The 57,671-nt window shown below is 48.0% G+C and carries 49 protein-coding genes and 1 other RNA gene (1 of these 50 cut by a window edge); 45 read left to right on the top strand and 5 right to left on the bottom strand.

The genetic code is table 11. The features are described from left to right. On the bottom strand, positions 1-364 hold the 5' portion of the coding sequence (locus tag AMS66_RS34850; protein ID WP_053781279.1) for a Na/Pi cotransporter family protein. Its footprint begins 638 nt before the window's first position; 364 of the gene's 1,002 nt are visible here — the first part of the coding sequence; its start codon is at positions 362-364; its stop codon lies off the left edge, out of view. A 368-nt stretch (positions 365-732) separates the two neighbouring features. Here AMS66_RS34850 and AMS66_RS13420 point away from each other — a divergent pair, with 368 nt between their 5' ends. From AMS66_RS13420 to rnpB, 30 genes are all read left to right on the top strand, one after another. After that, a complete protein-coding gene (locus AMS66_RS13420) occupies positions 733-2,109 on the top strand; it encodes a class I SAM-dependent rRNA methyltransferase (RefSeq protein ID WP_053781278.1) in 1,377 nt (458 codons plus the stop codon). 196 nt (positions 2,110-2,305) lie between these two features. Then, positions 2,306-5,812 (top strand): helicase-exonuclease AddAB subunit AddB, encoded by a 3,507-nt coding sequence (addB, locus tag AMS66_RS13415; protein WP_053781277.1) that lies wholly within the window; start codon positions 2,306-2,308, stop codon positions 5,810-5,812. Further along, positions 5,809-10,122, top strand: coding sequence for a helicase-exonuclease AddAB subunit AddA (gene addA / locus AMS66_RS13410; protein WP_053781276.1), 4,314 nt, complete (start codon positions 5,809-5,811; stop codon positions 10,120-10,122). Before addB ends, addA begins: the two co-directional genes overlap by 4 nt. A gap of 71 nt (positions 10,123-10,193) precedes the next feature. Continuing rightward, on the top strand, positions 10,194-11,378 hold the full coding sequence (locus tag AMS66_RS13405; RefSeq protein ID WP_053781275.1) for an exonuclease SbcCD subunit D: 1,185 nt from the start codon (positions 10,194-10,196) through the stop codon (positions 11,376-11,378). After that, the gene (locus tag AMS66_RS13400; RefSeq protein ID WP_053781274.1) at positions 11,375-14,794 is read left to right on the top strand and encodes an AAA family ATPase; all 3,420 of its coding nucleotides are present in this window, start codon (positions 11,375-11,377) and stop codon (positions 14,792-14,794) included. Before AMS66_RS13405 ends, AMS66_RS13400 begins: the two co-directional genes overlap by 4 nt. A 473-nt stretch (positions 14,795-15,267) precedes the next feature. Then, entirely contained in the window at positions 15,268-15,600 is a 333-nt protein-coding gene (locus AMS66_RS13395) for a hypothetical protein (RefSeq protein ID WP_053781273.1), read from the top strand. 209 nt (positions 15,601-15,809) lie between these two features. Beyond that, on the top strand, positions 15,810-16,169 hold the full coding sequence (locus tag AMS66_RS13390) for a histidine triad nucleotide-binding protein (protein ID WP_024628477.1): 360 nt from the start codon (positions 15,810-15,812) through the stop codon (positions 16,167-16,169). A 189-nt stretch (positions 16,170-16,358) separates the two neighbouring features. Then, positions 16,359-16,532, top strand: a complete 174-nt coding sequence (gene rpsU / locus AMS66_RS13385) for a 30S ribosomal protein S21 (protein ID WP_005547957.1) — start codon at positions 16,359-16,361, stop codon at positions 16,530-16,532. A 15-nt stretch (positions 16,533-16,547) separates the two neighbouring features. Beyond that, entirely contained in the window at positions 16,548-16,991 is a 444-nt protein-coding gene (locus AMS66_RS13380; protein WP_053781272.1) for a GatB/YqeY domain-containing protein, read from the top strand. Positions 16,992-17,305: 314 nt separating this feature from the next. After that, the gene (locus AMS66_RS13375; protein WP_181014121.1) at positions 17,306-18,628 is read left to right on the top strand and encodes an NfeD family protein; all 1,323 of its coding nucleotides are present in this window, start codon (positions 17,306-17,308) and stop codon (positions 18,626-18,628) included. Between the two features lie 163 nt (positions 18,629-18,791). Continuing rightward, on the top strand, positions 18,792-19,802 hold the full coding sequence (floA, locus tag AMS66_RS13370; protein ID WP_162491044.1) for a flotillin-like protein FloA: 1,011 nt from the start codon (positions 18,792-18,794) through the stop codon (positions 19,800-19,802). A gap of 13 nt (positions 19,803-19,815) precedes the next feature. Beyond that, entirely contained in the window at positions 19,816-20,421 is a 606-nt protein-coding gene (locus AMS66_RS13365) for a hypothetical protein (RefSeq protein ID WP_053781270.1), read from the top strand. A 172-nt stretch (positions 20,422-20,593) separates the two neighbouring features. Then, positions 20,594-20,887 carry a sporulation protein YqfC gene (yqfC, locus tag AMS66_RS13360; protein ID WP_024628472.1) on the top strand — a complete coding sequence of 98 codons (294 nt, stop codon included), beginning with the start codon at positions 20,594-20,596 and terminating at the stop codon, positions 20,885-20,887. Continuing rightward, positions 20,884-22,077 carry a sporulation protein YqfD gene (gene yqfD, locus AMS66_RS13355; RefSeq protein ID WP_053781269.1) on the top strand — a complete coding sequence of 398 codons (1,194 nt, stop codon included), beginning with the start codon at positions 20,884-20,886 and terminating at the stop codon, positions 22,075-22,077. The genes yqfC and yqfD overlap by 4 nt, the downstream gene beginning before the upstream one ends. Positions 22,078-22,083: 6 nt before the next feature. Further along, the gene (locus AMS66_RS13350; RefSeq protein WP_053781268.1) at positions 22,084-23,055 is read left to right on the top strand and encodes a PhoH family protein; all 972 of its coding nucleotides are present in this window, start codon (positions 22,084-22,086) and stop codon (positions 23,053-23,055) included. Positions 23,056-23,070: 15 nt separating this feature from the next. Continuing rightward, positions 23,071-25,320: an HD family phosphohydrolase gene (locus AMS66_RS13345; RefSeq protein ID WP_053781267.1), complete on the top strand. Its 2,250-nt coding sequence runs from the start codon at positions 23,071-23,073 to the stop codon at positions 25,318-25,320. Positions 25,321-25,354: 34 nt separating this feature from the next. Continuing rightward, complete coding sequence (ybeY, locus tag AMS66_RS13340; RefSeq protein WP_053781266.1) at positions 25,355-25,852, top strand: rRNA maturation RNase YbeY; 498 nt, start codon at positions 25,355-25,357, stop codon at positions 25,850-25,852. Further along, positions 25,852-26,223, top strand: a complete 372-nt coding sequence (locus AMS66_RS13335) for a diacylglycerol kinase family protein (protein ID WP_024628467.1) — start codon at positions 25,852-25,854, stop codon at positions 26,221-26,223. Before ybeY ends, AMS66_RS13335 begins: the two co-directional genes overlap by 1 nt. A 279-nt stretch (positions 26,224-26,502) precedes the next feature. Next, positions 26,503-26,916, top strand: coding sequence for a cytidine deaminase (locus AMS66_RS13330; RefSeq protein ID WP_053781265.1), 414 nt, complete (start codon positions 26,503-26,505; stop codon positions 26,914-26,916). 39 nt (positions 26,917-26,955) lie between these two features. Next, on the top strand, positions 26,956-27,855 hold the full coding sequence (gene era / locus AMS66_RS13325; protein WP_053781264.1) for a GTPase Era: 900 nt from the start codon (positions 26,956-26,958) through the stop codon (positions 27,853-27,855). 101 nt (positions 27,856-27,956) lie between these two features. Further along, positions 27,957-28,097, top strand: coding sequence for a YqzL family protein (locus AMS66_RS31755; protein ID WP_082350683.1), 141 nt, complete (start codon positions 27,957-27,959; stop codon positions 28,095-28,097). 33 nt (positions 28,098-28,130) lie between these two features. Further along, positions 28,131-28,883, top strand: a complete 753-nt coding sequence (recO, locus tag AMS66_RS13320) for a DNA repair protein RecO (RefSeq protein WP_053781263.1) — start codon at positions 28,131-28,133, stop codon at positions 28,881-28,883. 409 nt (positions 28,884-29,292) lie between these two features. Further along, the gene (gene glyQ / locus AMS66_RS13315; RefSeq protein ID WP_053781262.1) at positions 29,293-30,180 is read left to right on the top strand and encodes a glycine--tRNA ligase subunit alpha; all 888 of its coding nucleotides are present in this window, start codon (positions 29,293-29,295) and stop codon (positions 30,178-30,180) included. Next, entirely contained in the window at positions 30,173-32,248 is a 2,076-nt protein-coding gene (glyS, locus tag AMS66_RS13310) for a glycine--tRNA ligase subunit beta (RefSeq protein WP_053781261.1), read from the top strand. Before glyQ ends, glyS begins: the two co-directional genes overlap by 8 nt. A gap of 208 nt (positions 32,249-32,456) precedes the next feature. Continuing rightward, positions 32,457-32,945, top strand: coding sequence for a YaiI/YqxD family protein (locus tag AMS66_RS13305; RefSeq protein WP_053781260.1), 489 nt, complete (start codon positions 32,457-32,459; stop codon positions 32,943-32,945). 47 nt (positions 32,946-32,992) lie between these two features. Beyond that, positions 32,993-34,813: a DNA primase gene (gene dnaG / locus AMS66_RS13300; RefSeq protein ID WP_053781259.1), complete on the top strand. Its 1,821-nt coding sequence runs from the start codon at positions 32,993-32,995 to the stop codon at positions 34,811-34,813. Between the two features lie 43 nt (positions 34,814-34,856). Then, a complete protein-coding gene (gene rpoD / locus AMS66_RS13295; protein WP_053781258.1) occupies positions 34,857-35,996 on the top strand; it encodes an RNA polymerase sigma factor RpoD in 1,140 nt (379 codons plus the stop codon). A gap of 184 nt (positions 35,997-36,180) precedes the next feature. Then, positions 36,181-36,939 (top strand): tRNA (adenine(22)-N(1))-methyltransferase, encoded by a 759-nt coding sequence (locus AMS66_RS13290; protein ID WP_053781257.1) that lies wholly within the window; start codon positions 36,181-36,183, stop codon positions 36,937-36,939. Further along, entirely contained in the window at positions 36,915-38,030 is a 1,116-nt protein-coding gene (locus AMS66_RS13285; protein WP_053781256.1) for a Nif3-like dinuclear metal center hexameric protein, read from the top strand. The genes AMS66_RS13290 and AMS66_RS13285 overlap by 25 nt, the downstream gene beginning before the upstream one ends. 81 nt (positions 38,031-38,111) lie before the next feature. Then, positions 38,112-38,521: RNase P RNA component class A (gene rnpB / locus AMS66_RS15350), an RNA gene on the top strand. 237 nt (positions 38,522-38,758) lie between these two features. Here rnpB and AMS66_RS13280 read toward each other — a convergent pair. Further along, positions 38,759-39,988, bottom strand: coding sequence for an aminotransferase-like domain-containing protein (locus AMS66_RS13280; protein ID WP_053781255.1), 1,230 nt, complete (start codon positions 39,986-39,988; stop codon positions 38,759-38,761). A 109-nt stretch (positions 39,989-40,097) separates the two neighbouring features. On the opposite strand from AMS66_RS13280, the gene pdxR reads away from it, so the two are divergent. Both pdxR and AMS66_RS13270 read left to right on the top strand, forming a co-directional pair. Next, the gene (gene pdxR / locus AMS66_RS13275; RefSeq protein WP_053781254.1) at positions 40,098-41,618 is read left to right on the top strand and encodes a MocR-like pyridoxine biosynthesis transcription factor PdxR; all 1,521 of its coding nucleotides are present in this window, start codon (positions 40,098-40,100) and stop codon (positions 41,616-41,618) included. Between the two features lie 85 nt (positions 41,619-41,703). Beyond that, positions 41,704-41,961, top strand: coding sequence for a hypothetical protein (locus AMS66_RS13270; protein ID WP_053781253.1), 258 nt, complete (start codon positions 41,704-41,706; stop codon positions 41,959-41,961). Between the two features lie 97 nt (positions 41,962-42,058). Here the strand turns inward: AMS66_RS13270 and AMS66_RS13265 are convergent, their stop codons facing one another. Then, the gene (locus AMS66_RS13265) at positions 42,059-43,936 is read right to left on the bottom strand and encodes a S8 family peptidase (RefSeq protein WP_053781252.1); all 1,878 of its coding nucleotides are present in this window, start codon (positions 43,934-43,936) and stop codon (positions 42,059-42,061) included. A gap of 288 nt (positions 43,937-44,224) precedes the next feature. On the opposite strand from AMS66_RS13265, the gene AMS66_RS13260 reads away from it, so the two are divergent. The 6 genes from AMS66_RS13260 (at position 44,225) to thiI (ending at position 49,093) form a co-directional block, all read left to right on the top strand. After that, positions 44,225-44,731: a YpuI family protein gene (locus tag AMS66_RS13260; protein ID WP_024628452.1), complete on the top strand. Its 507-nt coding sequence runs from the start codon at positions 44,225-44,227 to the stop codon at positions 44,729-44,731. Positions 44,732-44,897: 166 nt separating this feature from the next. Continuing rightward, positions 44,898-45,116, top strand: a complete 219-nt coding sequence (locus tag AMS66_RS31750; RefSeq protein WP_079349639.1) for a DUF1540 domain-containing protein — start codon at positions 44,898-44,900, stop codon at positions 45,114-45,116. A gap of 34 nt (positions 45,117-45,150) precedes the next feature. Continuing rightward, positions 45,151-45,567, top strand: a complete 417-nt coding sequence (locus AMS66_RS13250) for a hypothetical protein (protein ID WP_053781250.1) — start codon at positions 45,151-45,153, stop codon at positions 45,565-45,567. 194 nt (positions 45,568-45,761) lie between these two features. Then, entirely contained in the window at positions 45,762-46,517 is a 756-nt protein-coding gene (locus AMS66_RS13245; RefSeq protein WP_053781249.1) for a lytic transglycosylase domain-containing protein, read from the top strand. 176 nt (positions 46,518-46,693) lie between these two features. Next, positions 46,694-47,842 (top strand): cysteine desulfurase family protein, encoded by a 1,149-nt coding sequence (locus tag AMS66_RS13240; protein ID WP_053781248.1) that lies wholly within the window; start codon positions 46,694-46,696, stop codon positions 47,840-47,842. Positions 47,843-47,848: 6 nt separating this feature from the next. Next, entirely contained in the window at positions 47,849-49,093 is a 1,245-nt protein-coding gene (gene thiI, locus AMS66_RS13235) for a tRNA uracil 4-sulfurtransferase ThiI (protein ID WP_053781247.1), read from the top strand. 124 nt (positions 49,094-49,217) lie between these two features. Here the strand turns inward: thiI and AMS66_RS13230 are convergent, their stop codons facing one another. Further along, entirely contained in the window at positions 49,218-49,919 is a 702-nt protein-coding gene (locus tag AMS66_RS13230; protein WP_053781246.1) for a TerC family protein, read from the bottom strand. Between the two features lie 105 nt (positions 49,920-50,024). On the opposite strand from AMS66_RS13230, the gene AMS66_RS13225 reads away from it, so the two are divergent. The 6 genes from AMS66_RS13225 (at position 50,025) to AMS66_RS13200 (ending at position 55,783) form a co-directional block, all read left to right on the top strand. Continuing rightward, positions 50,025-50,684: a TerC family protein gene (locus tag AMS66_RS13225; protein WP_053781245.1), complete on the top strand. Its 660-nt coding sequence runs from the start codon at positions 50,025-50,027 to the stop codon at positions 50,682-50,684. 288 nt (positions 50,685-50,972) lie between these two features. Then, positions 50,973-51,461: a hypothetical protein gene (locus AMS66_RS13220; protein WP_053781244.1), complete on the top strand. Its 489-nt coding sequence runs from the start codon at positions 50,973-50,975 to the stop codon at positions 51,459-51,461. 177 nt (positions 51,462-51,638) lie between these two features. After that, positions 51,639-53,480, top strand: coding sequence for a translational GTPase TypA (typA, locus tag AMS66_RS13215; protein ID WP_053781243.1), 1,842 nt, complete (start codon positions 51,639-51,641; stop codon positions 53,478-53,480). Positions 53,481-53,782: 302 nt separating this feature from the next. After that, the gene (locus AMS66_RS13210; protein WP_053781242.1) at positions 53,783-54,079 is read left to right on the top strand and encodes a YlaH-like family protein; all 297 of its coding nucleotides are present in this window, start codon (positions 53,783-53,785) and stop codon (positions 54,077-54,079) included. Positions 54,080-54,169: 90 nt separating this feature from the next. Further along, the gene (locus AMS66_RS13205) at positions 54,170-55,231 is read left to right on the top strand and encodes an LCP family protein (protein ID WP_053781241.1); all 1,062 of its coding nucleotides are present in this window, start codon (positions 54,170-54,172) and stop codon (positions 55,229-55,231) included. A 99-nt stretch (positions 55,232-55,330) separates the two neighbouring features. Continuing rightward, on the top strand, positions 55,331-55,783 hold the full coding sequence (locus AMS66_RS13200) for a pyridoxamine 5'-phosphate oxidase family protein (RefSeq protein WP_053781240.1): 453 nt from the start codon (positions 55,331-55,333) through the stop codon (positions 55,781-55,783). 7 nt (positions 55,784-55,790) lie between these two features. Here the strand turns inward: AMS66_RS13200 and AMS66_RS13195 are convergent, their stop codons facing one another. Continuing rightward, positions 55,791-56,486, bottom strand: coding sequence for a YhcN/YlaJ family sporulation lipoprotein (locus AMS66_RS13195; RefSeq protein WP_053781239.1), 696 nt, complete (start codon positions 56,484-56,486; stop codon positions 55,791-55,793). A 152-nt stretch (positions 56,487-56,638) separates the two neighbouring features. Here AMS66_RS13195 and AMS66_RS13190 point away from each other — a divergent pair. After that, on the top strand, positions 56,639-57,671 hold a 1,033-nt coding region (locus AMS66_RS13190; protein ID WP_236703376.1), incomplete at its 3' end, for a PhoH family protein.

Raw genomic sequence — 57,671 nt, 5'->3', positions numbered from 1 at the left:
CCCAGCCCGTCAGGGACAGAGCAAGCAGAGGCAGGGAAACTCGTCCGATTTGTAGTCCGACCAGCTCGGTGGTTAGGCACGTCCCGATGTTCGTTCCAAGAATAATGCCGAGGGTGCGTCCGTAGGTAATCAATCTGGCGTTTGCCAGCCCAATGGTTAGCACGGTGACGGCAGTACTGCTTTGCAGCAGGGCTGTGGCGCCTGCACTGAAAGCCATGCCTTTCCAGGGAGCAGAGGTAGCCCGGCCCAGCCAACCAGCCAGCATCGGCCCGGCCATCCGTTGCAAGGCTGTTTCCATCAGCTTCATTCCACCAAAAAAGATAAGAAGCCCATATAATAGGGGCAGCACAACATCTCTGAACATAAGTTAACATCATTCCTTCCGTGCATGTCCTTATCTCATCCTATGAGTAAGGAAGGACAACCATGACTGGCTAACGGAATTCTGGAGTCAACAACAGCATTTGAAAGACCGGTAAGTTATCTTAACGGTCACCGAGTTTTACCGCGCCCCTATTCGAAAGATACGGAGATTCTGCAACGGAGCGGAGGGGATGGAATTGGAACTGTAGAAGCGAAGCGTTCGCCTTTGTCTCCAAATTTTAACCTTTTGAATAATAAATCACGAAAATTGGGAGACAACAGCGATCGAAAGTCCAATCCATCCCCGTAGCGGTCTCCGTTGCACCAAGCCTATCTTTTGAACAATAAATTAAAGGAAGTGGATCTATCTTGCCATCAGTTACACTGGAACGCAGCCGCAAAAAGCGGCTTGAACATGCACATCCATGGATATATAACAATGAAATTGCCTCTGTTGACGGAAGTCCCGAGCCTGGAGATCTGGTCAACGTATTAAATCATCAAGGTCGCTATCTCGCGACGGGATACTATAACCCTGCATCTCAAATCACAGTTAGAGTCGTGGCCTATCAACCTTTGGAGTTTGAACAGATGGACACCGCATTTTTTGCTGCGCGTTTTCGCGATTGCTTGCGCCACCGGGAGCGTTTTATCCAGGATGGAGAGGCATACCGTCTCGTTTATGGGGAAGCTGATTTTCTGCCAGGACTGATTGTTGACCGTTTTGGTAGCATCCTTGTTGTTCAACTTCTCACACTCGGCATGGACCGTTGCCGCGAAGCAATTGTACAAGCTCTAATTGAAGTGATGCAGCCGGAAGGCATCTATGAACGCAGTGATGTGTCTATTCGTGAACTGGAAGGCTTGGAGCAGACGAAAGGACCATTGTATGGGGATTGCCCGCGTCATGTCACGGTAACGGAGAACGGATTGCTCATTAAAGTGGATATCGTGGAAGGCCAGAAAACAGGTTACTTCTTCGACCAGCGCGAAAATCGCGCAGCCATCGAACCGCTTATGAAGGGCTGGGGTTACAAGAGTGGTATTACGCTCCAACAGACCGAGCAGGATGGTACGCAACAGTTACTTCCTGTCAATAAAAGCGGCAAGGTTGTGACGTTCCCTTATTGGGACGGAGCCACTGTGCTGGAATGTTTCTCCCACACAGGCAGCTTCACATTGAACGCCTGCAAATATGGAGCCAAAAAAGTAACATGCCTTGATATCTCAGAGCATGCGATTGAAAGTGCACGAACCAACGTAGAGCTGAACGGTTTCACTGACCGGGTGGAATTTGTCGTTGCGGATGCATTCCAATACTTGCGTGAGCAGGTCAAAGGCCTGGATGATCGTAATGTACGTGCGCGTGCTGGCGAACAGAAAGTGGATACTTCCAAAGCGCTCGCCTCCGGTGGTAAAACATTTGATGTGGTTATCCTTGATCCACCAGCCTTTGCCAAAACGAAATCAGCAGTCAAAGGCGCATGCCGTGGATATAAGGACATCAATCTGCAAGGAATGAAGCTGGTGAATGAGGGCGGGTATCTGGTAACGGCAAGTTGTTCTTACCATATGCGTCCGGATCTCTTTCTGGAAACCATTGCGGATGCAGCTGAGGATGCGGGCAAAGTGCTTCGTCTGATTGACTGGAAAGCAGCCGGTAAGGATCATCCGCAAATTTTGGGCGTAGATGAAGGTCATTACCTGAAATTTGCCATCTTCGAAGTACGCAGCAAAAAGAATTAATCGGAGCGATATCCATTTTGATCGGACATATATTTACGCAAAAAGCCCACAGTTTTCATAAGCTGTGGGCTTCTTGCTATGCTCGTGAAGATGATCTCCGGAATTGCCGGATAGTGGCAAACGTATGTTCCGAACGAAGTCAGATATGTTATACTGGGAATTAAAATCTTGTTCGTGATGGTTTGGAGGATTAAACATGTCCGTACGCTTTGTTATTGGCCGGGCAGGCAGCGGCAAGAGTGCGCTGATTACCCGGGAAATCACATCCCTGCTTCAAAAGGAACCGCAAGGTAAACCACTAATTCTGCTGGTTCCCGAACAAAGTTCGTTTCGATCCGAGCAGTCACTGGTATCTTCCGGGGCTATTAAAGGTACCATGCGTGCTGAAGTGCTTGGTTTTCGCCGATTGGCTTACCGGGTAATGCAGGAGGCAGGTGGTTCTGCGCGCATTCCCATTGGAGCTGAAGGGAAAAAAATGCTGCTTTATAAAGTGCTCCAGCGTCGCAAGGAGGAATTGAAGTTGTTTGGAGCATCGGGCAGCCAGCTGGGATTTATAGGAGACCTGAATGACTTATACAGTGAGTTTAAACGTTATGAGCTTGACCCCACTTCGCTGGAAGAAGGACTTTCCGCATGGAATACTTCCTCCTCTTCAGCACCGATTCTGGGAGACAAGCTGCATGACTTGCTTCTTATATACCGTGACTATGAAAGGGAATTGACTGAACTATATATCGATGATGAAGACACGTTGACTGAACTGACAGAGCGGTTGTCGGAAAGCACGTTGCTGCAAGATGCACAGATCTGGATTGATGGATTCCAGGGATTTACCCCGCAGGAAATGAGTGTCATTGGAAGACTGATGCTGCAAGCTTCTTCAGTAACGATTGCACTGACGTTGGATCGTGCTTACGATCACGGCGCACTTCCTGGAGAACTGGAGCTGTTCCATCCCACAGCGAGTGCTTATGCACGTCTCAAAGGCATGGCTGTGGATCTGGGTGTCCTTAATGAGACAACCGTGCTTCAACCGGAAATCTCGCCTAGATATGAAGGTAGTCCTGGACTGGCTCATTTGGAGGCTGGCTTTGATCGCAGGGTTCGGTGGATGAGTGAAGGTCGCGATGCGGGTGTCCGACTTTATGCAGCTGAGAACCGCCGGGCGGAGATGGAAGGGGCATTGCGTGAGATGCGTCGTCTGGCGCAAGATAAGGGTGCGCGTTACAGGGATATGGCTGTACTCGTTCGTCAGCTGGACACATACGCCGACATTGCTGAGCCCTTATTCAGAGACTATGGCGTGCCTGTCTTTCTCGATCGGAGAAGAAATGAACTACATCATCCATTATCTGAATTTATTCGTTCGGCACTGGATATCGTTCGTCGTCGCTGGCGTTATGAGGATGTATTTCGCTGTGTCAAAACGGATCTGCTGCTTCCACGAGACGGTTCCATCACACGTGAAGATATGGACCAGCTCGAAAATTATATATTGGCTTGCGGAATTCACGGATACCGCTGGACAGATGGAAAGCCATGGAAGTACGTACCTAGTTTGTCTCTTGAAGACAATGATCAGGATGTCCGCAGTCGCGGCCGGGAGCAGATGCTGTCCTTAATGGAAAAATGCCGAACGGTGATTGTTGATCCCCTGGGTGCTTTTGAGAAACGAATGAGCAAGGCGAAGACAGCCAAAGACCAATGTGCGGCGCTTTACCGATTAATGGAGGATGCGGAGATTCCTTGGAAGCTGGATCATATGTCTGCTGAAGCCAAGGCCCAGGGGGACCCGGAACGGTCGAGAGAGCATCGTCAAATGTGGGGTGCCGTCCTTGATCTATTGGACCAAATGGTCGATATGATGGGGGCTGAACGGCTGGATATCGATCTGTTTGCCGGGCTTATGGAGACCGGATTGACCGAACTGAAATTGGGACTCGTTCCTCCAGCGCTTGATCAAGTGTTGGTTGGATCTATGGATCGTACACGTCTTCAGGATATCAAGTACGTATTTATTCTGGGTGCGGTAGATGGTGAGCTGCCTGCTGTGCCTCAGGATGATGGTGTATTAACCGAGCAGGAACGACTGCTGTTAACGGAGAGGGGTCTGGGGCTTGGGCCGGGAGCAACAAGACAAATGCTGGACGAACGCTTTCTGATATATACAGCCCTGACAGCGGCGAGCAAACAGTTGTGGCTGAGTTATCCTGTCGCAGATGATGAAGGGAAAACACTACTACCCTCGGAAATTGTACGACATGTGAGGAAGATGTTCGGTCTGCATGAGCAGCCATTACTTGCCCAGCCGCCGGTCACGGATGCAGAAGAGATACACTGGTCTTACGTTATTCATCCTGCTCAAAGCCTCTCTTATCTCATCGGACAATTGCGCAGATGGCGTCGTGGAGAAGATATTTCTGAAATGTGGTGGGCGATCTATAACTGGCATGTCTCTCGGGAGACGAGCAGACCGCAGCTGGAGCAATTGCTTGGATCGGTCTTTTATCGCAATCGGGCGTTACCTCTGCGTACCGCTACCAGCCGTAGATTATATGGTACAGAGGTAAGGACCAGTGTCTCCCGAATGGAGCGTTTTGTGGCGTGTGCGTTCTCCCATTTTGCATCCCATGGACTGCGACTGAAAGAGCGCCAACTGTATCGCTTACAAGCTCCCGACATTGGACAACTGTTCCATGCTGCCTTGAGTCAGCTTGCCATACGTTTGCGTGAGCAGAATCGCAGCTGGGGAAGTCTGTCTCCGGAAGAATGCCGGAAGGAAGCGGAGCACACCGTGGAGCAGATTGCACCACAGCTGCAGGGAGAAATCCTGCTTAGCACGAAACGGTACGGTTACATCTTCCGCAAGCTGAAGGATATCGTAAGCCGGGCGTCGGTTATTCTGGGTGAACAGTCCAGAAGGGGAAGCTTTGAACCGATTGGGCTGGAGCTTGATTTTGGACCAGGGAAACCCTTGCCACCGCTGCGTTTTGAATTAGAAAATGGCTGTGTGATGGAGATTGTGGGTCGTATCGACCGCGTTGATGTGGCTGAAGGAGAGAACGGCCTGCTGTTGCGAGTTATTGATTATAAATCCAGCCAGACCGATCTCAAACTGCATGAGGTATATTATGGCCTGTCATTACAGATGCTCACGTATCTGGAGGTGCTGCTTAGTGCTGCCGAGGATTGGCTTGGAGAATCAGCGATGCCTGGAGGAACACTCTATTTTCATGTGCATAACCCGTTGCTTCAATCCGCGAACGGCATGACATCTGAGCAGGCAGGACAAGAACTGCTGAAACGATTCAAAATGAAAGGTTTGCTGCTGGCGGACCGGGATGCGATTGCTCAAATGGACAATACCCTGGACAAGGGCTATTCAGCCATTATTCCGGTTGCTCTTAAGGCGGATGGCAGCTTTTATAGTAGTGCTGCTGTAGCTACACCGGAGCAATGGGATACCTTGCTTGCTTCAGTTCGCAGTAATATCCGCGAGATTGGCACCCGAATCACGGAAGGGGATGTGGCGATTGAACCTTACCGTATCCAGCAGGAGGTTGCATGCACCTTCTGTCCGTACAAGCCAGTCTGTCAATTTGATGAAAATATCGAAGGTAATGAATATAATCTGTTGTCCAAACCGGGCAAACAGCAAATCTGGGACATGCTGTCTCAGGGCAAGGGAGGGGAAACATCATGACGAATATGCCAAAACCAGAGGGAAGCTTCTGGAGTGATGACCAATGGAGTGCCATCTCACAGAGCGGGGAAGACATTCTGGTTGCTGCTGCAGCGGGTTCCGGGAAGACAGCTGTATTGGTTGAACGGATTATTCGCAAGATCGCAGACCCTTCCCGCGGATTCAGCGTAGATCGTTTGCTGGTCGCTACATTTACAAAAGCAGCTGCTGCCGAGATGAAACAGCGGATTCGGGAAGCGCTGGAACGTGCACTTGAAGAGCAGCCTGCGGAGGAACATCTGCGCAAACAACTGTCACTGCTTGGGCGTGCTTCTATTACGACACTGCATTCATTCTGTATGGAAGTCATCCGTCGGTATTATCAGCAAATACCGCTAAACCCGGCTTTCCGGATTCTGAATGAAAATGAAGCCGAAATCATGCGGCAGGAATTGTTGGAGCAGTTGTTTGAAGAAAAGTACGGTGAAGAAGACGAAGGCAGTACATTCCGCGAATTGGTGGATTGGTTCAGTGGGGAACGAAACGATGATGCTATGCATCGACTTGTGCAGCGATTGTATGATTTTTCCCGCAGTCATTCCTGGCCGGATCATTGGCTTGCGGAGATGGCATCTGCTTTTCAGGTGGAAAGTGTCGAGGCACTTGGTCATTCTGCATGGGTTCAGAGTATTTTGCGCGATGCCGCCCTTGCTTTGAGTGGTGCTGCGGGTCTGCTGCGCCAAGGGATCAGCATATCGATGCAGCCGGAAGGCCCGAAACCTTATGCAGATACATTAAAAGAAGATTTGGCCATGGTCGAAGAGCTTCTTTCTGCTGTTGAGGTTATGCCGTGGGAAAGATTGCCTGAAGTGTTTCAGCCAGCAGCTTTTGGCAAGCTGAAGCCTTGCAAAAAGGACCAGACGGACCCGGGGTTACAAGAACAGGTCAAGGAATTGCGTGAAGCTGCGAAAAAAGCCGTTACAGATCTGAAAGGGTCGTTGTTTGGAAGAAGTGCTTTTTCTTTCTGGCAGGAGCTGGAACAGGCGGCACCACTAATGCAAGAGCTGTCCAAGCTGGTCAGTGCATTTGGAGAGCGATATCGACAGGCCAAGCAGGAGCGCGGTCAGGTCGATTTCAGTGACCTGGAGCATTACTGTCTTCATATTTTGCGTCATGAGGATTCTACACCTGAGCTTTCCATGCCTTCGGATGCAGCAATGGAATACCGGGCACGTTTTGATGAAGTGCTGCTGGATGAATATCAGGATACCAATACGGTACAGGAAGATATCGTCAGATTGATCTCCAGAGAAAATCCGGGGAATCGCTTTATGGTTGGTGATGTAAAACAGAGCATTTACCGTTTTCGTCTGGCTGAGCCTGGTCTGTTTCTGAACAAGTACCGTCAATATGCAGCGTATACGAATATGGATGCGGACAGAGAGAACCGCTCATTACGTGCAGGACGACGTATTGATCTTGCGCGGAACTTCCGTAGTCGGGCAGAAGTAGTCCATTCGGTTAATATGTTATTCAAGCAGCTCATGAACGAAGGGGTTGCCGAGATTGCCTATGATGAACGAGCGCAGCTCGCTTATGGGGCTACTTTCCCGGCAGAGACGCTTGGAGATGAGGCATATACGCCTGAACTCATGCTGATCGATCGTCAAGGTGGAGGACCCGATCTAACGGAAAACACGGATGAGAACGGGGATGCGTTGCCTTCTGCTGAGCTGGAGAGTGCCGAGCTCGAAACAGTCCAGCTGGAGGCTCGGGCCATGGCTCGCCGTATTCGTGAAATGGTCGGAGATACGGATAAACCAGCCCTCAATGTTTATGATAAAGCCCTCCAATCCATGCGACCTGCGCGTTACGGAGACATTGTTATTTTGCTGCGTTCTGCCCTGATGTGGGCTCCACTCATGATTGAGGAATTCAGACAACAGGGTATTCCTGCCGGAGGGGAGCAAAGCAAAGGGTATTTTCAGGCGACGGAAGTGGAAGTAATGTTGTCCTTGCTGCAGATTGTGGATAATCCAAGGCAGGATATTCCGCTTGCTTCCGTGCTTCGTTCACCAATTGTGGGACTGGATGAAGAGGAATTGGCTCAGATTCGTCTTGGGGACAAAAGACAGTCTTTCTATGACGCTGTTGTTTCAGCTACAGGAGCATTCGCAAGTTCGTCTAATGTTTCCAGACAGCATGGAGAGCACGCTTCACATCCTGATTTATCCGCAATTCAGCTGCAATGGCCGGAAGTCTGGTCAGAGATTGAACAGGGGCAACGGGAATCGGCGGTATCCGCAGAGGCAGATGTTATCGAACAAATACATGAATCCCATGTGGATGCAGATGGGGTTATTGCTGGTATTGATGCAAGTATGGGTGGAAGTATAAGTGACGATGCGGAGAAGGTAAACATTGGCAGCACTGAGCTGCAACAAAAGTTAATTCGTTTTATGCGTCAGCTGGAGCAGTGGCGGCTTGAAGCCAGACAGGGCAGCTTGAGCGAACTCATTTGGCGCATGTATCGGGAAACGGGTTATCTGGACTGGGTTGGTGGCCTACCTGGAGGTATGCAGCGTCAAAGTAACCTGAAGGCCCTATATGATCGCGCGCGGCAATATGAGGAGGCAACGGCCAACCGTGGATTGTTCCGTTTCCTGACCTACGTGTCCAGACTACGTGAGAACGGTGGAGATCTTGGGACTGTAGCAGGTGGTTCTGGTGAGCAGGACAATGCAGTACGCATCATGACGATTCACCGGAGTAAGGGCTTGGAATTCCCTATTGTTTTTGTCGGGGGTATATCCAAAATGTTCAATCAGCAGGACCTGAATTCGCCGTTTCTGATGCATAAAGAGCTGGGATTTGGACCGAGGTTCGTGGATCGTGAGAATCGGGTTGCCTATCCAACTTTGGCAAATCTGGCGATTCGTCGTCGTGCCCAGTTTGAGCTGCTTGCCGAAGAGATGCGGGTGCTCTATGTGGCTTTGACCCGTCCAAAAGAGAAAATGATTTTGGTCGGTACGGTGAAAGATGTTGTTAAAAAGGCACTGGCCTGGTCTCAGATTAAGGACAGTCCGGAACGGGTATTGCCTGACTATCTGCTTGCAGCTGGACGTAGCTATCTGGACTGGATCGGTCCATCCCTGATGAGACATCCAGACGCAGCTTTGCTGCGTGAACTTGCGGGAGGCACTGATTCATATGCTGCCTGCCTTGTTGATGATGAATCACGCTGGGGCATTTCCGTCATTTCTGCTGATCAAGTATCCCGGGAAAAATTTGCGGATCAGACGCTTGGTGAGGATGAAGGCATGACAGAAGTGCGGAAAGAGCGAATTGCTGCCCTAAAAGCAGTTCAGCCTGTAGAGCTGTTTCCTTCCTCAATTGAAATAGAGATGACCAAGGATGGACAGGATGCAGCTCTGCGAGACATCGGGGATGAAGGTGTATTTACAGCAGCAGGTGGGCAAGAGAGCGTACAGCTAATTCGCGAGGTAGATAAACGGCTATCGTGGACATATCCCCATCAAGAAGCAACTCAAGTGGCTGCCAGCACATCGGTCACCGAGCTGAAAACATTGCTTGCGATGCAGGACCATCAGTCCGTTCAGATGATGGATGAAATGGAAGAACAATCGGAGGCTTTCACGGTTTCTGAGAACCGTGGGCTGAAGGATGGAGGATCGTCCTTTAAATTGCATCTGCGTCGTCCCAAATTCATGGAGGAGAAACAATTGACTGGAGCCGAGCGGGGAACGGTGTATCATACGTTGATGCAGCATCTGCCTGTGGATGGCTCACCCGTTGATTCGCAAATCGTTGAGCAGACACTTTTGCGGTTAGTCGAGCTTCAAATTTTGCTCCCCTATCAGGCAGAGGTTATTGAATCTGAACAACTGGCCGGATTCTTCAATACAGAGCCTGGGACAGAATTGTTGCGTGCGGAGTGGGTGAAACGGGAGATTCCGTTCATTTACGGACTTCCGGCACATCAGTCTCCTGCCGAATGGCTCCATGAACTGTTACCGAATGCCGGCATGCAAACCCTGGAGGAAGACGGTAAGATGCAGGCATCCCTAGAAAATGAGACGGTACTGGTACAGGGGATTATCGACTGCCTGTATGAGGTGGATGGCGAGCTTGTTTTACTCGATTACAAGACAGATCAAGTGTTGGAGCATCGCGGCGGATTGGACAAACTGACCGAAAACTATCGGTTCCAGCTGGAGCTGTATGGCCGGGCAATTGAAGATATTCTGGGTCGTAAAGTCGACCGGAAGTGGTTGTACTTTTTTGATGGCGGACATGCAGTGAAACTATAAAGTGAATTTTTCAAACGGCCGGATGGAATTCGTATCATTGTATTTTGCATGAGAGAGGGGTTGAACGGACGATGCGCATTTTGCACACAGGGGACTGGCATCTGGGAAAAACGTTGGAGGGACGGAGCCGGCTGCGGGAGCAGGAGGATTTTGTGGATGAGCTTGTTAGACTCGCGGATGAGCAGCAAGCAGATGCCGTATTGATGGCTGGAGACGTGTATGATTCCGTAAATCCGCCTGCATCGGCGGAACAGCTTTTTTACGAGGCTGCGGCGCGTCTGACGGAACATGGGAGACCACTTGTGGTCATTGCCGGAAATCATGATCAGCCGGAGCGAGTGGCTTCGGTGACCCCGCTTGTGAACAGACAGGGAATTACACTTGTAGGTATGCCTACTTCAGAAGCAGTTACGATCCATGCAAAGCGAACTGGAGAGACTGCGCAGATTGCTGCATTGCCATATCCTTCGGAGGCGCGACTGAACGAATTGCTGACAACGGATGGGGACGAGAATGTGCTTCGCCAGGCATACAGTCGCCGGGTTGGCATGTTAATGCAGCGTCTGGCTGCTTCTTTTCGTCCGGATACGGTGAATTTGGCGATGAGCCATATTTATGTTCTGGGCGGGGTTGAAAGTGATTCGGAACGTCCGATTCAGGTAGGGGGCGCCTATACGGTTGACCCTTCTGCACTATCGACAGGTGCGCAATATACAGCACTGGGTCATCTCCATCGTGCCCAGGCAGTTAAAGGAGAAGGTGTGATTCGATATAGTGGTTCTCCGCTGGCCTACAGTTTCTCCGAAGCGGGGCAGAGCAAGTCCGTCACCATGGTTGATCTGGCACCAGGTGGAGCCGCAAATGTGGAAGAATTACTGTTGACCTCGGGCCGCCCACTTGTGCGCTGGAAGGCGCGTGGCGGTCTGGCTGAGGTCTATCGGTGGCTGGATGAAGGGCGTGATCCTCAGGCTTTTATCGATATGGAAGTATGGCTGGATGATGCCATGTCCCTGAAGGAGATTCAGCAGATACGGAAGTCTCATGAAGGGATCATACATATTCGTCCGGTCTATCCCGAGATGGCGGCAGCGGGGCTTTTGGAGCAACGTTCCGAGCTTCCGGTACATGAGCTTTTTCTCAAATTTTACCAGCGTCAAACGGGTGGGGCATTACCAGAAGACAGTCTGGTACAACTGTTCCTTGAACTTGTCGATGAGGACGAGCCGGGTGTGCGTGAGGAGGTCGAAGGAAATTGAAGCCGATTCTATTAAAAGTTGCGGGTCTGCAAAGCTATCGGGAGACTCAGGAGATTGACTTCACCGTATTGACGGAAACGGGATTGTTCGGAATCTTTGGTCCTACAGGCAGCGGGAAATCTTCTCTGCTTGACGCGATTACGCTCGCGATGTACGGAAAAGTGGAACGAGCGGTTAACGGTACCCAAGGGATTATGAATCACGCCGAGGATTCATTGTCTGTTGCCTTTACATTTGAACTTGTATCGGCAGAGGGTACAAGAAGATTTCGGGTGGAACGACGCTTCAAACGAAACAATGAGATTTCGGTAAGTAACACAATCAGCAAATTCATTGAGACCGTTAACGGGGAGGAACAGGTGCTGGCTGATAAACTGGCAGACGTGAACCGCTGCGTTGAAGATGTCATTGGGTTGAAAATGGATGATTTTACGCGTGCCGTTGTGCTTCCACAAGGGAAATTCGCTGAGTTTTTGTCGCTGAAAGGCAGTGAAAGACGCCAGATGTTGCAACGCTTATTTCATTTGGAGAAATATGGAGATCAGCTTGCCATCAAATTAAGTCGACGGGTGAAGGATAATGATATGGTTCATCAGTCACTGGCCGCGGAGCAACAGGGGCTTGGCAATGCCAGCAAAGAGACGTTGGCAGAAACGGAGCATCTTCTTCAAGCTGCTGTGAAGCAGTCCAAGTTGTCGCGTAAAGCCCTTGATGAAGTAATGAAGGAAGCCGAACAGCTCGGCAAAGTCCGTGAGTTAAGCCAAGAACGGCAGGTCCGTACGGAGGAACACGAAAAGCTGAAAGCACGTGAGCCACAGATTCAGGCAGGTGAGCAACGGTTGAAACAGGCCGGGGCGGCAGATACGATACTCCCTTCATTGCAGACGATGCGTGATACAGCAGACAAGCAGAAGTTGCGTGAGGATGCAGCCGGGATTGCTCACCAGCAAGCGGTGGAACACGAACGGTTGTCTGTACTGGAAGCAGAGAAAGCCGAGACGGCACGTGTCCAGATGGCTGAGGAAGAACCCAAGCTACTGCTTCGACTGGAACAGCTGGAACAGGCCAAGGCGTTACAACGGGAACGGGACGGACTCCGAGAGGATAGTACCCGTCTTAAGCAACTTCTGGACAAAGGGCAGGCGGAACAGAATGTCATCGGACAGCAGCTGGAGAAAGAAAAAGAACTTCAACAGCGTGGCCGCAAACGACGGGAAGAATTGCAGGAAAGCCTGAAGCCGAATGAAGTAAAGTCCGAAGAACGCAGACAGCTGCAGGCTGCACTGGAATTGAAGCATCGTCTGGATACGGCAGCGGAGCAATTGCGCCAGAACAAGGCTGAGATGGAAGCCAATAAGCAGTCGGCAGAACAGGGGGCCGATAAGCTGAGGCTGGCAGCCCAGGAAGAGAGCCGTCTGAGTGAACAGCGTCAGCATCTGATTGAACAGACGGCAACGGGGCTGGAGGCCTTGCTTGCTTGTGAGCAGGACATTGGTCGCGAACAGAGCCTGCTGGCCAGGGCGGAGGAGCAGCTGCGCGGAACGATGCGCGAGCAGGAGCTGCACCGGCTCTCCTCCGCTTTGCGCGCCGAGCTGCGCGACGGCGAGCCATGCCCGGTGTGCGGCTCCGCACACCACCCGCTCCCGGCTGCGCCGCCGGGAGAAGGTCCGCCCGCAGGCGATGCGGACCTGGAACTGCTGCGCAGCCTGCATGCGGAGCTGCAGGAGCTGCGCTTTGGGCTGCGCCAGCAGCTGCACGAACGTCGCAGCCTGCTGACGCAGCTTGGCGCTGCGGCCGGCGGAGCACCGGCCGCAGCCGAGGCCGCACCTGCGGCTGCGGAGCCAGAGTCCGCCGGGTCGCCCGTACACGGGCGCTCCCCGGCGGACTGGGCGGAGCGTGCCGCTGCACTGCGCGAAGCCGCGCGGGCGCTGGCCGCTGCCGCAGCGCCGCTGCAAGCGGAAGCCGCCGCGTTGCAGCAGGCGGCTGTGGGCGCGCAGCAGCGCCGCATGGAAGCGGCTGCTGCGCAAGAGGCCGGCCAAGCCGGGTTCGCCCAGGCGGAGCGCAGGCTGGCCGAGAGTGAGGCCGCCGCAGCCGCCTTGCACGGCCGCTGGGCCGCGGAACTGCCAGGCATCGCTCAGGAGGAGGCCATGGCCCTTCATCAGACGATGCAGGAGCGCGACGCGCGCGCAGAAGACATCAAAGAACGATTGACTAAGAGCGTGACGTTCCTTGAAGAGAAGGAACACCTGGTACAGTCCCTCCAGCAGAAGCTGGTTGAATTGGACAAACAACTGATTCAGTGGCAGACGGAATGGCAAGGAAACAGCAAACAGCTTGCAGAGAAGGAAGAACGTCTGCGTCAATGGGTTGGTGAGCAACGGGTCGAGGACTTGATTGCTGCTGCCCAGACTCGACTGGATGAACTGCGAAGAGTAGCTGCTGATTCGGTACAGCGTTTCAAGGAAGCGGATGCGTTGAAGCAGGAATCGGCCAAGAAGGATGTCATGGCTCATCAGGCCGCAGCCTCGGCAGCAGAGCATTTGCAGCAGGCACAGGAACGCTGGAAACAATTGCTGGATCAATCGCCGTTTGACTCGGAGAATGCCGTTATGGAAGCTGCCCTCCCTTCCGAAGAAGCCGAGCGGCTGGCCGCGGAAATTCAGCAGCACCGGGAGCGTGATCGTGAACTTGCTTCTCAATTGCGTGAGCTGGAACAAAAACTGGGCGGAGCCGTTGTATCCGAGGAACAATGGTTGGCATGCACAGAGCGATTGCAACTGTCTCGTGCAGAGGATGAAGAGGCTCTTAGAGCCAAGGCGCGTGCAGAACGGGATCTGGAAGATGTGCAGCAGCGACACGTTCGCTGGACCGAGTTGGAGAACAAACGGGTGGAAGTGAGCCGACAAGGTGAAATGCTTAGCAAACTGCAAGCAGCTTTCAGAGGTAACGCGTTTGTTGAGTATATTGCAGAAGAGCAGCTGATGCAGGTTAGTCAGGCGGCTTCACAGCGCCTGCGCTTCCTGACCAAACAACGCTATTCACTTGAAGTGGATTCGGGTGGCGGCTTTGTCATCTGTGACGATGCAAACGGCGGGGTTAAACGTCCGGTGTCCACCTTATCCGGTGGGGAGACGTTCCTGACATCGTTGTCGCTGGCCTTGGCTCTATCTGCCCAGATTCAGCTGCGCGGTCAGTATCCGCTGCAATTCTTCTTCCTGGATGAAGGGTTTGGTACATTGGACCCTGAACTGCTGGATACCGTCATTACATCGCTAGAAAAACTGCATGATGACCGTCTTGCCGTCGGTATTATCAGCCACGTTCCGGAGCTACGGGCACGCTTGCCACGCAAACTTGTGGTTATTCCAGCCGGTGAAGCCGGAGCCGGGTCTCGTGTGGTTCTGGAAACGTTATAGTTAACGGAACACATTACGGTTAAATGAGTCCCCATTGAGATTCCCTCAGGAACCAACCGTAGAAGGTTGATTCCTGAGGGGGAGCTCCTGATTGATTAAGTTTTTTGATTTGAATCTCATTTATATACCCGTTGAGTTAGTTGAGTGAGATAGCTCACAGATACAGGTTCATCCTGTTGTTATACTACAGTTAAGCCGACAAACTTTATGTTAAGTACCCCGGCGGACGTCTGATCAGGAAGCTTCCTGAATAGACGTCCGCAAGCGCATGCTTCCACATGGAAGCTGCAACGGGGTGCTTCTTTTTTTATTTTTCAGCACTTGCCTCTATTTCGAGGTGAATCATCTCCTATGACTTTTCTCAGAAACAGCCCCAATCTTGAAACTCTTGTCATTCACAGTGTCATTTCGCCCAGATCTGAATACCATGAAAGGGTGATGAAGAGAAGAGCATATCCGGGAGGCGTTAGAACGTGGAAAAGGTAGAAGCAAAGAAACTGTGTAAGGAACACATGCATCGCTATGTGTGTATACAGATGCATGACGGTGCCCATTATGACGGCATTGTGGAGAACGTGGATGATGACATGATTTATTTGGCTGTTCCCGTGGGAAATGAAGCCATGGTTAATCATGCGAACTGGGGACCCAATATGATGCCAGGTACTTATCCTGCTCATGCGCGGGGATTCTTCCCGGGCTTTGGCTATCCATACCCTTATTATGGTTACGGTCGTAGACGGTTCAACAGGCTGGTACTTCCTTTGGCTGGCCTGGCTGTATTATCCTTATTGCCTTATTTTTAATAGAGGGATATGAAGCATCATGCTTGTAGCAAATATAACCGTTCACATCTTTGGTGTACGCTAAGTAGTCCACTAAGATGTGAACGTTTTTTTAGTCATTCATGCCGGTCTGAATGACATAGCCGAAGAGGTTAGATTGGAATTTACTTTTCAGTTCCGGTATGATAGAAGGGTATACATAATTTTTAATTCAAAGGAGGGTGTGAACAATGGATTGCTTATTTTGCAAAATTGTAGAGGGCAGCATTCCCTCCAATAAGGTACTGGAGAATGACCATGTCATCGTCTTTCATGACATCCAGCCCGCTGCACCGACCCATGTACTTGTTATTCCCAAGAAACATATTGCTTCCATGAATGAGGTAACTGCAGAAGACTTGCCGTTGATCGGTGAGATCCATTTGGCTGCGCAGGAAGCGGCCAAGCGTCTCGGTGTTGAAGAGACAGGATACCGACTGATTAATAACTGCGGCAAAGATGGAGAACAAACCGTTCATCATCTGCATTATCATTTGCTTGGTGGGACACGACTTGGCGTGTTGACAAGTTTGTCTGATTCCCACAAATAAACGAGCAAAGCGACTCTAATTCAGGACTTATCCATATATGCATAAAAGGCATGAATATGGAGCTAAAGTTCACATAAAATAAATGATCATTACGTTAAGGTTGACACCTTTATTACCTTTCGCCTATAATGAAAGGTGATGAACCGTGTTATTGCTCTTGGACGGTCTGGTCGGAGGGAGGGAAAACTGGTGTCTGAAACTAAAGTTCGCAAAAACGAGACTATTGATGCTGCACTTCGTCGCTTTAAACGTTCCATCGCAAAAGATGGCGTATTGGCTGAGGTGAAGAAACGTAAGCATTATGAGAAGCCAAGCGTAAAGCGCAAGAAAAAGTCCGAGGCTGCTCGTAAGAGAAAGTTTTAGGAGGATTTTAACTACATGAATCTTAGCGAACGATTGAACGAAGATATGAAGCAAGCGATGAAGAGCAAGGACAAGTTCAAGCTCTCCAACATTCGGTTGATTCGTTCGACGATCAAGAATCTTGAAATAGATTTGAAAAGAGATTTGGATGATAACGAAGTGCTTGATATTCTGAGTCGTGAAATCAAACAGCGCAAAGATGCCCTCCAAGAATTTGACAAAGCGGGCCGTGAAGACCTCGCGGCAAATGCAAAAGCGGAAATTGAATTACTCAGTCAGTACCTTCCCGCACAGCTTACCGAAGAAGAAATTAAAGTTATTGTACAGCAGACCATCCAGGAAACCGGTGCTTCTTCGAAAGCCGAGATGGGGAAAGTCATGTCTGCCCTTATGCCGAAAGTCAAAGGCAAAGCGGACGGCAAACTGGTAAATCAAGCAGTTCAACAATTTCTGCAATAAAGCAAATCAATGAACACCTCCTGACTTGTCAGGGGGTGTTTTTTCCGTTTTTCGTCATTTGATTCGTTACTCAGTTTCCAGAGGCGTACATTTGTTCAAGAGAATTCACAAATATTGCTTTAAAATGGATAATATATATTATTAGGGATTTATAATGTTGCAATTGCTGCCGGTTTCAAATATAATTTTAAGATTTTGAAACGAAATGTTGCATTGTACGTAATAAATACCATAAGCTGGACAGTATAACATTAATGGAAAAGGGGGGACTATTTGTGAAGGGAAAGCGCCGGAAGAAGCTTACGGGGTCATTAATGCTCATGATGCTACTGACGCTGCTGCTTCCTGTCTGGATTGGATCACCGTCAGCGCATGCAGCTGAGAAAAGTGGCGCCGTATATATCATTCCGGTGGATAAACCAATCGAGCAGGGACTTGGCAAGTTTATGGAACGTGGGTTCAAGGAAGCAGAAGAGATGAATGCTGGCCTGATCGTTATGGACATTAATACGCCGGGAGGACGTGTCGACACGGCAGAAGAACTGGGTACCCTGATTAAGGAAAGTCCAGTTGAAATCGTTGCATTTGTGCGTGGAGATGCTGCCTCGGCTGGGAGTTTTCTGGCTTTGAATGCAGATAAGATCGTAATGTCGCCAGGCAGCATGATCGGTGCGGCAGCGATGGTGGACAGCACGGGTAAACACGTCGATGACCCGAAGCTGGTTGCATTCTGGAAGAGCAAGATGCAGGGAGCAGCTGAGAAAAGCGGCCGTGACGGCAAAATTGCAGCCGGAATGACGGATGTTAACATGGTCGTGGAGATGCCGGAGATTAATAAAACCAAAGAAAAAGGTGAAATTATTGCTCTCTCGGCCGAAGAAGCGCTGAAGGTGGGTTATGCGGACCATATCAGCAACACGCCGGAAGAAGCAGCAGCCTGGCTCGGTTACAGTCAGGATGATGTGTTCACCGTTCAGAGAACAGCCGCAGAGAACATATCTACATTTCTCACCAATCCTGTTGTCATGACGTTATTGCTATTCCTCGGGATAGCCGGTGTGATCATTGAGTTGATTGTACCTGGGTTCGGAGTGCCTGGCATTGTAGGTATCGTGTGCTTTGTGCTTTATTTCTCAGGGAATTACATTGCCGGTTTTGCCGGAGCGGAGACATGGGTGTTATTCACTGTCGGACTCATCATGATGATTCTGGAGATGTTTATCCCAAGCTTCGGTATTCTGGGGATTTTGGGGTCAATTGCGCTTGTCGCTGGCGTCGTGCGAGCCGCTTATGATACAAGTGATGCATTTATATCGTTAGGTATTGCTTTTGGAGCCGCGCTGGTGGTCATTGCAATCGTCGTTATTCTGTTTAAGGATCGAGGGATATGGAATCGATTCATATTAAGCGACAGGCTGTCTGCTGATCTTGGATACTCTTCGGCGACAGAACGCAAAGAGTTGATCGGTTTGCAGGGCATCAGTCTGACTCCGCTTCGTCCCTCGGGAACAGCAATGTTTAACGGAGAGCGTGTCGATGTAGTGTCGGATGGAGATTTCATTCCAATTGATACACCGATTATTGTGATCAAAGCGGAAGGTACCCGGATTGTCGTTCAACAAGCGTTACCGGTGTAGCCCGCTCTGTTGCCGGAGTTGATTTAAAACTTCGGCAATGTACATAACCATTCTGCGGAAGCTGCCAGTGGAGTGGTGTAAATCAATGCACAGCAGCGAAGTTCCACACAGTCTCATATCATATTTTTTACAAAATCAAATTGCAAATGGAGGAATTTTGACTATGGAACCAACCTTGATTACGGTTTTGCTCGTTGCGGTAGTTGCGATTATCGTTTTGAGCGTATTCTTCAGCTTTTTCCCAGTAATGCTCTGGATCTCGGCCCTTGCATCAGGCGTACGTGTGGGGATTATTACGCTGGTAGCGATGAGACTAAGACGTGTAACACCTAGCCGGATCGTAAACCCACTGATTAAAGCAACCAAAGCTGGACTTCAATTAACAATGAACCAGCTGGAGAGTCACTTCTTGGCAGGTGGTAACGTTGACCGTGTCGTCAATGCCCTGATTGCTGCACAACGTGCGAACATTCCACTTGAATTTGAACGTGCTGCTGCGATTGACCTTGCAGGTCGTGACGTATTGCAAGCCGTACAGATGAGTGTAAACCCACGTGTTATTGAAACGCCAATTGTTTCTGCGGTAGCCAAAGATGGTATCGAAGTTAAAGTTAGAGCACGGGTTACGGTTCGTGCTAACATTGATCGCCTCGTCGGTGGTGCCGGTGAAGAGACGATTATTGCCCGTGTCGGCGAAGGTATCGTAAGTACGAACGGTTCATCCAATTCCCATAAAGACGTCCTGGAAAATCCGGATCTGATCTCACGTACCGTATTGTCCAAAGGTCTGGATGCAGGTACTGCTTTTGAAATCCTGTCCATTGATATCGCGGACGTGGATGTAGGTAAAAACATTGGTGCCTTCCTGCAAACCGAGCAGGCAGAGGCTGACAAACGTATCGCACAGGCAAAAGCGGAAGAACGTCGCGCTATGGCCGTAGCTCAAGAGCAAGAGATGAAGGCGCGCGTCGTGGAAATGAGAGCACGTGTGGTTGAGTCCGAATCTCAAGTGCCGCTTGCGATGGCTGAAGCTTTACGCAGTGGTAAAATTGGTGTAATGGACTATATGAACCTGAAAAACATTGAAGCAGATACTCAAATGCGCAACACATTAGGAAAACCTGGTGAAAATTCTAACTCCAACGATCAGGGTGATTCCAAAAACGGAAGATAGGCGGTGAGTGCATATGGGCCTATTTGAATGGATTTTTAACAACCTCTACATTGTCGCAGTGATCGCTTTTGCGCTCTTCTCCTTTCTGGGGAAAGCAGCCAAATCGGCTGATCCGAACAAAAAGCGTCCAAATAACGGCATGCCTACGTTTGGAGGGAGTGGTGATTCAGACCGGGATGAACGCTCGCGGGGGAATAACTCACCGCAGCAGTCTTCAGGTCCTTCAGATCCCCGCTATGATGAACAGTACGACGAACGGTATGATGACGATCAGTATGATGATCGATACGATCAACCGTACTCGGAGCCGGCGGTGACATCCGCTCGTTCTGTTAATGACGATTTTGAAGGACAGCGTTCTATGGGGGGGATGGAAAATTCCCTTGAAGAACAAATGAAAGTAATGGAGCAACGACAACGGGAAATTCGTGAGCGACTAGATCGTATTTCTACTGCAAATACACCGGTTGTGTCTGACTCCAGTTGGGATGAAGTTTCATCTAGCGAGTTTGAACCTTCCCAGCTCCGCAGGGAAGACATTCGTACTGGCGTATTGTGGGCAGAAGTTCTCGGTTCTCCGCGCTCTAAACAGCCTTTCGGAACACGAGGCAAACTATAACTTCATAATGTTTTAATAAGTGAAAAGCCGTCTCTGGTGAGCATGAATCCAGACGACGGCTTTTTTCTGTCTTGACCTCTTTTTATTTTCACATCTAACACGGTCCGTAGTTTTCATAATTTCAAGAATCTGCGCATAAGTTGAACTGTAGAGGAAGGGGGAAGACCTTCGAATGACCCGGATCAGCCGCAAGCTGCGCAGATGGACCAGTGAAGTTTTGGATCTGCCGCAGGATGTGCTTTACGATATGCCACGGTTAACCCTGATCGGCACAAAGCAATTGTATATAGAGAATCATCGTGGTGTCATTCATTTTACACCGGATCGCATCGTGCTGGCTCTCTCACAAGGCCAACTGGAGATCAAAGGAACTGAACTGATGATTCGCAATATTTTGCCGGATGAAGTGGCTGTTGAAGGAACAATTCTGGATATTCATATGAATGGAGCGGAGGGGAACGGATGAAGCAGCCCAGTCTGTACAAACTGCGTGGAGCAGTCCGAATCACGGTCACTGGGGGGGATATTGAAGCATTGATCAACACGGTGGCAGAGCAGGGACTGGAAGTATGGGACCTGCGTGCCCATGACGGACGCAAGGCAGAAATGAATATTATGCTACCGCATTTCTTCAGGCTGCGTCCTTTGCTGAAACGGACAGGCTGCCGGGTAAAGGTGACCCACCGGAGTGGATTTCCTTTTTTTGCAGCCCGTTTACTGAGAAGGAAGTTCTTTCTGGGGGGCATGCTGTTTTTTGTAGCAGCTCTGTTTGCGTTGTCATCAATGGTTTGGAATGTAGAAGTCAAAGGCAATGTGACTATTCCCACGGATGAGGTGCTCGCGGCAGCAAAGAAAGAAGGCATTTACCCCTTCCAGTGGGGATTTCGGCTGCAAAGCCAGGACAAGATCTCTAGACAGCTCGCGCTCGCTCTGCCAGATGTAACCTGGATTGGGGTGAGCAAAGAAGGGACAACCATCACCATCCAGGTCGTGGAGTCAGCACAGCCCAAGCGTGAACCGCTGCTGAACCCGAGACATCTGGTCAGTAAAACAGACGCTGTAATCACTCAAATATACGCGGAACAGGGCCGCCCTGTCGTGCAGAAGGACATGCGTGTCAAGAAGGGACAGGTACTGATATCCGGTATTTTGGGAGATGAAGAGAATACAAAGACCATTGTAGCCAAAGGGGAAGTGCGCGGACTGGTGTGGCGTGAATATCAGGTTGAAGTCCCCCTTGTGCAGAAACATAATACGATGACTGGAGAGAGCAGGGAACGTTTTTACATTGTGCTGGGAAAATGGGCGGTACAACTCTGGGGATACGGGAATACGCCTTTCACCTCATTTGATACCGAAAGTGATCATAAGCCGCTGACCTGGAGATCCTTCACACTTCCCATGGGATGGCTGACAGAGAAAGATTTGGAAACTCGGGAACAAGAGGAACAGCACACGATTGAATGGGCTAGAACGAAAGGATTGGAAGGAGCAAGAAACGATATTATCGCCAAAAATGGCAAAGGAACGAAAATTATAAGTGAAAAAATTTTGCATGAGAAGAAAGAGAATGGTAAAGTTTATATGAAAGTATTATTTGAAGTGGAAGAAAGCATTGCGGAAGAACTTCCGTTAGTCCATAGTCAAGGAGAATGAGGCTATTTGTCAGAGCAAACACGCAGCATACGAATCTCCCTCCAAAGTGCGGGAGAGGGTCAATCTCTTTTTGGACCCCAAGATATTTTTCTGAAACTGATTGAATCCGAGATTCCCGCCCAGATCGCATCCCGTGAAGCGGAGATTGTGATCCATGGCAACAATCAAAATGTGGAATCGCTTGAACAATTATTTGATGTGTTGTTGCAATTGGTACGTAACGGATATGTGTTAACCGAAAGGGACGTTAAGTATGCCATTGAGCTTGCAAAAGAACTGCGTGCAGACCAGCTTCTAGATCTGTTCAAAGGCGAGATTACAACGACGTACCGTGGTAAGCCGATCCGCGTTAAGACGATTGGACAGAAACACTATGTAACTACAATTAAAAAACGTGATGTTGTATTTGGTATCGGTCCCGCCGGTACAGGTAAAACGTATCTTGCAGTTGTGCTGGCTGTGGCAGCAATCAAGGAAGGAAGCGTCAAACGGATCGTGCTCACAAGGCCTGCTGTTGAAGCGGGAGAAAGTCTTGGTTTCTTGCCTGGTGATCTTCAGGAGAAAGTTGACCCTTATCTACGGCCCCTGTATGATGCGTTGTACGATGTAATGGGGCAAGAGCAGACGGCCAAGGCACTGGAGCGCGGATTGATCGAAATTGCACCTCTAGCCTATATGCGGGGACGTACACTGGATGATTCGTTTATTATCTTGGATGAAGCCCAGAATACGACACCGGAGCAGATGAAAATGTTTCTGACCCGTCTCGGTTTTGGTTCCAAAATGGTCATTACCGGTGACGTGACACAAATTGATTTACCGCGCGGCAAAAAGTCGGGGCTTGTGGAAGCAAATACAATACTGGGCCAAGTGGAAGAGATTGGATTTGTCTATTTTGCCGAGCAAGACGTGGTACGGCACTCCCTCGTCCAGAAAATTATCGTCGCCTATAACCACGCCGCAGAAAATCAAGAATAGAAAGGGATTGTCTCGATGACCTCGAAGGAACTGTCAAAAGGCAAATCTTTTCAAAATAGAGCTACAGGATGGAAGTATAGCGTGTGGGCACGCTATCTTCTGTTTTTGTTTCTGGTGATCCTTTTCTACGTGAGTCTTGCTTCCAAACTGCTCCCTGAGCGATATGATATTCAGGAAGGCACACGAAGTGAAGTGGATATTGCTGCGCCCATGCAGATTCCGAATACGAAGGCTACACTAAAAGCGCAAGAAGAAGCCGCTGAACGTGTGCAGCCGATGTTTCAGATCGTGCAGATGCGGAACGAAAATCTGATGACCACGCTGCTCGATCGTATTGATCGATTGAATCAGGATGATCAGATTTCCAGTCAAGACAAGATTGACATCTATCGTGATGAAATACCGCAGCGCCAGAAAGATTTTGTGTCCAATTTTATCAACAACAACCGGAAAGCGGGTACATACTCCGAAACTCTTTTGGAAGAGATCAGAAATGTGGTACAGGAGCAAAGCTACCGTATCCCGGAAGAGACATATATCAAAATTTCACGTTTGACTTCGGATGATATTCAGGAGATGAAGGCTGTTGCTCGGGATATTGTCTCCAGATTAATGACCGACCAAATTAGTGAGGCTACAACAGCTCGTGCCAAAGTGGCCGAGATGGTGAGTGTGAGCTCCCTTAGCAAGCGTACGCAGCGTGAGGTTGTGCAGGAGCTTGCTCGTCTTGTGGTGACGTCGAACCGCTTCTACGATGAAGAGGGTACAAAAGAAGCTAAAGTACAGGCTCGTGAGAACACTCAAACGGTCTTTATCAAACAAGGGGATACGCTTGTTGCCAAGGGTGAGATAATTACCCCGGAGATGTACACCCTTCTGGGCGAGAACGATTTGCTGAAAAACGAAGTAAACTACTGGCCTCAGCTTGGATTGCTTATGCTGTCCTGTCTGTTGTCGGCAGCGATTCTCATGTATATTCAGCAATTCAGCGGAACGCATTTCAAATATAACAATGCTCAGCTGCTGATGCTTGTTCTCATATTTATTATTACGATTGTGGTCATGCATGTCACAGCGATACTCCAGACCAGTGAGAATTCATATGTAGGCTTTCTTGCCCCTGTTGCCGTAGGTGCAATGTTAATTGCATTGCTGCTGGATACAACGCTCGCCTTTGTCTGTTCGATTATTATCGGCATGCTGTCGAGCATTATTTTGAATACACATCAGGGTCAGATTTTTGATTTTGAACTTGGTTTCTTCGCGGTATTGGTATCGTTTGTTGCGATCTTTGCCACCCATCGGGCAAGTCAGCGGTCTACGATCCTGAAAGGCGCGATTATGGTCTGTCTGTTCGGGTCAATCGCGGTCTTCACGCTGGCTCTAATTGACTCAGGTGATTGGAACCGGACGACAACATTATATGGCATCGGATTCGCGTTTGCCGGAGGTGTACTGACTGCCATATTGGTTATTGGGCTGATGCCATTCTTCGAAACCTCATTCGGAATCCTGTCTGCGCTGAAACTGGTGGAATTGTCTAATCCCAATCACCCGCTATTGCGTAAACTGCTAACGGAGACACCGGGCACGTATCACCACAGTGTGATGGTAGGAAACCTGTCAGAAGCCGCTGCGGAGGCGATCGGTGCCAACGGCTTGTTATGTCGGGTGGGCTCGTATTACCATGATATTGGCAAGACCAAAAGGCCCATTTATTTTATTGAAAATCAAAACAATATGGAAAATCCGCATGATTCGATTGATCCGAAGCTGAGCAAGTCCATTATCGTTGCTCATGCACGGGATGGTGTGGAGATGCAGAAGGACTACAAGTTGCCAAGGCCTATTCGGGACATAGCTGAGCAGCATCATGGAACAACCTTCCTGCATTACTTCTATCACAAAGCTCTGCGTCAAGCCGAGGAAGCAGGGGTTGAACCTGATTTCACGGAAGATGATTTCCGTTATCCGGGTCCCAAGGCTCAGTCCAAAGAGTCGGCGATTGTTGGCATTGCTGACAGCGTGGAAGCTGCGGTCCGTTCCTTGCGGAAGCCTACTGTGGAACAAGTGGAGTCCATGATTGAAAAGATTATTAAAGGTCGACTGGACGATCATCAGTTTAACGACTGTGATCTGACGATGCGTGAACTGGACATCGTCGCCAAGACCCTTAAGGAAACCGTCATGGGTATATTCCACTCCAGAATTGAATACCCGGAGGAAATGAAGAAACCGAAGCCAACTTCGCCTGAGGCGGGTTGATTCGCTAATTATGAGAAGACAGGAGTATGAAAGAATGAGTCTTAACCTAGCATGGAATAATGAACAACAGGATAAAGAAATTACCGAACCGATGATTGCGATGCTGGAGCAACTGCTGAACCTTGCCGGAGAAGCAGAAGGTGTTGCGGACGGGGAAGTGGCTCTGACTTTTGTGGATGATGAACAGATCCATGAGCTGAACCGTGACTATCGCGGCATTGATCGTCCAACGGATGTGTTGTCTTTTGCGATGAATGAGACTGTGGATGAAGAACTGGATATTATCTACGAACTGGACGAGGATGAAGAAATGGAAGAAATGCCTGATGTTCTGGGGGATATTATTATTTCTGTTCCTCGGACCATCCTGCAGAGTGAAGAATATGGGCATTCATTTGAACGTGAGCTCGGGTTCCTGTTTGTCCATGGCTTCTTGCACCTGCTTGGATATGATCATCAGGATGAGACCAGCGAAGCCGAAATGATGGGCAAACAGGAAGCGGTACTCGCCCAAGCCGGGTTGACACGATAATGAAAAGGCGCTCCTGGGGGATGGTATTCCGCAATGCTGCGGAAGGAATCGTATACGGGCTGCGGACTCAGAGGAATGTAAGAGTTCATACAGGAGTCGCCATTTTGATGTGTGCAGCCGGATTTTTTTTCGGGATTTCAAGAACGGACTGGATGTTTGTACTGACAGCAGTGTTTCTGGTTCTTGTGACGGAGCTAATGAATACAGCAGTGGAAGCTGCTGTGGATCTGGCGCATCCGCATATACATCCGCTGGCAAAAGCGGCGAAGGACACCGCGGCCGGTGCAGTTTTGCTGGCTGCGGTGTTCGCCGTCATCATCGGGTGTATCGTTTTCATCAAGCCAGTGATGAGCTGGCTAGGATTGCTTTGATTCTTTTTACAATACACAACAACGATAAAGTTGGACCTTTTTTAAGTTGAACTTCTTAAAATACACAATAACGGAGAAGACAGAAAAAACCTGGAAAAGCGGAGCGTTCGCCTTTATCATCGGATTTTCACTTTTGGAAAAAGGGAATGAAAAAAATCCGAGGATAACAGCGATTGAAAGGTTATTCTGGCAGCGAAGTGGTCAGTGTAAATTTGGCTTTAGTTGAACTTAATCTATAGGATAGAACTTTATAGTACACCCCAAAGGGAGAGATTAATTATGGATAATGGTTTGTTGATGCAAGAAGCGATTAAGGCACGTACGAAAGCGTATACGCCTTATTCTCATTTTGGTGTAGGTGCAGCTTTGCTTGACAGCGAGGGACATGTGCATCATGGTTGTAATATTGAGAATGCTGCTTATACGCCAGGCAACTGTGCTGAGCGTACAGCAATGTTCAGTGCAATTGCAGGAGGCAAGCAACCGCGTAGCTTCAAGGCTATTGCGATTGTAGGAGATACGGACGGTCCGATTGCTCCTTGCGGCGTATGTCGTCAAGTAATGTACGAACTGTGTGATCCCGATATGAAAGTCATTTTGGGTAACATGAAGGGTGATCTGCAGGAGACTACAGTTGCCGAACTATTGCCGTGGGCTTTTGGACCATCTGACCTGAACGCTGCCAAAAAATAAACCAATACATTCCAGGCCTAGGCGCCTGAGGAGGAACATATGAAAAAAAAAGCATTCAAATCTGGCTTCGTAGCCATTATCGGTCGTCCCAATGTAGGTAAATCCACGCTGATGAACCAAGTCATTGGACAAAAGATTGCGATCATGTCGGACAAGCCGCAAACGACGCGTAATAAGATTCATGGTGTATATACATCGGAACAACAACAAATCGTTTTTCTGGATACGCCAGGGATTCACAAACGTCAATCCAAGCTTGGCGATTACATGAACCAGACCGCTTTGAACACGCTCGGAGAAGTGGAAGCCGCACTGTTCCTGATCGATGCTTCGGAAGGCATGGGCGGTGGTGACCGTTATATTGCAGAACAATTGAAAAATGTGCGGACGCCTGTCATTCTTGTCATGAACAAAATTGATAAAATTGAGCCGGAAGCACTGCTTCCGCTTATTGAGGAATATCGCAAGCTGCACAATTTCGCTGAAATCGTTCCTGTATCTGCCAAGCTTGGCAGCAATGTAAGCACCCTGTTGGAGCAGCTCGGCAAGTATTTGCCGGAAGGTCCGCAGTACTATCCAGATGACCAGGTTACAGACCATCCGGAGCAGTTCGTTTGTGCTGAGTTGATTCGAGAAAAAATTCTCCAGATGACACGAGAAGAAGTGCCACACTCCATTGCGGTAACGATTGAGGATATGAAAGTACAGGATAACGGGGTCGTTTATATTTCAGCCGTTATTTTTGTAGAGCGTGATTCGCAAAAAGGAATTATTATCGGAAAACAGGGTGCCTTGCTCAAAGAAGTGGGAAAACGTGCCCGCCATGATATTCAAAATCTGTTAGGTTCCAAAATCTTTATGGATCTGTGGGTTAAAGTGAAGAAGGACTGGAGAAACCAGGAACGCGTTCTGCGTGATCTTGGGTTCGGTCGCGAATAATAAATTCAGTATCCAGTAATTGCAACACATAGTTTACCTTGCAAGACTCCATCCTATCTGGTAGAAGCAAACGTCATTTTCGAAGAGAGGATGAAATTCCGATGCGAGATTTTTCGTGGAAGGTTTTTGCGATGACGGGGGATGTGGAGTCCTATCTGTTGTATGCCGAGGCAAGTAGCTCGTTGGGACAGGAGTCGGATACTGCAAGGGAAGTGATTGAAGATGAAGAAGCCGAAAGTTAATTGGCTGATTCGGGAATGGTTAGGTGACGAGGCATGCTATACAGGGTGGAAGGGATTGTCATCCGCAGCATGGACTACGGCGAGGGGAACAAAATCATTACGCTTTGCACCGAAAGCGGCGGGAAAGTAGGGGTACTCGTCCGCGGTGCCAAAAAGCCCAAAAGCCGACATGCTGCACTGGTGCAGCCATTTACGTACGGTCAATATGTATATTTTCGCAACACCGGTCTGGGAACGCTAAACGCAGGAGAAATCATTGAGTCATACCATGAGCTGCGTGAAGATCTGGTTAAGGCTTCCTATGCATCTTATGCTTGTGAACTACTGGATCGTGTGTTACAGGATGAAGAGACAGGCGCGTTCTGGTTCAAACAATTGAAAGCCTGTCTTCAGGCGTTGAAAGAAGAGAAAGATCCGGTCGTCATCACAAGCCTGTATGAAATGAAAATATTACAGGCAGCCGGGTATGGACCTCAACTTGATGATTGCATCTCTTGTGGTCAAGAGCGACCGGATGAGCAATTATTTGTCAGTCCAAGGCTTGGTGGAGTCCTGTGTCGTGCTTGCAAACACTTTGATCCTCCGGCGATGTCTGTGAGTCCGAAAGCGTTGAAGCTGTTACGTCTGTTTGCACAACTGGACCTGCAAAGGCTTGGTAATATATCAGTGAGTGAAGGCACGCGGGATGAAATCAAAAAGATCATGCGGGCCTTTATGGATCATCAGCTTGGCTTGAATCTGAAATCCCGTTCTTTTCTTGATCAAATGGAAAAGTACGGGATTTGAGTCGTCTTGTTATGAAATAAGTAATATATCTTGACTTCGTACTTATTTTTATATATTATGAACTATAATTTCTCTTTTGGAGACATGCATTGAACGAGAAAGTAGGAGATTTGATTTATTGCATTCAAGAGCAGAAGAGGTCGATTGACCTTGCTAATCTTGTGTGAGCGAGCCGGGGATGGTGGGAGCCGGGTTAAATCGGTCTGTGAAATGGCACTCGGGAGCATGAATGGACACGGAAAAGTGGGCTTGTATGGACAGGATCCTGTTTATATCCAAGCCAAGTAGGGTGGAACCGCGGGAATAGCTCTCGTCCCTATGTCTGTATAACAGGCGTAGGACGAGGGCTTTTTATTGTCTGTATCGTTCTAGGCTTGTTCATCACAAACCATCGAAAAGGAGCATGATTATGAATTTTCAGCAGATGATTCTCACGCTGCAACAATTCTGGGCCGAGCACAACTGTATTATTGTTCAGCCTTATGATACGGAAAAAGGGGCAGGTACGATGAACCCAATGACCTTTTTGCGTTCGCTTGGACCCGAGCCTTGGAAAGTAGCTTATGTAGAGCCGTCCCGCCGTCCTTCGGATGGCCGTTATGGAGAAAATCCAAACCGTCTCTATCAGCATCATCAATTCCAGGTTATTATCAAGCCTTCTCCGGACAATATTCAGGAAATTTACCTGGAAAGTCTGAAACAGTTGGGCATTGATCCGCTCAAACACGATATTCGGTTTGTTGAAGACAACTGGGAGAACCCTTCCCTCGGCTGTGCCGGTCTTGGCTGGGAAGTATGGCTGGACGGTATGGAAATCACCCAATTTACGTATTTCCAACAAGTCGGAGGGATTGAGACGAATCCGGTAGCGGTTGAAATTACGTATGGTATGGAGCGTCTTGCTTCATACATCCAGGAAAAAGAAAATGTGTTTGAACTGGAATGGGTAGACGGTATTACATATGGTGATGTGTTCCGTCAGCCTGAATTCGAACACTCCAAATATACGTTTGAAGTATCTGATGTCAAAATGTTGTTTACACTCTTCAACATGCATGAAGAGGAAGCGAACAAGGCAATGGCACAGAATCTGGTTTTCCCGGCATATGACTATGTTTTGAAATGTTCACATACGTTCAACCTGCTGGATGCGCGCGGAGCAATCAGTGTAACGGAGCGTACCGGGTACATCACCCGTGTACGTAATCTGGCTCGTCAAGTGGCTGCAACATATGTGGAAGAGCGTGAGAAGCTCGACTTCCCGCTGATCAAGAAAGGGGGAGCTGAGCATGTCTAAGGATCTGTTGTTTGAAATTGGTCTGGAAGAAGTGCCTGCACGCTTCATGCGAGCAGCAATTGAACAGCTGCAGGATCGTGTCGTGAAATGGCTGGATGCATCCCGTGTTGCTTATGGTGAAGTGAATGCCTATGCCACACCACGCCGACTGGCCGTTTTGATCAAGGATGTTGCCGAGAAACAGGAAGACGTGGAGGAAGAGGTAAAAGGACCTTCCCGTAAAATTGCATTGGACGACAGTGGTAACTGGAGCAAAGCTGCACTCGGATTTGCCCGTAGTCAGGGTGTTGAACCGGACCAGTTCACATTCAAGGAACTAAGCGGCGTAGAATATATCTATGCGACCAAGAGCAGCAAAGGCGTGGAAACATCCTCTGTAATTGGTCAGGGTTTGCTGGCTATACTGCATGCCATGACGTTCCCGAAATTCATGCGGTGGGCTTCGTATGATTTCAAATTTGTACGTCCGATTCGCTGGATTGTCGCCCTGCTGGGTAGCGATGTTATTGAGTTGGAAGTTGCAGGAGTAAAATCTGGCAATGTAACACGTGGACATCGTTTCCTCGGGGAAGAGGCGGTCATTTCGGATCCCGCTTCGTATGTAGAAGTGTTGCGTTCCGAGCATGTCATTGCAGATATTAAAGAACGTGAACATATGATTGTATCCCAGATCCAGGCACTGGCTGCCGAGAAAAAATGGGATATTGCGATCAAGGAAGATTTGCTGGAAGAGGTTTTGTTCCTGGTGGAGACACCAACGGTGCTGTTCGGAACATTTGAGTCTTCATTTTTGAATATTCCACAAGAGGTATTGATCACTTCGATGCGCGAGCATCAACGTTATTTCCCGGTGCTTGATAATGATGGACAATTGCTGCCATACTTCGTTACTGTTCGTAACGGCGGAAGCGATTCACTGGATGTCATTGCGAAAGGAAACGAAAAGGTACTTCGTGCACGTCTGTCTGATGCCAAGTTCTTCTACGAGGAAGACCAGAAGCTGGAGATCAAGGACGCATTATCGAAGCTGGAGAGTATTGTCTTCCAGGAAGAGCTGGGAACGGTTGGAGATAAAGTTCGTCGCATTCGCAAAATTGCGGATGGTCTGGCTAGCAAGCTGCAGGTACCAGCTGATGTTGCCGAAGCGGTGAGTCGTTCTGCGGATATCTGCAAATTCGACCTTGTTACACTTATGGTGGGAGAATTCCCTGAACTACAAGGTGTGATGGGTGAGGATTATGCCCGTAAAGCTGGTGAAAAAGAAGAAGTGGCCAAAGCGGTATTTGAGCACTATCAGCCACGTTTCGCCGGGGATCAATCTCCTGCTTCCCTCGTTGGTGCTATTGTAAGTGCTGCGGATAAAATGGATACGATTGTAGGCTGCTTCTCGATCAATATCATTCCAACGGGATCTCAAGATCCGTACGCTCTGCGCCGTCAGGCAGCAGGCATCGTACAAATTTTGCTGGATCATAATCTTCCGCTGACATTGTCCGAGGTGTTCGGCGTTGCACTTCAAGTGCATGCTCAGATGAACCTGTTGAAACGTGCGGATGAAGAGGTTCGTAAAGATTTGCAGGACTTCTTCGGTCTTCGTGTGAAAAAACTGTTGTCCGAAACGGTACGTTATGATGTGGTGGACGCAGTGATTTCTTCCGGATTTGATGATATTAGCGCAGTAGTTCCAAAAGGTGAGGCACTAATGGCAGCTGTCCAAACGGGAGATGCCTTCAAAACAACCGTCGAATCCTTCAACCGTGTAGGTAATCTGGCTGCCAAAGCATCCAATGCTTCGGTACACTCAGAACTCTTTACAGAAGAAGGAGAGCGTCAACTGCATGAGGCATGGAGCAAGACCAATGAAGAATATCGTCAGGTATTGTCTCAGCATGCAGCAGCTGAAGCGCTTGCGATTGCATCGGCTTGGAAGGAAGCTATAACCATATTCTTTGATTCGGTTATGGTTATGGCTGAAGACGAAGCTGTGCGGGCGAATCGTCTGGCATTGCTTGCAGCGATTGACCGTGATCTGAAAGCTTTTGCTGATTTCTCCAAACTGGTCTGGTAATAGGGTCCGTTTTTGCTCCGGGAGCACAGATCTGCGGCAAAGCATAAATTCAGTATTAAAGAAGGATATATGAGGGTATAAATATACGGAACGGATTGTGAAAAAAATTATATTTACAGCCGTTCCGTATTTTAGCCTTTGATTTCCATAGACCGGTCAGAAGGATTTTGGCTGGCTGGGGTCGTATATTACAATATGCAGCTATTTTATGAAACCGGGTGGTCTGGGTTTGAGTGAGTTGAATGTACGCCACATTGTTGTGGATGGTGATGCTTGCCCGGTCAAGGCCGAGATCGCAGAAACAGCTCTCCAATTCAAAGTTCCTGTATTGATGGTCTCTTCATTTGACCATTTTCTTCAGGGTGGAGAAGGAGTACGCACCGTCCAGGTTGATCGAAGTGATCAGAGTGCAGACCTGTACATTGCCAATCACATCAAGCCATACGATGTGGTCATTACACAGGATTATGGACTGGCGGCGCTCGCACTTGGCAAACGTTGTTATGTTTTATCATTTCGTGGTCGTGAATTTAATGATCGTGACATTGATTTCATGTTGGACTCCCGTCATACTGCGGCCAAAGCACGAAAAAGAGGACATTATGGAAAAGGTCCAAAGCCTTTCACAGAGCAGGATCGGGAAATTTTTCAACATAAACTGACAAAACTTTTGAAAGATTTGCAGGAGAATGTGTAAGTTTATCGAATAATATTTACGTGTTAAAGAGATGAAGGTGGCCCAAGATGAGTACCGGACAAGGCGGTATACCCGAAAGCATTATTGAATCGGTGTTACAGCAGCATGATATCGTCGATACGGTGAGCCGATTTGTGCATCTAACCAAACAGGGGAAGTATATGAAAGGCCTCTGTCCTTTTCATTCTGAGAAGACGCCTTCGTTCACAGTTACGCCTGAGAAACAAATTTTCTATTGCTACGGTTGCGGCACGGGTGGAAATGCCATCAAATTCAGGATGGAAATCGAAGGGTTATCCTTTCCCGAGGCTGTCAAGACGATGGCAGAAGAAAGCCACATTTCAATGGGGGACTGGCAAGGGCGTGAATCGGCTCATGTTAATCCAGAGACTGAACGTTTATTGGAAGCCTATGAGCTTACCGCGAAGCTGTATCATTTCTTATTGAAAAATACAGAGCACGGTAAAGTGGCTATGGAATATCTACGCTCACGCGGGTTTAGCGACAAGCTGATTGATCAGTTCCAGATAGGCTATGCGCCGAATCGCTGGGATACTTTGGTACAGTTTCTGGAAAAACGCGAATTTCCGCTTGAAGAGATGGAAAAGGGCGGGTTACTGTCACCGCGAAACGAAGGTCAGGGGTATGTAGACCGTTTCCGAGACAGGGTCATGTTTCCGATTAATGGCAGGAGCGGAAAGCCAATTGCATTTGCAGGTCGCATTTTGGGAGACGGGCAACCGAAGTATCTAAATTCACCGGAAACCCGGTTATTTAACAAAAGCCGTGTTCTCTATAATCTGCATCATGCCAAAACTGCAATTCGCAAACAAAGGCAGGCCATATTGTTCGAAGGGTATGGCGATGTTATCTCCGCCTGGGATCAGGATATCCAGAATGGTGTAGCGGCAATGGGTACTGCGCTCACTGAGAATCAGGCACTTATGCTTAAAGGCATGTGTGATGAAGTCATTGTATGTTATGACGGCGATCGAGCTGGACAGGCTGCGGCACTCAAAAACTTTCCTATTCTTGAGGAAGCGGGGTTGCAGGTCAAAATTGCTCTAATACCGGATGGACTCGACCCGGATGATTTTATCCGCAGGCATGGTGGCGAGCGGTTCCGAAACCAGATTGTGGACGGCGCGGTAACGACTACAAAATTTAAGCTTATAAACCTTAAAAAAAACCATATACTGCTAGAAGGCGGCGGACAGATCGCTTATTCCAAGGAAGCGGTGAAACTAATTGCCCCTTTGTCTTCTCCTACAGAACGGGAAGTATATCTTCGGGAACTGGCTGCGGAAGTGGACGTATCTTATGAAACACTGAAGCAGGAGTGTAATGAAGAACGGGAGGCCATGAAAAATAACCTCCAGTATGGGGATAATAACCCGAAAAGGTGGAATAATGGTAGGCAACAAAATAGGCAGATGCCTACACCCAATCTGTTGCCAGCTTACCACGCTGCTGAACGCAAACTGCTCGCCTGGATGCTTCAGGATGATGAGGCTGCCCAGTACGTGAATGAGCATCTTGGTGAAGCTTTTAACTTGGATGATCATGCAGCTATTGCTGCTTATCTATATGCCTATTATGCGCAAGGCAAACTGTCGGATACAAGCCGTTTTATGTCTTCACTGCATGACGACCGACTGGAAAAGACGGTCAGTTCAATCTCGATGATGGATGGTCCAGGTGAATGGAGTATTCAAATGCTCGACGATTGCATCAGGGAAGTGCTGAAATATCCGCGTAAGAAAGAGTATGATCTGAAAAAAGAAGAAATGATTGCTGCAGAGCGGGCAGGAGATTCTGTACGCGCGGCACAAATTGCAATTGAAATGATTGCCCTAGAGAGACAGTGAACGTCTGAATGTTGGATGTTTCTAGGGAGGAGGGAGTCGAGTTATGGCGAATGATCAGCATACTGAACTAGAAACAGAATTGACGCTGGATCAGGTTAAGGATCAATTGATTGAATCAGGTAAGAAAAGAGCTTCGTTGAACTACAAGGAAATTATAGAGAAACTCTCCCCATTTGAGCAAGACGCAGAGCAGATGGATGAGTTCTATGAACAACTGAGCGACCTGGGTATTGATGTCGTGAATGAAAATGATGAAGAGGTAACCCTTCGCCCTAGTGAGGATTCCGAGAACAACACCAGAGAGGGAGACGATGAATTCCACTTTGATGATGATCTGAGCCTTCCGCCAGGAATCAAAATCAACGACCCTGTTCGGATGTACCTCAAAGAAATCGGTCGTGTACCTTTGTTGTCTGCAGATGACGAAGTACAACTGGCTAAACGGATTGAAAACGGGGATGAAGAAGCGAAACGTCGTTTGGCTGAAGCTAACCTTCGTCTCGTGGTAAGTATCGCCAAGCGTTATGTTGGACGTGGAATGTTGTTCCTGGATCTGATTCAGGAAGGTAACATGGGTCTGATCAAAGCGGTTGAGAAATTCGACCACAAAAAGGGTTATAAATTCAGTACGTATGCGACATGGTGGATTCGCCAAGCGATCACCCGTGCGATTGCGGACCAGGCGCGTACTATTCGTATCCCTGTGCACATGGTGGAGACGATTAATAAGCTGATCCGGGTATCCCGTCAGCTGTTGCAGGAACTTGGGCGTGAACCGACACCGGAAGAAATCGCTGCCGAGATGGACCTGAGTGTGGAGAAAGTTCGTGAGATTACGAAGATTGCTCAGGAACCGGTTTCCTTGGAAACACCGATTGGTGAAGAAGATGATTCCCATCTGGGTGATTTCATCGAGGATCAGGAAGCATTGGCTCCGGCGGATGCTGCTGCTTATGAGTTGCTGAAAGAACAGCTCGAAGATGTCCTGGATACATTGACTGAGCGTGAAGAGAACGTGCTTCGTCTGCGTTTCGGTCTGGACGATGGACGTACAAGAACGCTGGAAGAAGTGGGCAAGGTATTTGGTGTTACGCGTGAGCGTATTCGTCAAATTGAAGCCAAGGCTCTTCGTAAATTGCGTCACCCTAGCCGCAGTAAACGGCTCAAAGATTTCCTCGAATAACATCACTATGGGAGACTTTCCGCAAGACGCTTAAGCGGCGGCGGGGTCTCCTTTATTTTTAAATTGAACATCTAAATTTCTTGGTTTTGGTAATTCATCCTTGAAATGTTTTATTGGATTTCATTTTATCGCTTTTCGTTGTTCAATGCAAATCAATAAATTAAATGAATGGTGTAGGTGCTTCATGAAACTTTCGAATCGATTACAGCGAATACATGATCAAATTCCCGAAGGCAGCCGCTTGGCTGACATTGGCTCAGACCACGCTTTGCTCCCGGTAGCGGCAGTACGCAGTGGGAAAGCAGCGGGTGCAGTAGCCGGAGAAGTCAACCCCGGTCCTTATGAAGCTGCACGCAAGCAAGTCAGCGATGCAGGCCTGAAGGAACGAATTACAGTACGTCGTGGAGATGGCTTGGATGTCATCTCTGCAGGAGAAGTGGATGTTATCACCATTGCCGGTATGGGAGGAGCACTAATTGCCTCCATTCTGGATCGTGGCCTCTCCAAACTTGAGGAGGTCAAGCTTCTCATTTTGCAGCCTAATGTTGGTGAGGATATTCTCAGACGTTGGTTGTTGGAGCATCACTGGGTGGTGGTTGCAGAACAGCTGTTTGAGGAAGATGGAAAAGTGTACGAGATTATTACAGCAATGCCGCAAGAACTCAGTCCGATCGCCAATGAGGAAGTGTATCGCGCACGTCCGCTTGAAGGCGGAGTGGAATTGACATCAGATTTGCTGCTGCGCATGGGGCCTTATTTAACAGACCGTCCAACGGATGTGTTTTTTGCCAAATGGGAGAGTGAAATCGTCAAGCTGCAAAGTGTAGTGCAGTCCATCTCCAAATCCGATCAGGAGTCTTCACGGGACAAGGCGGCTGAGATGGAGAGTCATATTGTGAACTTGAAGGAGGTACTTTCATGTTTGCCAAAGGTCAAACTGTAATTCAATTGATGGAGCAGCTTGCTCCCAAACATCTGGCCGTGCCGGACGATCGAATCGGTCTTCAACTTGGCAGTTTACAAAAGGAAATTACACATGTTCTTATCGCACTAGATGTTACGAACGAAGTTGTCGACGAGGCGATTCGGATTGGAGCCAATCTGATTATTGCGCACCATGCCATCATTTTCCGCCCGGTCAAATCGTTGAATACGGACACACCCATGGGGAAATTGTACGAGAAGCTGATCAAGCATGATATTGCGGTGTACATTAGTCATACCAATCTGGATGTGGCTGAAGGTGGCATGAATGACTGGATGGCCGAGGCCATTGGAATTGAGAGCAAGGAATCACTTGAGGATGTACATACAGATCATTTGTTCAAACTGGCTGTATTTGTACCCCACACCCATCATGAGCAGGTGCTCCAGGCGATCCTCGAAGCCGGCGCTGGCAGTATTGGTCAGTACAACAAGTGCAGCTTCAATACAGAAGGCACAGGTACTTTTGTACCGGGTGAGGGGACACAGCCTTTCATCGGTACAGAGGGACAGATGGAGCGTGTAGAGGAAATGCGGATTGAGACCATCGTACCGCAGAGTCTGCGCAGCAAGGTTTTACAAGCGATGCTTAAGGCTCATCCGTATGAGGAAGTTGCCTATGACCTGTATGCAATGGATTTAAAAGGCCGTACGCTGGGTCTGGGGCGCTTGGGACCACTCAAACAACCAAAGACACTCGGTGAGCTGGTGGAGGTCGTGAAGGCCCAGCTGGATGTGCCATACGTTCGGGTAGTAGGCGATCTCAATCGGCAGATCAAAAAAGCAGCAGTACTTGGCGGCTCAGGTAGCCGTTACACCCTTCCTGCACGGTTCAAAGGTGCCGATGTCATCGTAACTGGAGACATTGATTATCATACGGCTCACGATGCGCTGATGGCGGGCATGTGTATTATCGACGCCGGGCATAATGCCGAGAAAATCATGAAACCCAAAACTGCGGACTGGCTTCGTTCACGTTTAGAAGACAAACGTTATGACACGCAAGTAACTGCATCCGAGGTAAACACGGAAGTATTCCAGTTTATCTAAAAGCACCCGGGCTCATTGCTTCCAGTAAGATTAAACTTGTTTGTAAACTCAAATGCCTGTATACTATGTAATGTTGTTCGGAAAGCTTGACAGACAATCGCTGGTGGCCTTCGTTGCCACGAGAGGAAAGTCCGGGCTCCACAGGGCAGGATGCTGGATAACGTCCAGTCAGCGCGAGTTGAAGGATAGTGCCACAGAAATGGACCGCCGATGGCCGGATTTTCCGGCACAGGCAAGGATGGAACCGAGGTGTAAGAGACCCCGAGGAACGCTGGTGACTTCGTTCCTGGTAAACCCCATCTGGAGCAAGACCTAATGGGACACAGTCGACTCTTCGGAGAAGGCAGCCTTAGCCCGAGGTGTGTCTAGGTTGGTCGCTTGAGCTGTGCAGCAATGTATGGCCTAGATAGATGATTGTCGCTTGTGGTGGGAGGGTAGTTCCCGTCTGAACCACGAAGAGCACAGAACCCGGCTTACGGTAAGCTTTCCTAACTACAACACAACAGTAACAAGTGCAGTCCACTATCAGTCAAGGGCAAACAGAAGGATTGTACCTGATGTGCCTGACTGATCAGAAGGACGCGATTAACTTCAAAAGAATCCTGCTCTTGCAGGTCATATAAATAAGGCGTCAGACTTCGAGCTTTCTCGGGTCTGACGCCTTATTTTTGTTGTTATTTCGTGTGGAATGAGAAATTGTTCCTAATGATACAGTTGATGACAGTTCGTTACAGTGTAACTACGCTGTCCGACTGCAATGATGCATGCCAGCGTTGAATGGCACGATCCATACGCTCTACAGCCTCGGGAAGCAGATCTGGATCAGTATGAGTAAAGTTGATCCGCATACGGTTCAGCTCCGGTGTACCTGCATAGAAGGAATCTCCTGGTACAATGCATACTTTCTCCTGAATTCCATAGGTAAACAGATTGCTGGCCAGCATACCCTCAGGCAGTTGCAGCCATAGGAACATGCCGCCCTGAGGCGAGTTCCAGGAGATACCTTCCCACGATTTTGCAGCCATGAGAGTGGTCATTTTTTTCATCCGTTGTTCATAATCCTGTGAGATATTGCGAATATGCCCGTCCAGATCGAAAGACTCCAGTAGTGCGTGAAGTGCTCTTTGGTCGATGCTGCTGGAATGCAAATCTGCACCTTGTTTGGCGCGAGCAGCTATTTGGATAACATCCGGAGCAGCCAATATCCAGCCAGTGCGGAGGCCTGGAGCTACTGTTTTGGAAAATGTGCTGGTGTAGATGACATTGGATGGACCCTCATAGGATGCTGCATCCAGTTGTGCCAGGGCAGGGGCATCCAGTTGTTCCGGTTTAAAGCGGATTTCACCATAGGGATCGTCTTCCAGGATCAGTACCCCATATTTCCGGCACAGATCCACGGCTTGTTTCCGTCTGGAGCGAGACCATACTTTGCCCGACGGGTTGGAAAAAGTAGGGTTAATGTAGACGAGCTTGGGACGATGCAATTGCAGCTGTTCTTCCAGTGATTCAGGTAACATTCCGTCATCGTCACAGTCAACGCCGTGCGCTTCAGCCTGATAGGAATGAATGACTTGAAGGGCAGCCAGATAGGTTGGTGATTCAACCAGTACGCTGTCGCCTGGATCAAGCAAAATTCGGCACACCAGATCAATGGATTGCTGAGATCCGGTAGTCAGAAGCATATGGTCAGGTGAAGCGGGAATGCCCTTGGATTCAAGACGTTCTGCAATTTTGGCACGTAATGGTCGGAAACCTTCCGTCTCTGCATATTGAAGAGCCGCTGAACCGCCCATGAATACCTTTTCGTATGCGTCACGGATAGCTTCAAGCGGAAATGATGTTTGAGCAGGTAGACCTCCGGCAAGAGAAATCATTCCAGGTTCCTGTGCAGCCTGTAACATGTCGCGAACGACAGAGGACGGGGTATTTTGTGCCATTTTGGACCAAGGGATATTCATATTATTCTCATCTCCTGTTATTCACTGTTATACTGATATTATAAACTATAATAGACGGAATGCAGTATAACAGTAAAATGCTGATCATAACAGTTGGGAGGGTGCATGTGTGCATATTGAATTAAAGCGGGGAAGCAGCACCAAATTGTATGTTCAGATTGCCCTTACCCTTGCAGACCGAATAAGGTCTGGACTAATCGAGCCTGGAGCCCGTTTGCCATCGGTTCGTAAAATGACCACAGATCTGGGCGTCAGTCTGGTCACCGTGTCCAAAGCCTATGCCGAGCTCGAAGCCATACAGCTGATTACCTGTTCCCAGGGAAAGGGATGTTATGTACGGGGGGCGCAGGAGTTGGAGAAATCAGAGGATATGGAGAGGACTCACCGTATTCAAGCAAAGAATGAATCCAGCACGCCATGGAACTGGCAGATGGCCCTTGTGGATTATTTGCCCCGAGCTCAGCTCTGGCGACATTTTGATGCATCTCCTCAAGTTAGATATGAGCTGCATATGTCGGCCATTCAGCCTGAATTGTTGCCAACACGAGAGATTATCGACAGTGCATATCGGCTTTCCTCGGATCTTCCAGAGCGCATGGCTGCCTACGGGTCCTTTCAGGGGGATCGGGAATTGCGTCAGACGTTTTCCGGGCATTTTGCGGAAAGAGGATTGCGGGTAATGCCTGAACGGATGCTGATTACGAGCGGTGCCCAGCAGGGAATCGATCTAGTTGCGCGTACTTTTGTTGGTCCTGGTGACGTCGTTTACATGGAAGCACCCAGCTATACCGGAGCGATTGATGTGTTTACAAGCAGAGGAGCGAAGATCATTACGGTGCCGATGGATGACGATGGTATGCGTATAGATCTGTTAACCCGCTTGTGTGATACTTACCCGCCCAAGTTGATATATACCATTCCTACGTTTCACAATCCTACAGGCATTACGATGAGCGCCAAACGGCGCGCGCAACTGCTTAATCTTGCGCAGAGTTATCATTGTCTCATCCTGGAGGATGACCCGTTCGCCGATCTGTATTTCCGTGATCCTCCCCCTGCTTCCATTAAATCCATGGATGGGACGGGCCATGTGATATATATAAAGAGCTTTAGCAAAGTACTTTCTCCTGGCTGTCGTGTGGCATGTGCAGTTGCGGACGGAAGTGTGCTCACACGACTTGTTGCAGCCAAATCCACTGCGGATCTCGGGAGTCCGCTGCTTACACAAAAGGCCTTGCAATCGTTCATACAGCATCAATACAGTGCGTATACAGCGCGATTGAGGGATGAATTATATTCCCGGCTGCTTGCCGCATCAACGGTACTGGAGGAACATGGTTCTCCCGGGATGTACTGGACTTTGCCTGATGGTGGACTAAACTTGTGGCTGCAATTGCCGGATGGTTTGGATATGCGTGAGCTACACCGCCAGTCGCTTGCCGCAGGTGTTTCCTTTTTGCCGGGTTCAGCCTGTTATGTGGGGGAAACGGATACGGCGAGTCTGCGGATCTGCTTCACGGTTACGAATCAGGAGCTGTTATGTGAAGGGCTACGGGTATTATGCAGGGTTATAAAGAACATTACACCGCAACAGGGGGGGGCAACGGCGGACAGGCTCCCGCTTATTTAATTTTCTTGAACACGGACATACATCCAATCCACATTGGCCCCCGTGCAATACGTTATAGTATCACTTGAAAGGGAGTTGGTTTGAAATGAACCATTTCTGTCCACCGCTTTGTCCGATTGTATGTGACCCGATCCAGGTTGTTGAAGATTATTACATCCCACAAATCGTACCCGTAATTCACCCGATCGAAGTTATTAAGAAACATCACTGTGTGCCAATCCATCATCACATGTATCCTGTCGTGGTCAAAGAAGAAGATCCTTGTTTTGTTTCAAGCCACAACGGCAAGAAAAAATCCGTGAAAAAATCAGGCAAATCCCGCACAACTTCTCGTAAACGCTAGTCGCAGCGGGTGCCCCGGGGGAATAGGTAATCATACCAAAGAGCAGCATACGCCCCGGGGCGCAGCTGCTTTTGTTTTTTTTATATCCAGTGTTCGGTTATTGTTTGATGTACTTTTTCATCGTATTGTCCATTTGCTGTCTCACATGCTGCGGCCAAAATTGAAGTGGGGCGCTGTTGCCAGAGGCCGCCTCCAATGCTTTAAACACATCGATTTGACCATAACCGAAATACTTGTCATGACCTGGGTCACCGAGATCTATGACGCTTTGACGCATGAGATCCATGACTTCTGTGTTGGTCAGATCGGGATTTAACGAGCGAATCAAGCCTGCAAGTGCCGCGACATGGGGACTTGCCATGGACGTTCCGGACAAGGCAGCATATTGGTTGTTCGGATACGTACTTGCAATGCTGGACCCTGGGGCCGTCACATCCACGTAATCCCCGTAGTTGGAATAGGAAGCTTTGTTCATGTCTGCATCCGTAGCGGATACCGCAAATACTTCCGGGTAGGCGGCAGGGTATCCTGGACGCTCCGTATTGTCGTTACCGGTCGCTGCGATTAATACGATGTCGCGATCAAAAGCGTATTTGATGGCATCATGAAGAAATTGGGCATCGGCGTAATTCCCCAGACTCATATTAATGACCTTGGCTCCATGATCAGCGGCCCAAATGATGCCTTCGGCAACGGCATAGGTTGTGCCTGAACCTGAATTGTCCAGCACCTTAACAGGAAGTACCTTGTTATACCAGCTCATGCCTGCTACACCTTCGTTGTTATTCACAACAGCGCCGATAATGCCTGCTACATGTGTACCATGGCCTACATCATCAAGCGGTTTGCTCGCTGGATCGACAACGTTATAACCTTTCAGCAGCTTGCCCTTCAAGTCGGGATGAGTCAGATCGACACCGGTGTCTACTACGGCAACGATAACATCCTTGTTGCCCTTCGTGATATTCCAGCCGCGGTTAGTTTCAATGGCAGGCAGGTTCCACTGGTAGTCTGAGAACAAAATATCATTGGGCACGGTTACATCATTTTGTTCAGGTACAGTCTCATTGGTTAAATACATGTAGTGGGGTTCCATATACAGCGGATTCCATTTACGTTCAAAATAAGCATGTAATTGTTCATAATTCATATGTTCTGACCGAAAAACATACGTGTATCCCAGCTTGCGTGCCGATTGAGTCCGCAAGTCGGATTTAATAATGCGCATATCCCGTTCACCTGGATCCTGACGGAAACGGATGACGATTTCGTTTTCGTAAAAATGACTGGCATTGGCGTTATCATGCCCTGTTTTTACCGTGATTTCTTTAAGAGTGTCGGGATGCACAGATTCGATTTTGAATTTGCCTTCCCGCGGATAAGGGATCATGCGCAAATTTTTGCGCTGATGCTGTTCCACGGCATTCAGTACATTTTGGCTAAACAGAGCAATGACGGCTCTTTTTCCATCTTTGGAAGGCTGCCCCATGACAAAAAACTTTTCTTTCCCCAGAGGAAAGGATGAAGATTCGAAGCTTTGACGTTTACTCACGGCTTTTTTGGCCAAGGCGAGAGAATGTTCCAGCTTCTGCTGTTCCACTTTGCTTCCTTTTGCTGCTGTTTTGTCAAAGTGCCGACTGTGTGATCCATTGGTATTCATTATATCAATAGACCGGATATGATCATGTGTTTGTTGTAGTTCATGAACGTATTTGCTTATTTGCACATCATTCATTTTGGAGGTTTTCTCAAGCATGATGCTAAGGTGCTGTTTGGCATCCGCGCGGGTTAGCAGATCGGTTGACTTTACATCCTGGACTTTGAGACGTTGTTTGCTTGCATGCTCCTCGTGTGGAGAATCGGGCATGGCACTTGGAGTAGGAACAGGACGATTGGTCGTTGGAAGCAAAAGTGTCAAGGCAAGTGCGCCTGCACCCGCGGCAATGGCCCAATTAACCCATTTCGGTCTGGACATAAGGGATGGAACCTCCTCGTTTGTTTTGACAATCATCTTACAGTGCTCTAATTTCATCGTTGTCACTGGATATATGTATCGTTAGGAAAAGCGGTTATTTTTATGCAGGTGAAGATCAGGGGAGCTGTGGGTAATGGGCATGTTCAGGGGTAGGAAGGGAAAGCCTGATTAAGGGATACCGCTCGTCATCTTTTTATGGTAGGATAGGAGCTGAGAATTCAAGGTCAGGGGAGAACCTCCCGTTGGCCGATCTATATGTAAGGACTTATTTAAGGGGGAGCTACCTTTATGTCAGCAGCCAATGTACAGAAAACATGTGAGTCAACTAGGGAAAAGTTAAAACCGGCTATCGATCGGATCGAACAATTTTTGAATGAAAATGCCTTGCCTGAACTGGATCAGAATCAGACGGAGGAGTCATCAGCCTTCTACAAAGGATTTCTTTCGGATCTCCGTCATTTGCTCGTTTTTTCTGAAGTTTCTTACGAAAAACTTGGCGTTGTGCTGCGTCGTGCCAATTTTGATGTCGATTTTGCCGAGAAGGCTCTCTATAACACATACCATCAAAGCATAAACAGCTTTTTTTATCCTAAAAATGAATGTTACTCCGAAGATGGAAGATATGCTTACACTGGTCAGGATGCAATCCGTTTCCGTGATAAGCCAATTCGTGCAGTACGGGATGTCATTCTTGAGATATCAAAAACGTACGAAGAATTGCGCGATGACCTGGCATTTTATGAAAGTGACTACCTAACGCAGCGTCGGATGCAAAACCAACGCAATCACGCGTAAATCAATTTTTTTAACTTATATTTAAATTGGACAAAACCGCCCTTGTGGCGGTTTTTTTGCGTTTTCTTCAACTGGAATTCGGAGAAAGGTCCATGTCATCATCTGGCATTTCGTTGGAGAATAGCTCATTTACGGTGCGGAGACAATAGATGTCGAGGTGATAAAAATGAGCCATGAGAAGCCAATAGTCAAATGCAGTGTTGCTAACTGCCACTTTTGGGGAGAAAACAATTTCTGCCAGGCCGATGCCATCATGATTGACATTGACCAACATGCCACCCGCCGCTTACATGAGGAATTTGCCGGAGAGACCTTTGATTCCGATCATCATGATCATGCACGTACATCTTCTGCGACATGCTGCCACACATTTAGACCGAAATGAGCAGTCATTCCCATTTATATGGAGGTGCTTTGCATTGAATAATGACCATAGAGATGATCACCCGTTCCATCGTCCAAAAACAACTTCGTTAGATGAAAAAAAGCGTGAGCGTGTAGATTATCCAAGACGCAGCCACAAGGAAGAGTATGGTGCAGAGGTAGCACCTACAACGGGTTCTATTCGAACAGAACCAACGGAAAGAACAGATCATGCACCTGTGAGGGACGAAGAAGACGGTGTCATGAAATCTACCGGCCGAATCTCCGGTTATATGGGGCTGGCCTTTGGTATTGCTTCCTTGTTCATGTGGTCCATTGTTCTGGGTCCGGCAGCAGCAGTGCTTGGATACTATGCTTATGTCAACGGCCGTAAAACCGCAGGGGCGTGGTCTATTGGACTTGGTGCCGTGGCAACACTCAGCTATTTCTTCATGATTCCATTCGCTCGCTGATACTGGATATGAGTTAATTATTTGCAGCCTTCTGCTTCCACCTTACTCAAGGGTGATTGCAGAAGGTTTCTTCACATTTGCGCATAAAGTTGTAAAATCGGCTTATTTTTTTGAAAACAATGGAACCTTCCTGTAAAATAATGTAGAATAAAGTCATAATCTACGTTTACATTATACGGGAGTGAATATAACTCATGCAGATTGATCCGCGCGCGTCGCGGCAGTTGCTGGAACTGCAATTGTCCAATAGTCTCAACGAAACAAATGCATCGGATGGAAATTCCGATTCAACGGTGGATTTTGCCAGTATGATGGACGGGCTGCTCGGGACGAATTCAACTTCTTTAAACCATACCGTAGGAGAAGACGTGAACTCTGCTGCGATCTCCAAACGATCTAGTGATGGTCTGTTGTGGCTGCAACTGGGCAGCATGTATAGTCCGGATGCAAGTTCTGTTTCTTCCTCAAACAGTAATGTGGTTTCTTTATCTTCTCTGATAAACACTGGAGTAGTGGATTCGGGTGCATCTGTACCTACGGATTTTGAATCTTTGATTGCTTCAGCGAGCGCCAAATATGGGGTGCCTGAATCTTTGATTAAGGCAGTCATTGAAACAGAATCCGGCTTCAATCCAAATGTAGTGTCTTCCGCAGGTGCCAAAGGACTCATGCAGTTAATGGATGGCACGGCAGCAGGGTTGGGGGTAAGTAACGCTTACGATCCCGCTCAAAATATAGATGGTGGAACCAAATACCTTTCTCTCCAGCTCCAGCGTTTTGGTGGCGAGGTGAAGATGGCACTTGCTGCGTATAATGCCGGACCGGGACGGGTTTCGAGTCTGGGTGTATCGAGTGACGCTGAATTGATGAGTGTACTTAACCGTCTCCCTTCAGAAACACAGTCTTATATTTCCAAAGTGGAGAAAGCGCAGTCGAAATACATGGTATAAGTGGTATGGACCAAAGAAATGGCAACACAACAGTACGTCCAGGAAGAGATCAAACGCGGGAACAGCAGCGCTTACATGTGCTTGGTTCCTGTTTGGTCTTTTTGTGTTGAGCGGGGATCGTGTTACAATGCTCACTGTAAGATTCCACAACGAAGAGACAAGGAGGGGAACCTCATTTGAAATATTTTGATTATGCGGCAACAACGCCTCCTCATCCGGATGTCATTCGTACAATGACTGAAATTATGGAGGCGCAATATGGGAACCCGTCATCGATTCATGGATATGGTGAGCGAGCCCATCAATTATTGCGTCGAGCGCGATCTGGCTGTGCTGCAGCTATCAATGTGAAACCGGCAGAAATCGTATTTACCTCAGGCGCAACCGAGAGCAACAACCTTGCCATTAAAGGTGCGGCATTACGGTATCAGTCTCGGGGCAAACATATCATTACAACGGCAACGGAGCATGCTTCAGTATATGAGAGTTTTGTGCAGCTACAGCAGTGGGGATGGGAGGTCACCTGGCTTCCTGTGGATTCCGATGGTCTGGTTAGCGCTCAGCAGCTGATGGATGCTATAAAATCGGATACAGTGCTTGTGAGTCTGATGCATGTGAACAATGAAACAGGAGCGGTACATCCGATTGCTGAGATTGGTGCACGACTGAAAAAGGAAGCGCCAAAGGTACTTTTTCATGTGGATGGCGTTCAGGGCTTTGGCAAGATGGAGGCTAAACCTGAGGCATGGGGCGCGGATCTATACAGCTTGTCTGCTCACAAGATTCGTGGTCCCAAAGGAGCTGGTCTTCTTTACGTACGAAGTGGAGTGGAGCTTACGCCTCTACTGTCAGGGGGATCTCAAGAGCAGGGACTGAGAGCGGGAACTGAGAACGTTCCTTTGCTTGTGGGTATGGCGAAGGCGATGCGTCTTGCAGCGGAACGTCAGGCTGACTTTGCGCGGCGTACAACGATTTTGCGAGATCGTATTATGGAGGTTATAGATACAATTCCCGGACTTGTGCTAAATAGTCGTAAAGAGGGCGCACCGCACATTGTTCATTTTTCCTATCCTGGAATGAAGGCAGAAGTGGCGCTGCATACCTTGGAGCAACTTGGAGTAACTGTTTCTACACAATCTGCCTGCTCTTCGCGATCAGCTGAACCCAGCAGGGTATTGCTTGCCATGGGCAGGGATAATGCTTGTGCTGCTGGTGGATTGCGTATTAGTCTTGGAGATGAACATACAGAAGAAGATGTGATCTTGCTGGAGCAGGCTTTACATCAGATGGTGGCGCAGCTGCGCCCGTTGGAAAGGCGGATGTGATTTTAGATGAAATATGATATGCTGCTTCTCCGTTTCGGAGAGTTTATGTTAAAAGGAAAAAACCGTTCCCGGTTCGAAAAAACAATCATTAACCAAGTACGTTCCCTGCTCAAACCTTATCCAGGCGCAAGTCTGCGGAAGGAGTTTGGACGGTTATACGTCGATCTGGGTGGCGAGTCTCATACTGAACTGATTGCTGTGTTGAAACGAGTATTCGGTGTTATGTCGATAAGTCCGGTTAAAGTGACTGCATCTGAGCTTGACCAGATCGTGGAGACAGCCGTTGCTTTTATGGATGAGAGAGAGTGTGAATTTAAAGAAGGTACTACATTCAAGGTTAATGTGCGGCGTGTATGGAAAGAGTTCCCCAGTTCTTCGCATGAAATGAACCATCTGGTGGGTTCTCCGATTCTCCGGAAATTCCAGCAGTTAAGTGTAGACGTGCGTCAACCTGACATTGAACTCCGCGTGGAAATTCGGGATCAGGGCACGTATATCTTCAATGAGGTTATTCCGGCCGTAGGCGGGTTCCCCCTGGGTACGAATGGAAAAGCGATGCTATTACTATCGGGTGGCATAGACAGCCCTGTAGCGGCATGGTCTTCGATGCGTAGAGGCTTGGAAGTAGAATGCGTCCACTTTTACAGTTATCCGTTCACAAGCCAGCGAGCCAAAGAAAAGGTCATCGATTTGGCGCGTGCGCTCGCTGATCATGCCGGCACAATCAAGCTGCATCTGGTTCCTTTTACGGAAATCCAAACTGCATTTACCCAGCTGGGACAGGATAACTTGATCATCACACTGATGCGCCGCTCTATGTTACGTATTGCCACCAAGCTGGCTGAACGTGAACATGCGCTTGCACTGATTACCGGAGATAGTCTGGGTCAGGTAGCGAGCCAGACCTTGCCGAGCATGAATGTCATTGGACGTGCGACGGAGCTACCGTTGCTGCGACCTCTTGTTATGATGGATAAACAGGAAATTATAACTTTATCCAAACAGATCGGGACGTACGATATATCGATTCTGCCATATGACGATTGTTGTACTCTTTTTGTACCAAAATCTCCATCAACGAACCCGAATCTTCGCATTGTGGACAAAATCGAAGCGACCATGAGTCAGCTGCCGGAATGGGTGGAGCAGGCGGTGGAACAGACAGAAACAATTACGTTGCATGCAGGCGAAACCTTTATTGTAAACAATCAGCAGGATGAGGATCATGAAATGAAGGAAGAATGGTTCTGATTACCCGCATTCTGGATTGAATGACATAATAAGGACTATGTTATCTACATGAAGAAAAAGGACTGGCCGATGTATTTTCGGTCAGTCCTTTTTTATGTTTATGGGAGTATTATTTATTAAAAGCTTAGGAATAGGAGTGCTGCCGCTCTCCCCCTGGTTTATTGCTGCTTGCACGTTTGCGATATCCGGCAAACACTACACCAGCAGTAACGAGAACGATAAATAAGATTCTTAGTGCAGGATGCTCAGTGAAGAAAGGCACGAGACGTTGTTCCTCTGTAATCATGTTAGAAGCCGTATACCCCAGCACGATGGCTCCAAGATAAATGATCCAAGGGAAGTGGTTAATTAATTTGATAAACAGCGTACTGCCCCAAACGATAATAGGTACACTGATCAGCAGTCCGAGTATAACAAGTACCAAGTGCTGCTGTGCTGCACCAGCAACGGCGATGACGTTATCCAGTCCCATGGCAGCGTCTGCGATCACAATCGTTCGCACAGCTGCCCAGAGAGAACCGCCGGCCTTGATATCCGAATGCTCTTCCCCTTGTTCTGCCAATAGCTTGTACGCAATCCAGATCAACAGTAATCCCCCAACAAGGAGTAGCCAAGGCACTTTGAGCAGCCAGAGCACAATAACGGTGGCCACAATGCGAATCAACAGTGCACCGCCTGTTCCGTAGAGGATCGCCCTTTTCTGCACAGAAGGGTGCAAATTTCGAGCTGCGAGACCAATCACAATGGCATTATCGCCAGCCAGAATTAGATCAATAAATACAACGTTCAACAACGCTAGCCAAAAAGCGGGGCTAAACAGCTCCATACGATGTCACTCCTTCTATATTTCCAAACCTGAGAAAGCTTGTTCAACGTTTAAGAATAGCATGGACAACTTTGACATACAAGTTAGAGTGGGGGGATGAGAAGCATGGATACGCTATGGCTGTTGACCGAAATATTAATGATCAATCTGGTTCTGAGTGGAGATAATGCGGTTGTTATTGCACTTGCAAGCAAGGATTTGCCAGCAAGACAGCGCAAGCAGGCGGTGTGGTGGGGGGCTTTCGGAGCGGTTGTTTTACGTTGTGTGTTAACCTTTGCAGCCGTGCTGCTGCTTGGCATTCCTTTTATTCAGGCAGCCGGTGGTCTGCTGTTGCTCTGGATTGCTGTCAAGCTGCTGCTTCAGAATGAAGATGAAGTACATATTCGTAAGGCGTCCACGACCTGGAAAGCGATCCAAACGATTTTGATTGCTGACTTTGTCATGAGTCTGGATAACGTTCTCGCGATTGCTGCTCTGGCGGATGGGGACCTGGCGCTCACTGTCATCGGGATTGCCATAAGTATTCCGATTGTGGTGTGGGGTAGCGGATTAATTGTCGGATTGTTGAAACGATTCCCGATTCTGGTGTTTGCCGGTTCAGGTATTCTGGCCTTCACTGCAGGTGAGATGGTGATGAATGATCCGAAGCTGGGACAGTGGCTTGGCGGCTTGGCAGCTGAGGCGCATACACTGCTGCCTGTAGCTATGGCTTGTCTTGTAATCGCGGTTGGAGGAGCCCACAAGTTTGTTCGTCGAAACGTGTAAATTAAATTTGACAAATGAATGATAAATATAGCGGTAGACTGCCCTTTTAAGGGCAGTTTTTTGTCGTATTCGATGTGCTCTGAGGATGGGGCTGACTCGATTAAGTCATAGTCCGGCCATTTTAGGGTAATACAGGATAATGGAGAGAGGCGAAGTGCGACATAAAGTGTAGTTTTTTGCGTACACATCGGCTAAACTAGAAGCAGGCTGGAAACAGTTAGTCATCATGGAATGCTTATAGTTTAGCTTACGGGATACATAGCCAAATGTTATAAGAGGTGATTTTAGATGAAAAATGAAAAAGCAATTGGGATATTTATTTTAGTTGCAGGTATTATCATTTTACTAGGTAAGTTTGGTGTGTTTGGCTTCATTGGAAGGCACTTCTGGCCTTTGCTCATCTTGCTGCCAGGTATTGCTCTTCATGCTTGTTATTATGCAAGGCTTACGCCATCATGGTCACTTGTTCCAGCAGGCACGTTAACCATCTATGGTCTGTTGTTCGGAATTACGAACACTTGGGGCGGGGGATTGATGAGCAGCCTTTGGCCTGCATTTTTGCTTGGGCTTGCCATTGGTTTGCTGGAATATGCACTGGCCGATCATCGAAGACCTGCATTGGTACTTCCAGTTGCACTGGGCGTGGGTGTCCTTTCAATTATTTTCTTCGGATTTACACTGCTTCACACCGGTATTATCTACGTATTGGCAGTACTTTTGATTGTAGGCGGGATGTGGCTGCTGTTTGGACGAGGACGTCAAGGGAGAGGCTGGTAACATTCCCAGCGGTCTTTCAAGCGAAATATCTTGATTTTTACCTATGATCAACTATAATATAAGGGATATAGGCATGCGTCGGGATATCACCGACGCTTATTTTGGGTGAGTAACCTGCGAATTTGCGGGAAGTTTAGTAGATAAGAATTGAAATTGGAAAGGATATGGATACAAACCATGCATTCAAGAGAACACATTCGCAATATTGCGATTATTGCCCACGTCGACCACGGGAAAACAACGCTCGTCGACAAGTTGCTCCAGCAATCCGGTACTTTCCGTGATCACGAAACGGTACAGGAGCGCGCAATGGACTCCAACGATTTGGAGCGTGAACGCGGTATTACGATTCTGGCCAAAAACACAGCTATTACCTATAAAGATTACCTGATCAACATTGTGGATACACCAGGACACGCCGACTTTGGTGGTGAAGTGGAGCGTATCATGAAAATGGTTGACGGCGTATTGCTCGTTGTTGATGCTTATGAGGGTTGTATGCCACAAACGAAGTTTGTACTGCGTAAAGCACTTGAGCACAACCTGACACCAATTGTTATTGTAAACAAAATTGACCGTCCAGCGGCTCGTCCGACTGAGGTTATTGATGAAGTATTGGACCTGTTCATTGAACTGGGTGCCAACGATCAACAACTTGAATTCCCTGTTGTATATGCTTCCGCATTGAACGGAACATCCAGCATGGAAAATGATCCTGCTAAACAGGATGACAACATGATGGCGATCTACGATACGATCGTTAGTCATATCCCTCACCCAACAGAGAATGTTGAAGAACCGCTTCAATTCCTCGTTACTTTGATGGACTACAATGAATACCTTGGCCGTATTGCCATCGGTCGTGTTAACCGCGGTGTGATCCGTCAAGGACAATCTGTAACGGTTATTATGCGTGATGGTAAGAGCAAAACTGCACGTATCGAGAAACTGTTTGGTTTCCAAGGTCTCAAACGCGTTGAGACAGAAGAAGCTGGAGCAGGCGATATCGTTGCGATTGCAGGAATCAAGGACATCAACATTGGTGAGACCATCGCTGATCCTAACCATCCAGAAGCTTTGCCGGTTTTGAAAATTGATGAGCCTACACTTCAAATGACGTTCCTCGTGAACAACAGTCCATTTGCAGGTCGTGAAGGTAAATGGGTAACTTCCCGTAAACTTCGTGAGCGTTTGTTCAAAGAGTTGGAAACGGACGTATCCCTTCGTGTTGACGAAACAGAAAGTCCAGATGCATTTGTCGTTTCCGGACGTGGTGAGCTTCACCTGGGTATCCTCATTGAGAATATGCGTCGTGAAGGATATGAACTGCAAGTATCCAAACCGGAAGTTATCGTTAAAGAAGTTGACGGAAAGAAAATGGAGCCTGTTGAGCGCTTGTTGATTGACATCCCTGAAGAGAGCATGGGTTCCGTAATGGAGAGCCTAGGCGCACGTAAAGCAGAGATGGTTAACATGGTGAACACAGGAAGTGGACAAGTACGTCTTGAGTTCCTGATTCCAGCACGGGGTCTGATCGGATATAGCACAAACTTCCTGACATTGACTCGTGGTTATGGTGTTATGAACCATGCATTTGACAGCTATGCTCCACTGGTATCTGGTCAAGTGGGTGGACGTCACCAAGGCGTACTGATCTCAACTGAAAATGGTACGTCTACGTTCTATGGAATGATGGGCGTTGAGGATCGCGGTACTCTCTTCTTGGAGCCAGGTACTGAAATCTACGAAGGTATGATTGTTGGTGAACATACACGTGACAATGATATCGTTGTTAACATCTGCAAAGAAAAACAACTGACTAACGTTCGTTCTTCAGGTAAAGATGATACGGTTAAAATTAAAACTCCGATTATCTTCTCGTTGGAACAGGCGCTTGAATATCTGAATGAAGATGAATATTGTGAGATTACACCGAAATCTATTCGTCTTCGTAAGAAGATCCTGAATAAATCCGAGCGTGAGCGTTCAGAGAAACAACGTAAAATGGCTACAAAATAACGCCTAACTACAACTAAACTAGAAGATAAAAGTTAATGTTTGAGGATACACGAAAGTAACTAAAGGTTTGTACAGAAAAAGTAGTGAAGGGATCGGAATCGATTCTGAAGAAGCGAAGCGCTCGCCTTTGTCTCCAAATTTTAACCTTTGAAGATTCGTTCAAAAATTTGGAGACAACAGCGATCGAAAGAACGATCCGAAACCGAAACGGTCACTACAGATGCACTTCTCTTGAGTTATCGAAAGGGTATCATCAACAATAGACTTATATCTAGCATGAACACGAAAGGAGCTAGCTGTGTATGCAAGCATGGTTCGCATCAAACCCGATCGTAGCCTACATCGTCATCTTTGTATTGATTACTTACGTATATAACAAGGTGTTTCGGGTACGTCAGAAATTGCCACTTGGTAAGGAAATCGTTCTCTATATATTGATGGCGATGGGCACATTCATGCTTCTTGTTTTTCAAATCGACAAGTTGCCAATTATTCAATGTTTGCTGGTGGCTGTTGGTTTGATGCTGTTAGTGAGAGTGCGCTATTTTATTGAAGGTCGTCAAAAGAAAAAAGCGGAAGCTGCCGCTCGAAACTCATAAATTCTGTATAGTATAGACCATCCGTTTTCCTTAGGGAAAGCGGTTGTCTTATATATAGGCCAAAACAGATGTGATAAAGGTGTTGAAGATATGAACTCGAATTCGAACGGACTGCCTCCACGGAGACAGGCACCGACTCAATCCGGCGCTTCTGGATCGAAGAACGGCAAGGGCAAGCAACCAAAGAAGAAGAAACGGATGCGAACCTTTGGCAGACTGATTTTAAGTTTATTGGTTATTGCAATTGTGGTAGGCGGTGGATATCTGTATTGGGTATACAATCAGGTAGCTGATACGGGCATTGACAAGCCAGTACCAGCTGGAATGTCAGCAAAAACCAAACCCATTACGATGTTGCTGCTAGGTACGGATAACCGTCCCGAAACAGGTACGTATCTCTCGGATGTGGTTATGGTAGCTTCTCTGAATCCGGAGACCAAGACGGCAACCATTGTATCTTTACCTCGGGACACCCGTATTCAGTTGGATGGATATAAGGCGAATAAATTGAATTCCTATTATCCTAAATTTAAAGCGCAAGAAAAAACCTCTGGCAAAAATGCAGAGGATCAAATGAAAGAAATGATGGGCAAATATCTGAATGTGGATATCAATTATACGACGGTACTGAATTTTCAAGCGTTCCGTGATGCGGTTAATGCTGTAGGTGGCGTGGATGTGACAGTGGATAAAAACATGTGTTACAAAGATACGGCCGATGGCACGGATATTAACCTGGTGGCTGGTGCACAGCATTTGGATGGCAAAGAAGCACTTGATTTTGTTCGTTACCGTAAATCGAACTGTAAGCCGAAGACAGATGAATCCAACGATTTTGACCGAAATAAACGTCAGAATCAAGTGTTGAATTCCATGTTGGATCAGTTGAAATCACTGGGAGGCGTAACAAAGATTGGTAAAGTGATTGGCGCTGTTGACGACAACATGACAACTGACGTGGAATCGGAGCAAATGAAGAACTTCATTTCAACCTATTGGAATATTTCCAAATCGGATGTGCACTACACACCTGTAACCGGAGAGTGGAGAAGTCCATATGTATATATCAACGAAACTGAATTGGCTAATGCAAAACAGGCGTTGCAGGATACACTTTCAGGTAAAGTAACAGCATCTCCAACAGCCGAGTAACATTCATTCTTTTAGGATTGGAAGCGAGTTTGATGGTATGCTATAATATCATCAACAACGAATTAAGAATTGCATAAAGAAGATTAGGGGGCTGGTTGGATGTCCGAAGCCGTCACACAATTGACTGAATCTCTTTTACAGCAATTCAAGAACGAAACATTTGTGCTCTTGAGCACCGTGGACATTGAAACTGGGGGTCCGACATCAACAGCAATCTCCTGGGTTTATGCGGAGAATGCTTCTACCCTTCGTGTGGCGATTGATCATCGTTCACGTCTTGTGAACAATATGATTGAGAATCCGGTCATCACCGTCACTATTTTTGGTGAAGAGATGGTGTATGCGGTAAACGGACGTGCTTCCGTACGACAAAATCCGTTACAGGATGTTCCATTTAACATGTGCTGTTTCGACATTTCCATTGAAGCGGTAAGGAACGCCCTTTTTTATGGAGCCCAACTGTCCTCTGTGCCTCAATATGTCAAAATATATGATCAGCGTGCTGCTGAGAAATTAGATGAGCAGGTTTTTACTGCCATGAAAAAAGCCTAGTGAGAGATCACTGGGCTTTTTGTTGTCTTTTGTCAGATGAATGCAGCTGCTGCATTTGTTGTTCGCGCTCTACATGTTCATCCGGATTTTGACGGACTTTGACATCTTTGGGCAGTTGGGGAATGATACGGCCAACCATGTCAGCGAGTTCTGAGGCGAAACCGGATATCGGATGACCTTGACGAATATGCTCACCAATTTCCTTGATTCGTTCGGTGACATCGGCATCTGCGGTAACAATGGAATCCACACCTTCCGGATCTTTGCGGAGGGCTTCGGCAACAGAGTATTTAATAGTACCAACTCGTGCGCGTTCCAGTTCACCATCAACATCAATGCCAACTACGGCTGTATTGCCAAGAATGACACAGTTGGCGTCCTTGACACCTTCCACTTGCTTGGCAAGTGTTTTGAGGTGGGTGACCCTTTTTTCGTTTGGCATCCGATCAGCCTTGGTGTTGTTCACTACGTTTTTCTCATGAACTTCACCTGTGTTTTCGGTCAGATGGTCCACAGCAGAAGGGTGTAACCGATCCTCCTGAGTATTGAGCATGTGAGATCCTTTACGTTGATCTTGCTGAGTTGTAACATTTCCTCCGTAGCCTTTGGCATGCTGACCTTGTTGCTGCGAGGCATTACGCGTAGAACTGTTGCAGCCTGTAAGTATAAAGATCAGAAGCAGCGTGCAAACCCAATATTTCATAAATGTTCATCCTTTCTTGGAGTTTTTCAGAATGGTTGACAATTATTTTGTCCTAGTCGAATACATTTATGTATGGGAGCATGATTGTCCATGCCGCTGCTGAAAGATCACACTATCCATGCCTTTAACGACGCCGCTTTGGAGGGGATTGAATGAAAAAGATTTTTGTATTGGATACGAACGTGCTTCTGCATGACCCCAATGCCATATTTGCCTTTGAGGAACATGAGGTAATCATTCCCGCGGTTGTACTGGAGGAGATCGACTCCAAAAAAAGAAATGCCGATGAAATTGGCCGCAATGCCCGCAATGTATCGAGACTTCTTGATGGGTTGCGTGAACTGGGACACCTGCACAGTGGCGTGCCTTTGGCCAATGGAGGCAATCTGAAAGTGGAACTGAATCACCGCAGTTTTGTGAAAGTACAGGAAATGTTTGGAGAAGTGTCCAATGATAATCGGATTTTGGCCGTCGCCCTGAATTATCAGATTGAGGAAAATGAGAAAGAGGTTGTTGAGCGACAGGTAGTTCTAGTCAGCAAGGATGTGCTTGTTCGTATCAAAGCGGATGTACTCGGTCTATTCACACAAGATTACTTATCAGATCGAACGGCAGGTCTCAGTGAATTATATCCAGGGTATACTGCCCTGAAGGTTCATCCTTCGGTCATTGATGAGTTTTACACATATCGCTTTCTACCGATCAAACCGTTACAGTTGTCTTATTCGCTTTACCCGAATGAATTTGTAATTCTCAAGGATGAGATGGGAACCAATAAATCGGCTTTGCTCAAAGTAAATACAGAGGGAACAAAGCTGGAACCACTTTTCCTGAGTAATGATAATGTATGGGGCATCAGTGCGCGTAACGCGCAACAGCGTATGGCTCTGGAACTGCTTCTGAATGATGATATTCCACTTGTCACGATTACAGGGAAGGCTGGAACGGGGAAAACCTTGTTGGCGCTTGCAGCGGGATTACTTAAAGTGGAGGATGATCATAAGTATAAAAAATTATTGATCGCCCGCCCGGTTGTTCCAATGGGGAAAGATATCGGTTATCTACCCGGAGAAAAAGAAGAAAAACTGAGACCGTGGATGCAACCGATTTATGATAACTTGGAATTTTTGTTTGATACTAAAAAAGCAGGCGACATTGATAAAATTTTGATGGGTCTTGGTAGTA

The sequence above is a fragment of the Paenibacillus xylanivorans genome (genome assembly GCF_001280595.1).
Classification (GTDB): Bacteria; Bacillota; Bacilli; order Paenibacillales; family Paenibacillaceae; genus Paenibacillus; species Paenibacillus xylanivorans.
Note: the sequence above shows the minus strand (reverse complement) of the source record. Positions and strands in the feature narration are given on the sequence as shown.

Excerpts from the sequence above, each read along its gene's own strand:
- AMS66_RS13230 (WP_053781246.1), bottom strand. The coding sequence starts at position 49,919 with ATGGAGCTGTTTAGCCCCGCTTTTTGGCTAGCGTTGTTGAACGTTGTA.
- dnaG (WP_053781259.1), top strand. The coding sequence starts at position 32,993 with ATGAGTACCGGACAAGGCGGTATACCCGAAAGCATTATTGAATCGGTG.
- AMS66_RS13380 (WP_053781272.1), top strand. The coding sequence starts at position 16,548 with ATGAATCTTAGCGAACGATTGAACGAAGATATGAAGCAAGCGATGAAG.
- yqfD (WP_053781269.1), top strand. The coding sequence starts at position 20,884 with ATGAAGCAGCCCAGTCTGTACAAACTGCGTGGAGCAGTCCGAATCACG.
- ybeY (WP_053781266.1), top strand. The coding sequence starts at position 25,355 with ATGAGTCTTAACCTAGCATGGAATAATGAACAACAGGATAAAGAAATT.
- AMS66_RS13405 (WP_053781275.1), top strand. The coding sequence starts at position 10,194 with ATGCGCATTTTGCACACAGGGGACTGGCATCTGGGAAAAACGTTGGAG.
- AMS66_RS13260 (WP_024628452.1), top strand. The coding sequence starts at position 44,225 with ATGTCAGCAGCCAATGTACAGAAAACATGTGAGTCAACTAGGGAAAAG.
- thiI (WP_053781247.1), top strand. The coding sequence starts at position 47,849 with ATGAAATATGATATGCTGCTTCTCCGTTTCGGAGAGTTTATGTTAAAA.
- recO (WP_053781263.1), top strand. The coding sequence starts at position 28,131 with ATGCTATACAGGGTGGAAGGGATTGTCATCCGCAGCATGGACTACGGC.
- AMS66_RS13390 (WP_024628477.1), top strand. The coding sequence starts at position 15,810 with ATGGATTGCTTATTTTGCAAAATTGTAGAGGGCAGCATTCCCTCCAAT.
- AMS66_RS13205 (WP_053781241.1), top strand. The coding sequence starts at position 54,170 with ATGAACTCGAATTCGAACGGACTGCCTCCACGGAGACAGGCACCGACT.
- AMS66_RS13335 (WP_024628467.1), top strand. The coding sequence starts at position 25,852 with ATGAAAAGGCGCTCCTGGGGGATGGTATTCCGCAATGCTGCGGAAGGA.
- era (WP_053781264.1), top strand. The coding sequence starts at position 26,956 with ATGAAAAAAAAAGCATTCAAATCTGGCTTCGTAGCCATTATCGGTCGT.
- AMS66_RS13330 (WP_053781265.1), top strand. The coding sequence starts at position 26,503 with ATGGATAATGGTTTGTTGATGCAAGAAGCGATTAAGGCACGTACGAAA.
- AMS66_RS13200 (WP_053781240.1), top strand. The coding sequence starts at position 55,331 with ATGTCCGAAGCCGTCACACAATTGACTGAATCTCTTTTACAGCAATTC.
- AMS66_RS13245 (WP_053781249.1), top strand. The coding sequence starts at position 45,762 with ATGCAGATTGATCCGCGCGCGTCGCGGCAGTTGCTGGAACTGCAATTG.
- AMS66_RS13210 (WP_053781242.1), top strand. The coding sequence starts at position 53,783 with ATGCAAGCATGGTTCGCATCAAACCCGATCGTAGCCTACATCGTCATC.
- rpoD (WP_053781258.1), top strand. The coding sequence starts at position 34,857 with ATGGCGAATGATCAGCATACTGAACTAGAAACAGAATTGACGCTGGAT.
- AMS66_RS13375 (WP_181014121.1), top strand. The coding sequence starts at position 17,306 with ATGCTCATGATGCTACTGACGCTGCTGCTTCCTGTCTGGATTGGATCA.
- AMS66_RS13265 (WP_053781252.1), bottom strand. The coding sequence starts at position 43,936 with ATGTCCAGACCGAAATGGGTTAATTGGGCCATTGCCGCGGGTGCAGGC.
- AMS66_RS13365 (WP_053781270.1), top strand. The coding sequence starts at position 19,816 with ATGGGCCTATTTGAATGGATTTTTAACAACCTCTACATTGTCGCAGTG.
- addB (WP_053781277.1), top strand. The coding sequence starts at position 2,306 with ATGTCCGTACGCTTTGTTATTGGCCGGGCAGGCAGCGGCAAGAGTGCG.
- yqfC (WP_024628472.1), top strand. The coding sequence starts at position 20,594 with ATGACCCGGATCAGCCGCAAGCTGCGCAGATGGACCAGTGAAGTTTTG.
- AMS66_RS31755 (WP_082350683.1), top strand. The coding sequence starts at position 27,957 with ATGCGAGATTTTTCGTGGAAGGTTTTTGCGATGACGGGGGATGTGGAG.
- AMS66_RS13280 (WP_053781255.1), bottom strand. The coding sequence starts at position 39,988 with ATGAATATCCCTTGGTCCAAAATGGCACAAAATACCCCGTCCTCTGTC.
- glyS (WP_053781261.1), top strand. The coding sequence starts at position 30,173 with ATGTCTAAGGATCTGTTGTTTGAAATTGGTCTGGAAGAAGTGCCTGCA.
- AMS66_RS13195 (WP_053781239.1), bottom strand. The coding sequence starts at position 56,486 with ATGAAATATTGGGTTTGCACGCTGCTTCTGATCTTTATACTTACAGGC.
- AMS66_RS13305 (WP_053781260.1), top strand. The coding sequence starts at position 32,457 with ATGAAACCGGGTGGTCTGGGTTTGAGTGAGTTGAATGTACGCCACATT.
- AMS66_RS13220 (WP_053781244.1), top strand. The coding sequence starts at position 50,973 with ATGAAAAATGAAAAAGCAATTGGGATATTTATTTTAGTTGCAGGTATT.
- addA (WP_053781276.1), top strand. The coding sequence starts at position 5,809 with ATGACGAATATGCCAAAACCAGAGGGAAGCTTCTGGAGTGATGACCAA.
- AMS66_RS31750 (WP_079349639.1), top strand. The coding sequence starts at position 44,898 with ATGAGCCATGAGAAGCCAATAGTCAAATGCAGTGTTGCTAACTGCCAC.
- floA (WP_162491044.1), top strand. The coding sequence starts at position 18,792 with ATGGAACCAACCTTGATTACGGTTTTGCTCGTTGCGGTAGTTGCGATT.
- glyQ (WP_053781262.1), top strand. The coding sequence starts at position 29,293 with ATGAATTTTCAGCAGATGATTCTCACGCTGCAACAATTCTGGGCCGAG.
- AMS66_RS13270 (WP_053781253.1), top strand. The coding sequence starts at position 41,704 with ATGAACCATTTCTGTCCACCGCTTTGTCCGATTGTATGTGACCCGATC.
- typA (WP_053781243.1), top strand. The coding sequence starts at position 51,639 with ATGCATTCAAGAGAACACATTCGCAATATTGCGATTATTGCCCACGTC.
- AMS66_RS13345 (WP_053781267.1), top strand. The coding sequence starts at position 23,071 with ATGACCTCGAAGGAACTGTCAAAAGGCAAATCTTTTCAAAATAGAGCT.
- AMS66_RS13290 (WP_053781257.1), top strand. The coding sequence starts at position 36,181 with ATGAAACTTTCGAATCGATTACAGCGAATACATGATCAAATTCCCGAA.
- AMS66_RS13225 (WP_053781245.1), top strand. The coding sequence starts at position 50,025 with ATGGATACGCTATGGCTGTTGACCGAAATATTAATGATCAATCTGGTT.
- AMS66_RS13285 (WP_053781256.1), top strand. The coding sequence starts at position 36,915 with ATGTTTGCCAAAGGTCAAACTGTAATTCAATTGATGGAGCAGCTTGCT.